General features: G+C 67.1%; 59 protein-coding genes and 4 tRNA genes (2 of these 63 cut by a window edge). 19 read left to right on the forward strand and 44 right to left on the reverse strand.

Features of this window, described 5'->3' with window-relative positions:
- Positions 1 to 65, reverse strand: the 5' end (the start) of a protein-coding gene (gene rplJ, locus LX13_RS18240) for a 50S ribosomal protein L10 (protein ID WP_253662671.1). Its footprint begins 508 nt before the window's first position; the window shows 65 of its 573 coding nt (coding positions 1-65); it begins with the start codon at positions 63 to 65; its stop codon lies off the left edge, out of view.
- 550 nt (positions 66 to 615) lie between these two features.
- On the opposite strand from rplJ, the gene LX13_RS18245 reads away from it, so the two are divergent.
- Entirely contained in the window at positions 616 to 2,649 is a 2,034-nt protein-coding gene (locus LX13_RS18245) for a CocE/NonD family hydrolase (RefSeq protein WP_253662672.1), read from the forward strand.
- Between the two features lie 69 nt (positions 2,650 to 2,718).
- Here LX13_RS18245 and LX13_RS18250 read toward each other — a convergent pair whose 3' ends face one another.
- From LX13_RS18250 to LX13_RS18260, 3 genes are all read right to left on the reverse strand, one after another.
- Positions 2,719 to 3,660, reverse strand: coding sequence for an alpha/beta fold hydrolase (locus tag LX13_RS18250; RefSeq protein ID WP_253662673.1), 942 nt, complete (start codon positions 3,658 to 3,660; stop codon positions 2,719 to 2,721).
- Positions 3,661 to 3,726: 66 nt separating this feature from the next.
- Positions 3,727 to 4,239 (reverse strand): TIGR04338 family metallohydrolase, encoded by a 513-nt coding sequence (locus LX13_RS18255; RefSeq protein WP_253662674.1) that lies wholly within the window; start codon positions 4,237 to 4,239, stop codon positions 3,727 to 3,729.
- Complete coding sequence (locus LX13_RS18260; protein ID WP_253662675.1) at positions 4,236 to 5,060, reverse strand: DUF2786 domain-containing protein; 825 nt, start codon at positions 5,058 to 5,060, stop codon at positions 4,236 to 4,238. Before LX13_RS18260 ends, LX13_RS18255 begins: the two co-directional genes overlap by 4 nt.
- Before the next feature lie 100 nt (positions 5,061 to 5,160).
- Here LX13_RS18260 and LX13_RS18265 point away from each other — a divergent pair, with 100 nt between their 5' ends.
- Positions 5,161 to 5,838: an alpha/beta hydrolase gene (locus LX13_RS18265; RefSeq protein ID WP_253662676.1), complete on the forward strand. Its 678-nt coding sequence runs from the start codon at positions 5,161 to 5,163 to the stop codon at positions 5,836 to 5,838.
- A gap of 65 nt (positions 5,839 to 5,903) precedes the next feature.
- Here LX13_RS18265 and rplA read toward each other — a convergent pair whose 3' ends face one another.
- From rplA to LX13_RS18325, 12 genes are all read right to left on the reverse strand, one after another.
- Complete coding sequence (rplA, locus tag LX13_RS18270; protein ID WP_253662677.1) at positions 5,904 to 6,617, reverse strand: 50S ribosomal protein L1; 714 nt, start codon at positions 6,615 to 6,617, stop codon at positions 5,904 to 5,906.
- 112 nt (positions 6,618 to 6,729) lie between these two features.
- Entirely contained in the window at positions 6,730 to 7,161 is a 432-nt protein-coding gene (gene rplK / locus LX13_RS18275) for a 50S ribosomal protein L11 (protein ID WP_188489041.1), read from the reverse strand.
- Positions 7,162 to 7,268: 107 nt separating this feature from the next.
- A complete protein-coding gene (gene nusG / locus LX13_RS18280; protein ID WP_253662678.1) occupies positions 7,269 to 8,096 on the reverse strand; it encodes a transcription termination/antitermination protein NusG in 828 nt (275 codons plus the stop codon).
- Between the two features lie 76 nt (positions 8,097 to 8,172).
- Entirely contained in the window at positions 8,173 to 8,601 is a 429-nt protein-coding gene (gene secE, locus LX13_RS18285; RefSeq protein WP_253662679.1) for a preprotein translocase subunit SecE, read from the reverse strand.
- Between the two features lie 30 nt (positions 8,602 to 8,631).
- Positions 8,632 to 8,704: transfer RNA gene (locus LX13_RS18290), tRNA-Trp, on the reverse strand.
- 265 nt (positions 8,705 to 8,969) lie between these two features.
- Entirely contained in the window at positions 8,970 to 10,010 is a 1,041-nt protein-coding gene (locus tag LX13_RS18295; protein WP_301301503.1) for a fused (3R)-hydroxyacyl-ACP dehydratase subunits HadA/HadB, read from the reverse strand.
- A 288-nt stretch (positions 10,011 to 10,298) separates the two neighbouring features.
- Positions 10,299 to 10,466, reverse strand: a complete 168-nt coding sequence (gene rpmG, locus LX13_RS18300) for a 50S ribosomal protein L33 (RefSeq protein ID WP_253662681.1) — start codon at positions 10,464 to 10,466, stop codon at positions 10,299 to 10,301.
- A 96-nt stretch (positions 10,467 to 10,562) separates the two neighbouring features.
- Positions 10,563 to 10,636: transfer RNA gene (locus LX13_RS18305), tRNA-Met, on the reverse strand.
- Positions 10,637 to 10,674: 38 nt separating this feature from the next.
- Positions 10,675 to 10,747 (reverse strand) — tRNA-Thr (locus LX13_RS18310).
- Positions 10,748 to 10,912: 165 nt separating this feature from the next.
- Positions 10,913 to 10,996: transfer RNA gene (locus tag LX13_RS18315), tRNA-Tyr, on the reverse strand.
- Between the two features lie 177 nt (positions 10,997 to 11,173).
- Entirely contained in the window at positions 11,174 to 11,464 is a 291-nt protein-coding gene (locus tag LX13_RS18320) for a DUF559 domain-containing protein (RefSeq protein WP_253662682.1), read from the reverse strand.
- 122 nt (positions 11,465 to 11,586) lie between these two features.
- The gene (locus LX13_RS18325) at positions 11,587 to 12,090 is read right to left on the reverse strand and encodes a type IV toxin-antitoxin system AbiEi family antitoxin domain-containing protein (RefSeq protein ID WP_253662683.1); all 504 of its coding nucleotides are present in this window, start codon (positions 12,088 to 12,090) and stop codon (positions 11,587 to 11,589) included.
- A gap of 196 nt (positions 12,091 to 12,286) precedes the next feature.
- On the opposite strand from LX13_RS18325, the gene LX13_RS18330 reads away from it, so the two are divergent.
- A complete protein-coding gene (locus tag LX13_RS18330) occupies positions 12,287 to 12,778 on the forward strand; it encodes a YajQ family cyclic di-GMP-binding protein (RefSeq protein ID WP_253662684.1) in 492 nt (163 codons plus the stop codon).
- 4 nt (positions 12,779 to 12,782) lie between these two features.
- Here the strand turns inward: LX13_RS18330 and htpX are convergent, their stop codons facing one another.
- Positions 12,783 to 13,649, reverse strand: coding sequence for a zinc metalloprotease HtpX (gene htpX, locus LX13_RS18335; protein WP_253662685.1), 867 nt, complete (start codon positions 13,647 to 13,649; stop codon positions 12,783 to 12,785).
- A 104-nt stretch (positions 13,650 to 13,753) separates the two neighbouring features.
- Positions 13,754 to 14,770 (reverse strand): polyprenyl synthetase family protein, encoded by a 1,017-nt coding sequence (locus LX13_RS18340; protein ID WP_308214763.1) that lies wholly within the window; start codon positions 14,768 to 14,770, stop codon positions 13,754 to 13,756.
- Positions 14,771 to 14,906: 136 nt separating this feature from the next.
- On the opposite strand from LX13_RS18340, the gene LX13_RS18345 reads away from it, so the two are divergent.
- Complete coding sequence (locus tag LX13_RS18345; RefSeq protein WP_253662686.1) at positions 14,907 to 16,157, forward strand: geranylgeranyl reductase family protein; 1,251 nt, start codon at positions 14,907 to 14,909, stop codon at positions 16,155 to 16,157.
- A 146-nt stretch (positions 16,158 to 16,303) separates the two neighbouring features.
- Here the strand turns inward: LX13_RS18345 and LX13_RS18350 are convergent, their stop codons facing one another.
- The 5 genes from LX13_RS18350 to LX13_RS18370 form a co-directional block, all read right to left on the reverse strand.
- The gene (locus LX13_RS18350) at positions 16,304 to 17,002 is read right to left on the reverse strand and encodes a demethylmenaquinone methyltransferase (protein WP_253662687.1); all 699 of its coding nucleotides are present in this window, start codon (positions 17,000 to 17,002) and stop codon (positions 16,304 to 16,306) included.
- Positions 17,003 to 17,068: 66 nt separating this feature from the next.
- On the reverse strand, positions 17,069 to 18,217 hold the full coding sequence (locus LX13_RS18355) for a glycosyltransferase family 4 protein (protein WP_253662688.1): 1,149 nt from the start codon (positions 18,215 to 18,217) through the stop codon (positions 17,069 to 17,071).
- 91 nt (positions 18,218 to 18,308) lie between these two features.
- Positions 18,309 to 18,779 carry a DUF3592 domain-containing protein gene (locus LX13_RS18360; protein WP_253662689.1) on the reverse strand — a complete coding sequence of 157 codons (471 nt, stop codon included), beginning with the start codon at positions 18,777 to 18,779 and terminating at the stop codon, positions 18,309 to 18,311.
- A gap of 112 nt (positions 18,780 to 18,891) precedes the next feature.
- Positions 18,892 to 20,538: a 2-succinyl-5-enolpyruvyl-6-hydroxy-3-cyclohexene-1-carboxylic-acid synthase gene (menD, locus tag LX13_RS18365; protein ID WP_253662690.1), complete on the reverse strand. Its 1,647-nt coding sequence runs from the start codon at positions 20,536 to 20,538 to the stop codon at positions 18,892 to 18,894.
- A gap of 54 nt (positions 20,539 to 20,592) precedes the next feature.
- Complete coding sequence (locus LX13_RS18370; RefSeq protein ID WP_253662691.1) at positions 20,593 to 21,375, reverse strand: SDR family NAD(P)-dependent oxidoreductase; 783 nt, start codon at positions 21,373 to 21,375, stop codon at positions 20,593 to 20,595.
- Positions 21,376 to 21,460: 85 nt separating this feature from the next.
- Between LX13_RS18370 and LX13_RS18375 the strand changes: the two genes are divergently transcribed.
- Positions 21,461 to 22,309 (forward strand): helix-turn-helix transcriptional regulator, encoded by an 849-nt coding sequence (locus tag LX13_RS18375; protein ID WP_253662692.1) that lies wholly within the window; start codon positions 21,461 to 21,463, stop codon positions 22,307 to 22,309.
- 152 nt (positions 22,310 to 22,461) lie between these two features.
- Here the strand turns inward: LX13_RS18375 and LX13_RS18380 are convergent, their stop codons facing one another.
- Genes LX13_RS18380 through LX13_RS18395 form a run of 4 tightly spaced genes read right to left on the reverse strand, consistent with a single transcriptional unit; the run spans position 22,462 to position 24,493 of the window.
- Positions 22,462 to 23,115 (reverse strand): cytochrome b/b6 domain-containing protein, encoded by a 654-nt coding sequence (locus tag LX13_RS18380; protein ID WP_253662693.1) that lies wholly within the window; start codon positions 23,113 to 23,115, stop codon positions 22,462 to 22,464.
- Complete coding sequence (locus LX13_RS18385) at positions 23,087 to 23,797, reverse strand: molybdopterin-dependent oxidoreductase (RefSeq protein WP_253662694.1); 711 nt, start codon at positions 23,795 to 23,797, stop codon at positions 23,087 to 23,089. The genes LX13_RS18380 and LX13_RS18385 overlap by 29 nt, the downstream gene beginning before the upstream one ends.
- 4 nt (positions 23,798 to 23,801) lie before the next feature.
- Positions 23,802 to 23,993, reverse strand: coding sequence for a hypothetical protein (locus tag LX13_RS18390; RefSeq protein WP_253662695.1), 192 nt, complete (start codon positions 23,991 to 23,993; stop codon positions 23,802 to 23,804).
- A gap of 38 nt (positions 23,994 to 24,031) precedes the next feature.
- Positions 24,032 to 24,493, reverse strand: a complete 462-nt coding sequence (locus LX13_RS18395) for a MarR family winged helix-turn-helix transcriptional regulator (RefSeq protein WP_253662696.1) — start codon at positions 24,491 to 24,493, stop codon at positions 24,032 to 24,034.
- Between the two features lie 85 nt (positions 24,494 to 24,578).
- Between LX13_RS18395 and LX13_RS18400 the strand changes: the two genes are divergently transcribed.
- Together LX13_RS18400 and LX13_RS18405 are read left to right on the forward strand one after the other, a co-directional pair.
- Complete coding sequence (locus LX13_RS18400; RefSeq protein ID WP_372499940.1) at positions 24,579 to 25,700, forward strand: AbrB family transcriptional regulator; 1,122 nt, start codon at positions 24,579 to 24,581, stop codon at positions 25,698 to 25,700.
- Positions 25,701 to 25,733: 33 nt separating this feature from the next.
- Positions 25,734 to 26,987, forward strand: a complete 1,254-nt coding sequence (locus LX13_RS18405) for a saccharopine dehydrogenase family protein (protein ID WP_253662697.1) — start codon at positions 25,734 to 25,736, stop codon at positions 26,985 to 26,987.
- Between the two features lie 150 nt (positions 26,988 to 27,137).
- Here LX13_RS18405 and LX13_RS18410 read toward each other — a convergent pair whose 3' ends face one another.
- Both LX13_RS18410 and LX13_RS18415 read right to left on the reverse strand, forming a co-directional pair.
- A complete protein-coding gene (locus LX13_RS18410; RefSeq protein WP_253662698.1) occupies positions 27,138 to 27,650 on the reverse strand; it encodes an arsenate reductase/protein-tyrosine-phosphatase family protein in 513 nt (170 codons plus the stop codon).
- Between the two features lie 22 nt (positions 27,651 to 27,672).
- Positions 27,673 to 29,187 (reverse strand): sugar transferase, encoded by a 1,515-nt coding sequence (locus LX13_RS18415; RefSeq protein ID WP_301301300.1) that lies wholly within the window; start codon positions 29,185 to 29,187, stop codon positions 27,673 to 27,675.
- 205 nt (positions 29,188 to 29,392) lie between these two features.
- On the opposite strand from LX13_RS18415, the gene LX13_RS18420 reads away from it, so the two are divergent.
- Positions 29,393 to 29,935, forward strand: a complete 543-nt coding sequence (locus tag LX13_RS18420; protein WP_253662699.1) for a YdcF family protein — start codon at positions 29,393 to 29,395, stop codon at positions 29,933 to 29,935.
- Between the two features lie 27 nt (positions 29,936 to 29,962).
- Here LX13_RS18420 and LX13_RS18425 read toward each other — a convergent pair whose 3' ends face one another.
- Both LX13_RS18425 and LX13_RS18430 read right to left on the reverse strand, forming a co-directional pair.
- On the reverse strand, positions 29,963 to 31,414 hold the full coding sequence (locus LX13_RS18425) for a tyrosine-protein kinase domain-containing protein (protein ID WP_253662700.1): 1,452 nt from the start codon (positions 31,412 to 31,414) through the stop codon (positions 29,963 to 29,965).
- Positions 31,415 to 31,611: 197 nt separating this feature from the next.
- Positions 31,612 to 32,274, reverse strand: a complete 663-nt coding sequence (locus LX13_RS18430) for a PaaI family thioesterase (protein WP_253662701.1) — start codon at positions 32,272 to 32,274, stop codon at positions 31,612 to 31,614.
- Positions 32,275 to 32,335: 61 nt separating this feature from the next.
- On the opposite strand from LX13_RS18430, the gene LX13_RS18435 reads away from it, so the two are divergent.
- Entirely contained in the window at positions 32,336 to 33,271 is a 936-nt protein-coding gene (locus LX13_RS18435) for a 1,4-dihydroxy-2-naphthoyl-CoA synthase (protein ID WP_253662702.1), read from the forward strand.
- Here the strand turns inward: LX13_RS18435 and LX13_RS18440 are convergent.
- Positions 33,265 to 33,570: a hypothetical protein gene (locus LX13_RS18440; RefSeq protein ID WP_253662703.1), complete on the reverse strand. Its 306-nt coding sequence runs from the start codon at positions 33,568 to 33,570 to the stop codon at positions 33,265 to 33,267. The two genes, LX13_RS18435 and LX13_RS18440, sit on opposite strands and share 7 nt — an antisense overlap.
- Before the next feature lie 3 nt (positions 33,571 to 33,573).
- Between LX13_RS18440 and LX13_RS18445 the strand changes: the two genes are divergently transcribed.
- The 4 genes from LX13_RS18445 (at position 33,574) to LX13_RS18460 (ending at position 36,797) form a co-directional block, all read left to right on the forward strand.
- Positions 33,574 to 33,831, forward strand: coding sequence for a hypothetical protein (locus LX13_RS18445; protein ID WP_253662704.1), 258 nt, complete (start codon positions 33,574 to 33,576; stop codon positions 33,829 to 33,831).
- A gap of 472 nt (positions 33,832 to 34,303) precedes the next feature.
- Positions 34,304 to 35,023 carry a class I SAM-dependent methyltransferase gene (locus LX13_RS18450; protein ID WP_253662705.1) on the forward strand — a complete coding sequence of 240 codons (720 nt, stop codon included), beginning with the start codon at positions 34,304 to 34,306 and terminating at the stop codon, positions 35,021 to 35,023.
- Complete coding sequence (locus LX13_RS18455) at positions 35,020 to 35,733, forward strand: class I SAM-dependent methyltransferase (protein ID WP_253662706.1); 714 nt, start codon at positions 35,020 to 35,022, stop codon at positions 35,731 to 35,733. The genes LX13_RS18450 and LX13_RS18455 overlap by 4 nt, the downstream gene beginning before the upstream one ends.
- Positions 35,730 to 36,797: a cellulase family glycosylhydrolase gene (locus LX13_RS18460; protein ID WP_253662707.1), complete on the forward strand. Its 1,068-nt coding sequence runs from the start codon at positions 35,730 to 35,732 to the stop codon at positions 36,795 to 36,797. The genes LX13_RS18455 and LX13_RS18460 overlap by 4 nt, the downstream gene beginning before the upstream one ends.
- On the opposite strand, the gene LX13_RS18465 is transcribed toward LX13_RS18460, so the two are convergent.
- The 6 genes from LX13_RS18465 to LX13_RS18490 all read right to left on the reverse strand — a co-directional run bounded on the left by LX13_RS18465 (position 36,788) and on the right by LX13_RS18490 (position 43,535).
- Entirely contained in the window at positions 36,788 to 38,029 is a 1,242-nt protein-coding gene (locus tag LX13_RS18465) for a glycosyltransferase (protein WP_253662708.1), read from the reverse strand. The two genes, LX13_RS18460 and LX13_RS18465, sit on opposite strands and share 10 nt — an antisense overlap.
- 105 nt (positions 38,030 to 38,134) lie before the next feature.
- On the reverse strand, positions 38,135 to 39,520 hold the full coding sequence (locus LX13_RS18470; protein WP_253662709.1) for a lipopolysaccharide biosynthesis protein: 1,386 nt from the start codon (positions 39,518 to 39,520) through the stop codon (positions 38,135 to 38,137).
- Positions 39,521 to 39,696: 176 nt separating this feature from the next.
- Positions 39,697 to 40,500: a glycosyltransferase gene (locus LX13_RS18475; RefSeq protein ID WP_253662710.1), complete on the reverse strand. Its 804-nt coding sequence runs from the start codon at positions 40,498 to 40,500 to the stop codon at positions 39,697 to 39,699.
- Complete coding sequence (locus tag LX13_RS18480; RefSeq protein ID WP_253662711.1) at positions 40,497 to 41,420, reverse strand: glycosyltransferase family 2 protein; 924 nt, start codon at positions 41,418 to 41,420, stop codon at positions 40,497 to 40,499. Before LX13_RS18480 ends, LX13_RS18475 begins: the two co-directional genes overlap by 4 nt.
- Positions 41,417 to 42,973: an O-antigen ligase family protein gene (locus tag LX13_RS18485; RefSeq protein ID WP_253662712.1), complete on the reverse strand. Its 1,557-nt coding sequence runs from the start codon at positions 42,971 to 42,973 to the stop codon at positions 41,417 to 41,419. The genes LX13_RS18480 and LX13_RS18485 overlap by 4 nt, the downstream gene beginning before the upstream one ends.
- Positions 42,966 to 43,535, reverse strand: a complete 570-nt coding sequence (locus LX13_RS18490) for an acyltransferase (protein WP_253662713.1) — start codon at positions 43,533 to 43,535, stop codon at positions 42,966 to 42,968. The genes LX13_RS18485 and LX13_RS18490 overlap by 8 nt, the downstream gene beginning before the upstream one ends.
- A 257-nt stretch (positions 43,536 to 43,792) precedes the next feature.
- Here LX13_RS18490 and LX13_RS18495 point away from each other — a divergent pair, with 257 nt between their 5' ends.
- Together LX13_RS18495 and LX13_RS18500 are read left to right on the forward strand one after the other, a co-directional pair.
- Positions 43,793 to 44,239 carry an LbetaH domain-containing protein gene (locus LX13_RS18495; RefSeq protein ID WP_372499941.1) on the forward strand — a complete coding sequence of 149 codons (447 nt, stop codon included), beginning with the start codon at positions 43,793 to 43,795 and terminating at the stop codon, positions 44,237 to 44,239.
- Positions 44,236 to 45,384, forward strand: coding sequence for a glycosyltransferase (locus tag LX13_RS18500; protein WP_253662715.1), 1,149 nt, complete (start codon positions 44,236 to 44,238; stop codon positions 45,382 to 45,384). The genes LX13_RS18495 and LX13_RS18500 overlap by 4 nt, the downstream gene beginning before the upstream one ends.
- 13 nt (positions 45,385 to 45,397) lie before the next feature.
- Here the strand turns inward: LX13_RS18500 and LX13_RS18505 are convergent, their stop codons facing one another.
- The 3 genes from LX13_RS18505 to LX13_RS18515 form a co-directional block, all read right to left on the reverse strand.
- On the reverse strand, positions 45,398 to 46,351 hold the full coding sequence (locus tag LX13_RS18505; protein WP_253662716.1) for a GDP-L-fucose synthase family protein: 954 nt from the start codon (positions 46,349 to 46,351) through the stop codon (positions 45,398 to 45,400).
- 181 nt (positions 46,352 to 46,532) lie between these two features.
- On the reverse strand, positions 46,533 to 47,177 hold the full coding sequence (locus LX13_RS18510) for a class F sortase (RefSeq protein ID WP_253662717.1): 645 nt from the start codon (positions 47,175 to 47,177) through the stop codon (positions 46,533 to 46,535).
- A 5-nt stretch (positions 47,178 to 47,182) separates the two neighbouring features.
- Positions 47,183 to 47,527 (reverse strand): hypothetical protein, encoded by a 345-nt coding sequence (locus tag LX13_RS18515; protein WP_253662718.1) that lies wholly within the window; start codon positions 47,525 to 47,527, stop codon positions 47,183 to 47,185.
- A gap of 384 nt (positions 47,528 to 47,911) precedes the next feature.
- Between LX13_RS18515 and LX13_RS18520 the strand changes: the two genes are divergently transcribed.
- Together LX13_RS18520 and LX13_RS18525 are read left to right on the forward strand one after the other, a co-directional pair.
- A complete protein-coding gene (locus tag LX13_RS18520) occupies positions 47,912 to 49,627 on the forward strand; it encodes a DUF4012 domain-containing protein (RefSeq protein ID WP_253662719.1) in 1,716 nt (571 codons plus the stop codon).
- A gap of 174 nt (positions 49,628 to 49,801) precedes the next feature.
- A complete protein-coding gene (locus LX13_RS18525) occupies positions 49,802 to 50,980 on the forward strand; it encodes an NADH:flavin oxidoreductase/NADH oxidase (protein ID WP_253662720.1) in 1,179 nt (392 codons plus the stop codon).
- Here LX13_RS18525 and gmd read toward each other — a convergent pair whose 3' ends face one another.
- From gmd to LX13_RS18540, 3 genes are all read right to left on the reverse strand, one after another.
- Entirely contained in the window at positions 50,981 to 52,036 is a 1,056-nt protein-coding gene (gmd, locus tag LX13_RS18530; RefSeq protein WP_253662721.1) for a GDP-mannose 4,6-dehydratase, read from the reverse strand.
- Between the two features lie 73 nt (positions 52,037 to 52,109).
- Positions 52,110 to 53,003 (reverse strand): sialate O-acetylesterase, encoded by an 894-nt coding sequence (locus tag LX13_RS18535; RefSeq protein WP_253662722.1) that lies wholly within the window; start codon positions 53,001 to 53,003, stop codon positions 52,110 to 52,112.
- A gap of 42 nt (positions 53,004 to 53,045) precedes the next feature.
- Positions 53,046 to 54,098 (reverse strand): LLM class F420-dependent oxidoreductase, encoded by a 1,053-nt coding sequence (locus LX13_RS18540; protein ID WP_253662723.1) that lies wholly within the window; start codon positions 54,096 to 54,098, stop codon positions 53,046 to 53,048.
- A gap of 127 nt (positions 54,099 to 54,225) precedes the next feature.
- Here LX13_RS18540 and LX13_RS18545 point away from each other — a divergent pair, with 127 nt between their 5' ends.
- Positions 54,226 to 54,684: a VOC family protein gene (locus tag LX13_RS18545; RefSeq protein WP_253662724.1), complete on the forward strand. Its 459-nt coding sequence runs from the start codon at positions 54,226 to 54,228 to the stop codon at positions 54,682 to 54,684.
- Positions 54,685 to 54,764: 80 nt separating this feature from the next.
- Positions 54,765 to 55,953 carry the 5' portion of an inorganic phosphate transporter gene (locus tag LX13_RS18550; protein ID WP_253662725.1) on the forward strand. Its footprint extends 47 nt past the window's final position, so 1,189 of the gene's 1,236 nt are visible here — the first part of the coding sequence; its start codon is at positions 54,765 to 54,767; its stop codon lies beyond the right edge, outside the window.

Here is a 55,953-nt window from a genome sequence, read left to right on the forward strand (position 1 = left end):
GCCGTGGAGCCCTTGAACTGCTCGGAGATCTCCGCGACTGCGGCGACCTTGTCGGACTTGGCCATACTTCGCCTCCTCTCATGTCGATTCGGGTTGGTCGAGACGACCCCACCGACGACGAACGCCCCGGGCACAGGGCCACGGGGCGCAGAGGGCGAACGCTCGCATCGCGAGCAGTGCCGGACTTTCACCACGTTCACCCTGCGTGGGTCGCCGGCATCGGCCGGACCTTCGAACATCCGCCTGGGGCGGACGTCGACCAACGGTCTGTGGTTGAACTGAGGAACCCGACCGACTCACGCCGACGCGGGTACCGAGGGTTAAGAGTAGCCGCAGCGTCGTGTCCTGGACAAATCCGTGCTGCGCAGCCGACAGAAAGCCGTACAAACGTACCTTTTGTGTAGATTTGATAACGACAATCGATGGTCGGATCGCGCTCTGGTCACAAAGTCCACAGCCCCCGTGTCGGCACTCAATAGGCTGGGTTACATTCGCTGGAGAACATCGGTCGTGATGTGCACCACACATTCGTCCGGTCCACGATGACGTGGTCACAGGGTTGATGTGCACGAACACGCCCTCTGCACTCGTCACGCAACAGCGAGGCAGACGGCGATGACGGTTCCAGCTGATCCTGACGAGTCCGTGCAGCGGGGTGTCGCCCCCGACGCGTTCGGCGAGCGACGCCCACGACCCACTCCCCTCCCGACCCTGCCCCTCGGCGACCCCACCGGCGGCGCGGATGCGATCCGCTGGCGTCGGCTCGTCGACGGCCCGCTGCAGTACCCGCACGTGTCGATCGACCGTGACGTCGAGATCACCATGTCCGACGGAGTCCGCCTGCGCGCGACCGTCATCCGGCCGGCCGATGCGACCCGGCGCGCGGTGTCCACGCGCTACCCCACGATCGTCAACATCAACCCCTACAACCGGGCGCTGCTCGACCTGCTGGACCAGTCCGTCCACGCCCCGCTGATCGGGCGCGCGGTCGCGGGGCTCGCGGGCAAGGTCGATCTGAGCGGGACGGCCCTGAGCGGCGTCACCGATCTGACCCGGACGCTGTCCGGCGGCGTGTTCGACGTGTTCGGGATCAACCGCAACCTCGTCCGCAGCGGATACACCCAGGTCATCGTCGATGTCCGCGGCACCGGGGCATCGCACGGCAAGTGGCAGATCCTGGGCGCGCGGGAACAGAGGGACTCCGTCGAGATCCTCGCCTGGGTCGCGCGTCAGGCGTGGTCGGACGGCCAGCTCGGCCTGGCCGGTTGGTCGTACTCGGCCATCAACTCCCTGCAGACCGCCGACAAGCGTCCGCCCGGGCTCAAGGCCGTGTTCGCCGTGGAGGGGTGCGAGGACATCGTCCGCGACATCTACATCACCGGCGGCCTGCCGTCGGCTTTCATCCCGCTGTGGCTGTCGATCGTCAACGTGCTCAAGTGGATCCCGAACCCCGCCACCGCCGCCCGCGACCTGCGCCGAGGAACCAGCCTGCGCTGGCTGGCCAACCGCGTCGCGTCGCCGGCCACCGAGGTCGGCTCGCTGGCGTGGGGGTTCCTCACCGGTCGCGACGACCGCGTGTACGACGACCCCTACTTCGACGAGCGCGACCCGGACGTCTCGAAGATCGACGTCCCCACCTTCCTGTTCGGCGGATGGCACGACCTGTTCGGGCGCAGCGCGACGTCGATCTACTCCCATCTGCAGATGGAGCCGGGACGCAAGCAGCTGGTGGTCTCCGACGGCTACCACCTCGACGCCGGGTCCGGCTTCGGCAGCGCGGCGCACCCGCCGCGGGTCGATGTCCTCGAGCGCGCATGGTTCGACAAGTGGCTCAAGGGAATCGACAACGGCGTCGACAACTACGGGCCGGTGACCCTCGAACAGCAGGGCGGATCGTGGACCGCGGGCGACAGCTTTCCCCGCTCCGGGGCGTCGGTACGCAGGCTCTTCCTGTCCGACTCCCCCTCGGGTACCGCGTCGCACTCGGCCTACGACGGCTCGCTGCGGTCCGACCGCTCGCACACCAGGGCCTCGCTCGGCGTCCGCCCGGACATGCGCGGGTTGCGGTCACGGGACATGACGCAGGTGACCGCAGGCATCACGATGGTCCTGGGCAAGGACTTCGGCCGCGACGCCCGCTATCAGGAGGCCGGCGGACTGACCTTCTCCTCCGCACCCGTCACCGAACGGACCCAGATCAGCGGCGCGCTGAACATGCGGTTGTTCGTCTCGACCTCCGGCCAGGAGGGGATCTGGGCGGTGACGGTCAACGACGTCGCCCCGGACGGCACGTCGACGGTGCTCACCAACGGCGCCCTGACCGTGTCGAACCGGGCGATCGACCCGTCGCTGTCGGAGTACGCCGAGGACGGCAGTCTGCTGGTCGCGCACCACTACCTCAGCCGCAAGCGCAAGCTCCCGGTTCCTGCGAACACCCCGTTGCCGATCGACGTGGACCTCGTGCCCACCGACGCGGTGCTCGACATCGGTCATCGGCTGCGGGTCGACATCTACGCGGGCAGTGTGCCGCGGTACCTGACGGTCGTACCCGACCTGATCCGCGCACACGGGCGTCGCCAGGATCTCGTCCTCGACCCGCATCACCCGAGCTACCTGTCGTTCCGCGCCATCGGCGATCCCGACTGGTGACCGTCCCGTCCACCGGGCGGATGCGGACGTCGACTGGGCGGATGCGGACGCCGAGTGGGCGGGCCCGGACTAGGTCGGGCGCGCGACGCAGCGGCTCGCGAAGTCGATGATCTCGCGCGCCACGTCGCCCGAGATCTCCGGTTCGTTGTGGACCTCGTGTCGGAACCCGGTGTAGACGCGGGTCCGGACATCGCCGTGACCGGTGCGGACGAGCTGATTGGCCACGCGGTAGGCACCCTCACCGAAACCCGTGACCGGGTCGGCGTCGCCGGCCAGGATCAACACCGGTAGGTCACCGCGGACCGACGGGTACCACTCGTCGGCGTTGGCCGCGTCGTACAGATCGACGAAGCCGGCGAGGAACCGCACCGACATCGGCGCACCGAAGTTGTTCAGCGGATCGACGGCGTGGTCGCGGACCACGTCGGGGTCACGGGCCACCCAGGCCGTCGGACCGGAGCCGGGTTCGTAGCGTGCGATGAACCCGTCGAACATCGACGCCACGTAGGCCTCCGGCGCCGGCGCCTCGGTGTCGGCCTCGGCCGACAGGGCCTGCCGGTCCAGCAGGTTCTCGATGCCGTGGATGCCGGCCGCGATGCCGCACAGGATCAGCCCGTCGACCTGTTCGCTGTCGCCGCTGACGAGGCCGCGCGCGATCATCGACCCCCAGGAGTGACCGAAGATCACGTACGGCAGGTCCGGGTGCAGTTCGCGCGTGATCGACCGCAGGGTGCGTTCGTCGACGACGACGACCCGGTCGGCGTGATCTCCCGCGTCGGCCCAGATCCCGGAGGTCATCGCGGTCTTGCCGTGACCGGCGTGGTCGTCCGCCGCGACGACGAAACCTGCGTCCAGCAACGCGGTGATCAGCGGGAGATAACGTCGCGAGTGCTCGCCGAGCCCGTGGATCAGCTGCACGATCCCCCGCGCCGGTCGGACCGGCTCGTAGATCCAGCCGTAGACGGTGTCGCGCTGATTGCTCGACGTGAACTCGACCTCGCGAAGTGACATCTTCGGCTCCTAGCGCATCCATCCGGTGACGTCGTCACGCTAACAGCGCGGGCGGGCCGAATCCGTTCAGCGCACCGCGATCCCGCTGTCGGTGAGGATCACGCGGTAGACGAATCCGGCTTCCGGGCCGAGTACGTCGGTGACCAGCTCGATCAGGGTCGTCGCGAACCGGGGACCGTGCGCGGCATGGCCGGGTTCGATCAGATGGTGCGCCAGCTCGTGCAGCACCACGAGCTCGCGCAGCGCCCACCGTCCGTCGGCCATCTCCGGCAGGGCGATGGTCGGCGGGAGCGAGGGATCAGCGGGCGATTCGTAGTGCGCGCTGCGATGACCACGACGCGAGCGCACCTCGACATCGATCGTCGCGCGCGGGAAGAGGCGACGGACCGAGTCCCGGGCGAGCACCTGCACGATGTAGCGCCGCGCCGACTCCACCGAGCCGAATCGCGCCTCGGGCGGCAGGGTCAGATGTGCCCCGGCGATCTCGACGCTGGGTCCCGGCGCCGCGAACAGGTTGTGTACGGCCGACTCCGCCTCGTAGAACAGCGCGCGCTGGGTGTCGCGCGGAGGACCGGTCATCGGTGGTCCAGCGCCCCCCGGGTGCCGTCGAGTTCCTCCGGAGCCCCGATCCGTGCCCGACGGCCGGCGCGGTCCCCGGCACGTCGAGCCGCCTCGGAGTACCCGGCCGACGCACTCGAGCCACGCCAGGTCCCCCGGGCGGTCGACTCCTCGCGATGGAAGTCGACGACGGCGATCTCCTTGTCGCGCAACGCCACCTGCGTCGATGCACCCGGGCGGTCGACGGATTCGCGTACCGCGTCGGCCCGCGCCTCGTCCCTCGCCTCGGTCAGTCGCAGCCCGATCCGCTCGGCGAACGCCGACTGGAAGTTGAGCCGCGCGGTGATCGGCGACAACGGGGTGTGCTCGACGATGCGGCGCGTCCGCCACCGCGATCGGTCGGTGACGACCTTGGCCGCGGTCTCGGACCGGTAGTCCCCCGACTTCAGGTAGGCGTCGCTCGCCGCGACCATCTGCACGACCAGCGAGCTGTAGAGCGCCTCGGTGCTGTCGATGTCGCCCGAGAAGCCATACGCGAGAACGAATGTGGAGTTGCTCGCCACGTCGACCTTGATGTCGTTGGCGTGGGCGATGGCCACGAACAGCGCCACATAGGTGCGTAGACCCCGCTTGCCCGCGGTGCCGATCGCGATCTGCCGGGCCACCGGCGCCGTGTGCGCCGCGGCCGGGTCGTGCGCACGTGCGACGGCGAGATCTATCGAGGCCGACGTCGCCAACCGCTGTGCCGCCTGCATGAAGGTCTGCGCCTCGTGCTCGTTGTCGGTGCCCTCGGCCTGGCGCAGGAGACCGGCGATACGGGTCAGGAGTTTGTCGTCGCGCATGGGGATAAGACTACTGAGAGCGCCGGACGGTTCCATGGTTCACCTGTCAGGATGAAACGGACATCCCGCCGTCCTCACCGACCGATCGGAGCGTGATCCGATGGCGACCTTCCTGCTCATCCCCGGCGGCGGCTCCGACCCGTCCTACTGGCGAATCCTGGTGTCGGAGTTGGCCGATCGCTCCCATCGGGTGGTCCCCATCGACCTCCCCTGCGAGGACGACGACGCCGATCTCACCGACTACGCCGCCGCCGTCGCCGCCCAGACACCCGCCGACACCGACCGGCCGATCGTCGTCGCCCACTCGTTCGGCGGCTTCACCGCGCCGCTCGCCTGTCCCCTGGTCGACGCGTCGATGCTGGTCTTCGCCTCGGCGATGATCCCGCGACCCGGTGAGCGACCCGAACAATGGTGGGCCGCCACCGGTACGGCGCAGGCCCAGCGCGACGCCGCGGCGACGCAGACCTACGACCCCGACGACATGGATGCGTTGTTCTACAACGGGGTGGCGCCGGAGATCGTCGCCGAGCAGATCGAACGCACTCAGTCCGACACCCCCGCGACGCAGATCTGGCCCGCGTCGGCCCTGCCGGACGTCGAGACCCGGTTCCTGCTCTTCCGCGACGACCGGTTGTTCCCCGAGCCGTTCATGCGACGTGTCGTCGCCGACCGCCTCGGCGTCGAACCCGACGTCATCGGCGGTGGCCACATGGCGATGTTGTCGCACGCGGGTGAGTTCGCCGACCACCTCGACGGGTTGGTCCGGCGGCCGGGTTGACCCGGAGACGGCAACAGCCGCGACGCTCGAGGCGTCGCGGCTGTTGCGCTGTACAGATCAGACGATCAGACGTCGTCTTCGGTGTAGTTCCGGTTACGCGCCGGGTCGACCGGGATACCCGGGCCAGACGTGGTCGACACGGTCACCTTGCGCAGGTAGCGACCCTTCGAGGCCGACGGCTTCGCACGGAGGACCTCGTCGAGGGCCGCGCCGTAGTTCTCGGCGAGCTGGCGCTGGTCGAACGACGCCTTGCCGATCACCAGGTGCAGGTTCGAGGCCTTGTCGACACGGAAGTTGATCTTTCCGCCCTTGATCTCGTTGACGGCCTTGGTGACGTCGGGCGTCACGGTGCCGGTCTTCGGGTTGGGCATCAGACCGCGCGGGCCGAGGACGCGTGCGATGCGTCCGACCTTGGCCATCTGATCCGGGGTCGCGATGGCGGCGTCGAAATCGAGCCACCCGCCCTGGATCTTCTCGATCAGGTCCTCGGCGCCGACCTCGTCGGCACCGGCGGCGGTGGCCTCGGCGGCCTTGTCACCGACGGCGAACACGATGACGCGGGCGGTCTTACCGGTGCCGTGCGGCAGGTTCACGGTGCCGCGGACCATCTGGTCAGCCTTGCGGGGGTCGACACCGAGACGGATCGCGACCTCGACGGTCGGGTCGTACTTGGTCGACGCCGTCTCCTTGGCCAGCCCTGCAGCCTCCAGCGGGCTGTACAGGTTGTCCTTGTCGATCTTCTCGACGGCGGCCTGGTAGGCCTTGCTCTTCTTGCTCATACGGTGCTTCTTTCCTTCTCCGCAGCGGTTGCGGATTGGTGGTGTGCGGACCGAAGCCGGTCCTCCCACGCTCTCGAGTTCGTCGCCGGCGGACACCGGCGGCGAGGGGTTCCTAGGTGACCGTGATGCCCATCGACCGAGCGGTGCCTGCGATGATCTTCGCGGCCTGCTCGACGTCGTTGGCGTTGAGGTCTTCCTGCTTGGTCTTGGCGATCTCACGGACCTGGTCCATGGTGACCTTGCCGACCTTCTTGACGTGCGGCTCTCCCGAGCCCTTCTGCAGTCCGGCCGCCTTGAGCAGCAGCTTGGCCGCCGGAGGGGTCTTCAGCTTGAAGTCGAACGAGCGGTCTTCGTAGACCGAGATCTCGACGGGGATGACCGTGCCACGCTGCGACTCGGTCGCGGCGTTGTACGCCTTGCAGAACTCCATGATGTTCACGCCGTGCTGACCGAGCGCCGGACCCACGGGCGGGGCGGGGTTGGCCGCACCGGCCTGGATCTGGAGCTTGATGATCCCGGCGAGCTTCTTCTTCTTGGGGGGCATCTCTCTTTAACCTTTGTGTTGTCTCTGTGTGTGCCGGGTTCGAGAACCGATCGCACCGGTCCATCTCGCCTGGCGTATCGCGCCCGCTGGAGACGCGAAGTCTGTTGTTAGATCTTTTCCACCTGGGCGAAGCCGAGCTCGACCGGGGTCTCGCGACCGAAGATCGAGACGAGCACCTTCACCTTGCGCTGCTCGGCGTTGACCTCGGAGATCGACGCGGGCAACGTGGCGAACGGGCCGTCCATGACGGTGACCGACTCGCCGACCTGGAAGTCGACCTCGATGGTCGGCGACGCCGACGCACCGATGCCGCCCTCGGAACCACCCGAGGACTTGCCCGCGGCCGGCTTCTTCGCCTCGACGCGGGGCAGCAGGAACTGCAGGACTTCCTTCATCGACAACGGCGACGGCTTCGAGGTCATTCCGACGAAGCCGGTGACACCCGGGGTGTTGCGCACGGCGCCCCACGAGTCGTCGTTCAGCTCCATGCGCACCAGGATGTAGCCCGGCAGCACCTTGCGCTGGACCTTCTTCGGCTGGCCGTTCTTGATCTCGGTGACCTCTTCGGTCGGCACTTCGACCTGGAAGATGAAGTCGCCGACGTCGAGGTTCTGCACGCGGGTCTCGAGGTTGGCCTTCACCTTGTTCTCGTACCCGGCGTAGGAGTGGATGACGTACCAGTCGCCGGGGGCGCGACGGAGCTCCTTCTTGAGCTCCTCGACCGGGTCGACCTCTTCTTCCTCGGCGACGGGCGCTTCCGCGTCCTGCGCCGGGGCTACGACATCGTCGGAAGCGTCGATGGAACCCGCGACCGCCTCGGTCAGTTCCTCGGTGGCGGCCACGTCGACCGGTGCGTCCAGTACGTCGGTGCCGTTCTCGATGGCGTCGATGTCGGCTTCCTGGATGCTCTCGGTGTCATGCTCGGGGGTGCTCACTGCAGCCCACGCTCCCTTTCAATACGGTCGTGCTCGCACCCGGCGCGGTGCGCGGATGAGTGTGTGGTCGGTCGGCTCAGCCGAACAACCAGAGGACAGCTTTCGCGAAGCCCAGGTCGATGCCGGAGATGAACGCCGTCATGACGATCACGAAGATCAGCACGATGATCGTGTAGCGGACCATCTCCGACCGGCTCGGCCAGATGACCTTCTTGAGCTCGCCGACGACCTGCTTCAGGAAGATCCACAACCGGATGAACGGGTTGCGGCTCTGGTCCGTCGCGGTCGACGAGCGCGACGAACGCTCCTTGAGTGCGACGCTCGACGCGGTGTCCGCCTCGCTGTCCGGCGCGGTGTTCCGCTTGCCGCGCGGAGTGGACGACCGCTTGCCCGTCGGCCGGGCCGCGGTCTCGTCGGTGAGAACGTCGGCGGCGTCGGTGACGCCGTCGGTGGCTTCGGCCTCGGGGGTTCCCTTGGCGCGTGCAGCTCTGTCGCGCTTGCTCACCACATCATCCTCTCGTCGCACATCTTTGGGCAGGGGCGACAGGACTTGAACCTGCAACCTGCGGTTTTGGAGACCGCTGCTCTGCCAGTTGAGCTACGCCCCTTTGGATCGGCTCACACCGATCCGTCTGGACGCGACCTCGCCATGGAACCATCGTCCCACGCCTGCAAGCCGGTCCATCTGCTGTTCCTCACACTCGCAGTACCGGAACACTCGCACTGCACAAAACCAACGCGCCGCCCTGAAGGGCAGCGCGTAGCGTGAGTAACCTCAGACGATTCAGTGTACGACACGCGCCTGTGCGAACCAATTTGCCCACGTCGAGCGCTCGCAACGGGTCATTCCGGCCCGTCGCCAGGAGGGTCGTCTCAGTTGAACTGGACGCTCGCGACGGCGCGGCCGAAGATCTTCTTGCCGTTGGACTTGGCGGTCAGCGCGATCTGCCCGCGGCGGGTCTCGGGATCGAGCGACTTGATCTTGGCGGTGAGATCCATCTGGCCGTAGCCGTCCCGCGGGACGTAGACCGGCGCGGTGAAACGGACGTTGTACTCGTAGACCGCACCGGGATCGCCGACGAAGTCGGTGATGTATCCCGCGCTGATGCCCATGGTCTGCATCCCGTGGGCGACGACGGTGTCGAGGCCCACGATGTCGGCGATCTCGTCGCTGAAGTGGATCGGGTTGGGATCGCCGGCGACACCGGCGTAGTTGATCAGGTTGCCGCGGGTCAGCTTGACCGTGCGGGGCTCGAGCTCCTGGCCGACGGTGAGGCTGTCGAAGTCGATGGCGCCATACGGCTTGGGATCGGCGGCCGGATCGGGCTCGGTGAAGAAGCCGCTGTGGTCGGGGATCGTCTGACCGTGGTCGTACGTCGCCCCTTCGACCAGCATGGTGTGCGCCACCGTCGTCATGAACGACGGAGCCGGGGACTCACCCGCGCGGGCCACCAGCGTGGTCCAGGTCGTCATCACCGGGACGTCGTCCTGGTTGTGGATCTGGTTCTTGGTCACGAGCACGTCCGCGCCACCCATCTGGCGGTACGAGTCGAGCGACACCACGCAGATGAGCCGGTCACCGACCTCGACGGGCTTGTGGAACACCAGGCGCTGGTCGGTCTGCAGCATCTTCCACAGATCCCACCCCTCCACCATCTCCTCGAAGAGACGGCGCTGGGCGATCATGCCGGGGATGGCGACGAACGACAGCGGCGCGATCAGGGTCGGGTGTCCGTTCGCGGTCGCCGCGGCCTCGTTCCAGTGGACGGGGTTGCCGTCCTGGACGGCGCGGGCGTACTCGCGGACCTTCTCGCGACCGACCTCGTAGTAGTCCTCGACCGTGTAGTGGAAGCCGACCTGCTGAAGGGTCCGCTCGGCGATCTCCTCCGGCGAGAGGCTGGTCTGGTTCGCCATGATCGCCAGGCGCTCTTCGACGGAGGGGATCGAGGATTCACTCACGTTGGTCACAGAACCTGACCCTTCACTGGTCGTCGGTGGGCGGCCGGGTCATCACGGGCGACACCCGCGAACGGGCTGTCGGACCGGAGCACTCGACCGTCTTGACCAGCCTCGACGCGATCGACTGTGGACCGTCGGAAGACTGGGAGATCGTTGTGTTGCTCGCGAAACGCTACCAGTCGTGGCGTGGTCCCCCCAGACGCCACGACGCCCCGGCGATGTCTCATCGTCGGGGCGAGATGGTCAGCGCGACTCTTTGTGGCTCTGGTGCTTGCCGCAGTTCGGGCAGAACTTCTTGATCTCGAGGCGATCGGGATCGTTACGGCGGTTCTTCTTGGTGATGTAGTTGCGGTGTTTGCAAACCTCGCAGGCCAAGGTGATCTTGGGCCGCACGTCTGTTGAGGAGGCCACGGGGCTGCCTTTCGGTGGATCGATCTCGGGTACTGCACACGCGCCGGTGCGCGGAGGTCACCGCGCGTCGTCGCCGTGTGCAGCGTTGTCTCGCTGTAGCGATGGCCGGACTCGAACCGGCGACCTAACGATTATGAGTCGTTCGCTCTAACCAACTGAGCTACACCGCCATGGCCGCCCAGGCCGGCGACGGTCTGGGAGTCCAGCGAGCCCCCTAACGGAATCGAACCGTTGACCTTTTCCTTACCATGGAAACGCTCTACCGACTGAGCTAAGGGGGCGGGACCCGGAGCATCTTGCGACGCCCCGAGAGCCTTAACGAGATTACACAGCCGCCTGCGCAGTCGCCAAATCGCTGGGATCCGACGCCGTCGAGACGGTGCCTCTCTCTGTATTCAGGCAGCTCACAAGGGATTCGAAGGTGAATTCGAGGATCCCAGGTGAGGTGGTGGCACGTGTAGGATTCGAACCTACGTAGCTTGCGCGACGGATTTACAGTCCGCTCCCATTGGCCGCTCGGGCAACGTGCCGCGCTGTGTCCCCCGGTAGTGAAACACCGCGGAGGCAACGCCGAGAAGACTACAACGCAGTGGCCCCAGTTGCGAAAACCGCATGTCGTGACGCGTGCTCCGACGAGCGTTCGCATCGTTCGTGGCCGTTCGCATCGCCGACGCACGGTGCGAACGGCGCTCGCTGTTGCGAACCGATCAACTCCGCGCCCGCTCGACCGCTCGGCGTATCCGTTCGATGACCACGTCCGGCCGGTGGAGCAGTTCGTGCCAGGTCCATCGGACGACGACGTAGCCGAGGTCCTGCAACTCCTGCGCGCGGAACTTCTCCTCGTCGAGGATCTCGCGCAACGACTTCTCCGAGTACTGACCGAAGTACTTGCCCATGCCGTCGCACTCCCCCACGACGCCGAACTCCTCCCACAAGAAGTCGACCCGACCGACCAGGCGCGCGTGCTCGTCGAAGATCTCGCGTTGTAGGTCCGGCATCGGAAGGCGAGATTTTGCGATGACCAGTCGGCTCCACGACTCCAGGGGACTCTCTGAGCGACCGTCGAGACGCGCTACGGCCGAGCGAGCTCGACCACACCCGTGCACGGGCCCCATGCGCTCTAGCTGTGCGTCAGATCACTCTCGTCGCAGAGTTTCCGACGAAGAGCTGCGTCTCCTGCGCTGGTGGCCGCGCGCACCGATTGGGTGCGTGCGACATCGATGATCGTTCGCGCCACCGATGTCGACAGGACCCCTCCGATCTGGACCAGTTCCCGAGAAGCGATGTTGCGATGCAACACACTGATCGCCGTCACCTGTGTGCCAGAAGCGCGCATCCCGGGACGCGCGACGTGGACATGCGACAGGTCCGCTCCGAGCACGGGTAGGCCGAGATTCACCGCTGCACTCACTCCGGCCAGCGCGGTCCCGTCCGCCATGTTCGCCACCACTCCGAGCGCAAGCGAGAGGTGACGGTGCTCGTCGAAGCGGCCCAACTCCGCAGGAATGACGTAGTAGCCGGGCGCGAGAACGGTCAGCGCCCCGTGTGCCACGGCGTCCGAGATGTCCTTGCGCGTCATGCCACCCGCGATCAGATCTCGACGGGTCTTCGCTACTGGTGTCATGCATCGAGCGTCGGCGATCACGGCGACCGTCGCGTCGTCATCGGAGCCGTCCCGGCCGGGTTGTCCCCGTTTCGCCGCGGCTCCCCAGGAACGGGGTTTGCAGGGTCAAGTGCGGTTTGCATGGTTCCGGTAGCGCGCAAACGACACGAGACCGTGCGAAGAGCGGACCCGAGGCACACGTCGCTACCCTGAGCGCATGGCAGATTCATCATTCGACGTGGTCAGCAAGATCGATCGACAAGAGGTCGACAACGCTCTGAACCAGGCCGCGAAGGAACTCTCGCAGCGCTACGACTTCCGGGGCACCAACACGAAGATCGACTGGTCGGGCGACGAGACCATCGTGATCACCTCCGACACCGAGGAACGCACCGAGGCGGCTCTCGAGGTGTTCAAGGAGAAGCTCATCCGCCGCGACATCTCGCTCAAGGCGTTCGACGCAGGCGAGCCGGCGTCGTCGGGCAAGGGCTACCGCCTGTCCGGGAACCTGGTGCAGGGCATCGACTCGGAGAAGGCCAAGAAGATCACCAAGGCCATCCGCGACGAGGGCCCCAAGGGCGTCAAGGCGCTCATCCAGGGCGACGAGCTGCGGGTGTCGAGCAAGAAGCGCGACGACCTCCAGGAGATCATCGCGCTTCTCAAGGGCAAGGACTTCGAGATCGCCCTGCAGTTCGTGAACTACCGGTAGGGACTCAGCGGGGCCCGCGGGCCATCGCCTCGAGACGGGCGATGCGGTCCTCCATCGGCGGATGCGTGGCGAACATCCGACCGATGCGCTCGCCGCCGCGGAACGGGTTGGCGATCATCAGGTGCGACTGCGCGGCCAGGTCGGTCTGCGGGGGCAGCGGCTTGGCCTCGACCCCGCCGGAGATCTTGCGCAGCGCGGACGCCAGCGCCAGCGGGTCACCGGTCAGCTCGGCCCCCGATGCGTCGGCCTGGTACTCCCGCGAGCGCGACACCGCGAGCTTGACGACGGTCGCCGCGATCGGTCCGAGCAGCGAGATCAGGATCAGCGCAAAGGGATTGGCGCCGCCCTCGCGGTTGCCGCCGAACATCCCGGCGAACATCGCGAAGTTGGCCAGACCCGTGACGACCGCCGCCATCGCGCCCGCGATCGACGAGATCAGGATGTCGCGGTTGTAGACGTGGCTCAGCTCGTGGCCGAGCACGGCCCGCAGCTCACGCTCGTCGAGGATCTGCAGGATGCCCTGCGTGCAGCAGACCGCCGCGTTCTTCGGGTTGCGGCCGGTGGCAAAGGCATTGGGCGCCTCGGTGGGGCTGATGTACAGCGCGGGCATGGGCTGGCGGGCGTTGGTCGCGAGCTCGCGGACGATGCGGTAGATCATCGGCGCCTGCACCTCGGTGACCGGCTGCGCGTGCATCGCCTTGAGCGCCATCTTCGCGCTGTTGAAGTAGACGTAGGCGTTCATGCCGACCGCGAAGACCACCGCCACGAGGAGGATCGCAGGGCTGCGGAAGGCCGCGCCGATGCCGACGATGATCGCCGACATGAAGCCGAGCAGCAGTACGGTCTTCAGTCCATTCGCGTGGCCGTGCATCGCGGTCGCTCCTCCGTGCCGGGTGGTCAACGCCGGGTGGGCGTTGTCGTCCCCTCAACGAGCGACCGGGCGGCAAAGTTTCCGTCGCCGGCAACGGGGTGCGGTCAGCCGATCCGCTCGACGGTGTAACTCACCAGCGAGGTCAACGCCCTCTTGGCCTCGTTGTCGGGCAGCTGTGCGAGCTCGGAGTAGGCCCGATCGGCGTACCCGGCCAGCGTCTCGCGGGCGCGGACCATCCCAACCGACGCGTTGAGCAGGCCGAGTGCCTCGGTGACCTCGGCGTCGTCGGTCAGCGGCAGACGCTCGCCGGAGGCCGAGAGCAACAGCTCGCGCAGGCGATCGGCGTCGGGGCCCTGCTCGGTGAGCGCGTAGAGGACCGGCAACGTGTGCACGCCCTCGCGGAGGTCGGTGCCGGGGTTCTTGCCCGAGTCGCCGGGCTGGGAACTGATGTCGATGATGTCGTCGGACACCTGGAATGCGGTGCCGATGGCGTCGCCGAGGCGCGAGAGCCGCTCGATGTCGTCGTCGGTCGCGCCCGAGGTCATGCCACCGAAACGGCCGGCCGCGGCGATCAACGACGCCGTCTTCTCCCAGACGACGCGCAGGTAGTGGTCCACCGGGTCGGTGCCCGACGGATTGCCGATGGTCTCGCGCATCTGGCCGGTGACCAGCTCGGCGAAGGTGTCGGCGATGATCAGCACCGATTCCGGGCCCAGGGTCGAGACCAGCCGTGAAGCGCGGGCGAAGAGGAAGTCGCCCGCCAGGATGGCGACGCTGTTGCTCCACCGGGCGTTGGCGCTGACCGCGCCGCGTCGCAGCTCGGCCTCGTCCATGACGTCGTCGTGATAGAGCGTGGCGAGATGGATCAGCTCGACGACGGTCGACGCGGTGATGACCTCGGAGGCGTGTGGGTTCGGGCCGAACTGCGACGAGAGCAGGGCGAACACGGGGCGGAAGCGCTTGCCGCCCGCCTTGGCGAGATGGGTGGCCGCCTCGGTGAGGAAGTCCTCGCCCGACGACAGCTCGGCGAGCAACAGCTCCTCGACCTTGGCCAGTGAGTCACCGATCCCGGACGAGAACTCGTCCGAGCCCATGTCGATGCCCATGAACGTGGTCTTCACGGTTCCCAACCACTCCATCTACTCGCTGCCGTCGCGTCCGCGCCGGCAACTCTCATTCGGATCACGCGTCGGGACCGGAGGCCCCACCTACGACCGAGCGTAATCGTTGCCATCGGTGTTCGGCGATAATGGTCGTGTGACCTCCGACCGTTCTGTCCCCACCCACGCCGATGTGCTCGTCGTCGGCGCGGGTCCGGGCGGTTCGGCGGCCGCCGCGCATGCAGCGTCGGCGGGCCGCGAGGTGGTCCTGCTCGACGACGCGGTGTTCCCCCGCGACAAGACCTGCGGTGACGGGCTGACCCCGCGCGCGGTGGCCGAGATGGATCGGCTCGGACTGGGCGAGTTCCTCTCGACGCGGCCCCGGATCGTCGGGTTGTCGATGCGCGGCTGGGGCGCCAGCCAGCAGATCCGTTGGCCCTCAGGCAGATTCCCGGAACACGGCAGCGCGGTGGCACGCACCGAACTCGACGACCGCATCCGACACGTGGCACTCGATCGCGGCGCGCGAATGGTGCAGGGCACCAAGGCGGTCGGAGTCGAGATGCGTGATGGCGCTGTACATTCCGTCGTCGTCGAGGGTGACCAGGGCCGCTCGGAGATCCGTGTTCGCCAGCTGATCATCGCCGACGGGGTGCGCTCGACGCTGGGGCGCGAACTCGGTCGCGAGTGGCACCGCGACACCGCCTACGGCGTGGCCGCGCGCGCATACGCGACATCGGGTCGGGCCGACGACACCTGGATGGGCTCGGACCTCGAACTCCGCGACGGCGCAGGCGAATTGCTCCCCGGGTACGGCTGGGTGTTCCCGCTCGGCGCGGAGAGCGGATTGGTCAACATCGGCGTGGGCGCGCTGGCCACCGGCAAGCGGCCCGCACACATGGCGTTGCGTCCGATCGTCGATCACTACAACAACTCGCAACGCGAGCGGTGGCAGATCACCGGCGATCCGATGCGGGTCACCTCGGCACTGCTGCCCATGGGAGGTGCGGTCTCCGGGGTCGCGGGGCGCAACTGGATGCTCATCGGCGACGCCGCGGCGTGTGTGAACCCGCTCAACGGTGAGGGCATCGACTACGCACTGGAGACCGGACGGATGGCCGTCGAACGGCTCGATGAGACCGATCACACGTCTGCGTGGCCTGCCGTTCTCACCGAGCACTACGGGACGGCGTTCTCCGCCGCCCGCCGCCTCGCCGGTGTGCTGACGTTCCCGCAGGCGGTTCCGGTGCTCGGCCGACCGGGCATCCGCTCGGCGGCGTTGATGTCGATGGTCGTGCGGGTGATGGGCAACTTGATCACCCCGGAGGACGGCGATCTGCTCGCGCGCGCGTGGCGGGTGGCCGGCTCGGCGTCGGTCCGCCTGGACCACCGCCCGCCCTTCGTCTGACCGCGTGCGTCAGTTGGGCACGTAAACCCGTCAGTTGGGCACATAGACCCACCGATTGGGCACCTGCTCGACAGGTGAGAGCCCCGATGCCCACTCAGTGGGCTTATCTGCCCAACTGGCGGACTTTGTTGCCCAACTGGCGGGGGCTACTTCGTGGCGTAGTGCAGCGCGGCGATGCCGCCGGTGAGGTTGCGCCAGCGGACGTTGCCGAAACCGGCGGCGGTGATGCGCTCGGCGAGACCGGCCTGATCAGGCCACGCCCGGATCGACTCGGCGAGATAGACATACGCCTCGGGGTTGCTGGCGACGCGCGTGGCCACCGGCGGCAGCGCCTTCATCAGGTACTCCATGTACAGCGTCCGGAACGGTCCGAACACCGGCGTCGAGAACTCGCAGATGACCAGTCGCCCATTCGGTTTGAGCACCCGCTGCAGCTCGGCGAGTGCGGTGTCGACGTTCGCGACGTTGCGCAGGCCGAAGGAGATGGTCGCGGCATCGAAGCTCTCGTCGGCGAAGGGCAGCGTGAGCGCGTCGGCGGCGACCTTGGGCACCGGCCGACGGTGGCCGGCCTTGAGCATGCCGAGGGAGAAGTCGGCCGCGATGCAGTGCGCACCCGACTGCGCGAGTTCCTCGGTCGAGACCGCGGTCCCGGCGGCCAGGTCGAGCACCACGTCGTCGGGTCCGAGTGCCAGCGCGCGGCGAGTCGCCTTCCGCCAGCCGCGATCCTGACCGAACGAGAGCACCGTGTTGGTGATGTCGTAGCGGCGGGCGACACCGTCGAACATGGCGGCGACGTCGGCCGGCTTCTTGTCCAGTCCGGCGCGGCCCACTGAGGTCGAGGTCATGGGCTCAACCGTACGTGCCCGCGCGCCCGTCGAGTACGAGAGTCCCGACACACGCGGGCCGTGGGATCAGGCCGTGCGGCGGTGGACCGCGAGGCTGCCCGCGCGTCCGAGGACCGCGTCGTAGTGGCCGAGCAACTGGTCGCAGACGACCGGCCAGGTGCGTCCCTGCACCCCGCGCCAGCCCGCCGTGCCGAACTCGGTGCCGACGTTAGAGTCGAGCAGGGTGTCGACCGCGCCGGGCAGTCGGCGGGAGAAGGTCGGGACGTCGAGCAGGTACCCGGTCCGCAGGTTCGCGATCAGATCCTTCGGGCCGCCGGCGTCGGGGCCGATCACCGGGACGCCGCTGGCCTGCGCCTCCTGGACGGCCTGACAGAAGGTCTCGTGCTCGCCGGGGTGCACGAAGACGTCCATGCTCGCGTAGGCGCGGGCGAGTTCGACACCGCCGAGTTCGCCGGTGAACACCGCGTCGGGCATCAACTTCTCGAGGCGCGCGCGTTCGGGGCCGCCTCCGACGATCACGAGCTGACGATCACTGCGTCCCGACAACACCGCGAGGCGCTCGACGTGCTTCTCCGGCGCCAACCGTCCGACGAAACCGACGATCGGCGCGCCGGAGGGACTCCACTGCGCGCGCAACGCGTCGTCGCGGCGCTGCGGGTTGAACCGTTCGATGTCGACGCCTCGGCCCCATCGGAAGACCCGCGGGATCCCGTGGTCCTGCAGCGCTTTCACCGACACCGACGACGGCGCCAGGGTGCGGTCGCAGGCCGTGTGCAGTCGACGCGTCCACGTCCACGCGGCCCGCGCACCCATGCCGATGCCGTAGCTCTCGGCGAATCCGGCCACGTCGGTCTGGAAGACCGCGACCGTCGGGAGGTCGAGGCGCCGGGCGGCGTGCGCACCCGCGGCACCCATCACGAACGGTGACGCGAGATGCACGACGTCGGGCGCGAACTCGGCCATCGCGCGGTACAGGGACGGGTTCGGCACCCCCACCGGGAGAGACGAGATCTTGGGCACCATCATCGACGGCACCAGATGCACCGGCACGCCGTTGACCTCGCGCGGGGCGGGTTGCGCGCCACGCGGGGTGTCGGGGGCGAACACCATCGCGTCGTGACCGCGGCGCTCGAGGTGATCGAGCACGCGCAGCACCGAGTTCACGACGCCGTTCATGTTCGGCAGGAAACTCTCCGCAACTATTGCCACTCGCACGAACGTCAGTGTGGCCAGCTCATCTGTCCCACAACGTTCGTCGACGTGACGTCGGCCGAAATGGGAGGTGAACTCCTCCGGCGCGGGCTCCTCAGGCCGGTGTGGCGACGTCCGGGGTCGACGAGGCGGTGTCGGTCGTGTCGGTTCGACGGCGGCGTGAGATCTCCGCGAGCAGGACCATCACCGCGACCACGAACAGCCACGTGTAGCCCGCTATGGACACGGCCGGGATGATCGACAGGCCCGCATCCCGACCCGCGACGCGCACGAGATCGGGGTTCGCGCTGTCATATTCGACGCTGATGCGTTGTCCGACAGCGAGTTCGGTGGGATAGAAGATGCCGAGGCGCGGGCTGCGGACCTGGCCGTCAGGGGTGTAGAAGCGCACCGTCGACTTGGTCGAGCCCGCCGTCACGACGTCCGCGGTGGCCGTCGCGAGGTTGTCGTCGATGGACGCGTCGTCGCGGTAACACCCGGCCACCATCACGGCCATCATGATCGTCACGATCCCGGCGACGATCAGCAGACCGATCTGCGTGCGTCGGAGGTGGGTCGGGGACATGCGTCAGAGACTACTTAGCCAACGGAGCGAGAGCGGGCCCTCCGTCATGAAACGGAGGGTCGCCGAGTGAGGATCGAGCGCAGCGAGGCCCGGAGCGAGAGCGGGCCCTCCGTCATGAGCTCAGCCCGCGTGCGATGGCGGCGTGCAGGTCGCGGAGGCGGTCGCGGTCGGTGGGGACCTCGATGACCTGCAGACCGCTCGATTCCTCGGCGAGCGCGGCGGGCAGCCCGGCGAGGTCGACGCGACGGTGGGTGACGCCGAATCCGGCGCAGAGTGCGGCGAGATCGGTGCGATGCGGGGTGCCGAAGACGCGCTCGAAGGCGTCGTCGTACTCGACGCCGGAGAACCGTCGTTGCCCCTGCTCGAGCAGACCGAAGATGCCGCCGCCGTCGTCGTTGGCCACGACGATCGTCAGGTTGCGCGGACGCGGTTCGGCGGGCCCGATGAGCAGTCCGGACGCATCGTGGACGAAGGTCAGGTCGCCCATGAAAGCGACCGTGCGCACGTCGTCGGCGGTCAGCGCGGCACCGATGGCGGTGGACACCGTCCCGTCGATGCCGGCCACGCCGCGGTTGGACAGGACGCGCACCTCCGGCGACACCCGCCCGGCCAGCGCGACGTCACGGATGGGGTTGGACGCCCCGACCACCAGTTGCTCGCCGGGGCGCAGGGCCGCGCTGACGACCCGGGCGACGTGCAGACCGGTCACCGTCCCGGGCCGGTCCAGCTCGGCGTCGACGGATCCGACGGCACGCTGCTGCACGTCGGAGCAGGCCTTGAGCCACTCCTCCGAGCAATGGCCGCTGACCTCGGCGCGGGTGCCGGTGGCCAGGACGTTGCCCGACACATCGGGCCAGCGCGGGCCGGTGGTCAGGGCGTAGACGCGGACGTCTCGGTCGGCGAGCAGGTTCGCGACCTGTCGGTGCAGCGTCGGCCGACCGCAGATGATGGCCTGCTTGGGCTTCAGCAACCCGAGTGCCAGCGGATGGAGCGGGTTCGCCGGCGCGGGCGCGGTGGGTTCGGCGACCGTCGGTATCCGGGCCAGCTCCTCCCGCACGCCGGCACCGTGCCCGGAGACGACCACGGTGTCCTCGGTGAGGTCGATCTCGATGGGCACGTCGAGGCGTCCGACCTCGGCTGTGGTCCACGGTCGTCCGCCGTCGCGTCCGACGAACTCGCCGAGGCCGTCGTGCGGACCGACCCCCTCCTCGGGCACGAGGGGTTCGCGCAGCGGGATGTCGAACTGGACCGGACCCGCGTTGCCCGTTCGCGCGCCGCGGGCGGCGGCGAGGACGCGACCGACGCCGGAACGCCACTGACTGTTGGTGTCGAGGTCCTGCTCGGCGAGGCCGAGGCTGATGGCCGCGCGGACCTGGGTGCCGAAGATGCCGAACTGTTCGATGGTCTGGTTCGCGCCGGAGCCGAGGAGCTCGTAGGGCCGGTTGGCGCTGACGACCACCAGCGGGACGCGGGCGTAGTTGGCCTCGTAGACCGCCGGGCTCATGTTGGCCACCGCGGTGCCGCTGGTCATGACGATCGGGACCGGCTGGCGTGAGGCCATGGCCAGGCCGAGGGCGAGGTATCCGGCGGTCCGCTCGTCGATGCGCACGTGCAGTCGCAGCAGGCCGGCGGTGTCGGCGGCGTGCAGGGCGAACGCGAGCGGCGCGTTGCGGGACCCGGGACACAACACGGCCTCACGCACCCCACCGCGGATCATCTCGTCGACGATGACGCGGGCCTGGACGGTGGACGGGTTCATCAGACCAGGTTAATCCCGAATACAGATGGTCAACCGCGACGTCCGCCACACCGCTCAGGCGCCCGCGCCGCCGTCGACAGGAAGGATCGCACCGGTGACCATCGAGGCACGGTCGCTGAGCAACCACGCGGCAGCCTCGGCGACCTCGCGGGGTGAGGCCATCCGGCCCATCGGGGACGCCGCGATCGTCGCGTCGATCACGCCCGGTGACCGCGCGTCCCAGTCGAGCATCATCTCGGTGGTGGTGCCGCCGGGGGTGATCGCGTTGACACGGATGCCTTCGGGAGCCCAACTGACCGCCGCCGATTCGGTGATGCTGTTCAGCGCACGCTTCATGGCGCCGTAGGCAGGGAGCATGGGGTTGGCGCGGCGGCTGCCGACACTCGACGTGTTCACGATCGCCCCACCGCCGCTGGTGCGCATCACGGCGACCTCGGCGGTCATCGCGACCCAGTGCGCCCGGAAGTTCACGGCGAACTGGTCGTCGATGTCGACGTCGGTGGTTGTGTCGAGCGGACCGGGTTGCTGCACGATGCCGCCGTTGTTGAACGCACCGTCGAGCCGGCCGTGCAGGTCGGCGACACGTCCGACGGCGCCGCGAATGCTCGCGGCATCGGCCAGATCGACGGTGACGGCGTCGGCGACACCACCGGCGGCCCTGATCTCGGTGACGATGCGATCGAGTGCGTCGGTGCTGCGGGCGGCGAGGACGACCGACGCCCCTTCCGCCGAGAATAGGTGGGCCGCGGCGGCACCGATGCCGCGGCTCGCGCCGGTGATGAAGATGACCTTGCCTGCCAGCAGTCCGATGGGTGCGCTGTCGTGTGAGTTCGTCATGACGCCAGCCTGCGACGACGACCCGACCCTATTCAGGCACAGTCGGTACTACCCTGCGCCGTCGCGTAGCGCGCACACTCGGGACATGGACAAGCAGGAGTTGGGCGCCTTCCTCCGCAGCCGACGCGAGCGCCTCCGACCTGAGGACGTGGGGCTGCCTGCGGGACCTCGCCGACGCACGCCGGGTCTACGACGCGAGGAGGTCGCCGTTCTCGCGCACATCTCCACCGAGTACTACGTACGGCTCGAACAGGGCCGAGCCCCACGCCCGTCGGCAGATGTGCTCGCCGGGATCGCCGGAGCGCTCCGGCTCACCGGTCCCGAGTCCACGCATCTCCATCTTCTCGCCGGCACCGCCCCGAACCGATCGGGGCTGCACTCTCGGCAGGTCCGACCGAGCATCGCCGAACTGCTGCACCGCATTCCGGCGACCGCCGGGTTCGTGATCTCCGCCGCGTTCGACGTACTCGCCTGGAACGATCTCGCCGCGGCGCTGATGGAGGACTTCGGCGCCCGCACCCCGGACGACCGGAATCTGGCCCGGAACGCCTTTCTGTCGGGAGTGCCCGACGGCGAGGCGCTGTACGGCATCTCCGACGCCGCCGAATTCCGACAGAGCGTGGTGATGGAACTACGAACTGCATCGGCTCGCTATCCCGATGACCCCTCGATCCGGACGCTCGTCGACGAACTCCGCAGCGGCAATGACGAATTCGCACGTCTCTGGGAGCGCAATGACGTGCAACCGCCATCGATGCTGACCAAGACCTTCACTCACCCCATCGTCGGCCGGCTCACCCTTGACTGCGATGTCCTACATCTCGCCGACCGTGACCAGCATCTGGTGCTGTACACCGCGCCGGTCGGATCCTCCGCTGCCGAGAGCCTGGCTTTCCTGGGAGCGCTCGGCGCCGACGGCATCGCGGCCCGCTGAGCACTGCACATGGCCACGACGCCTGCGAGCAGGTCAGGAGTTGGGGTCGACGTGCCCAACTGACGGCGTTACGTGCCCAACTGGCGGGGCTACGTGCCCAACTGGCGGGGTTACGTGCCCAACTGGCGGGGTTGCGTGCCCAACTGGCGGGGTCACCCCCGCGATGCGTCGGAGTCGGGCGTGCTGTCACCGGCGGCCACCTCGTCGGCCCAGGCGCCGTGCTCGGTCTGGGCCCACCACTCCGACACCGACCCGGTGCGCATCCCGCGTCGCGCCTCGGCGTCACCGAGCGCCATCGCGATGTGCCCGAGCACCAGGATCCCGACACCGAGCGCGAACCAGTCGTGGGCGAACGTCGCGCCCGACCGGTACGACAGGCCCACGAGGCTGGGGAAGTACATCAGCACCCCGGTCCCGAAGAGCACGACAATCGACCCGGCCTGGAGTGCACCGTTGAGTTTCTGGCCGGCGTTGAACTTGCCGACCTGGATGGTGCCGTCGCGACGAGTCCTGCTGCGCAACCACTTCCAGTCGGTCGGCAGGAAACGGTTGAGCCGACGCAGGTCGTCACGGTAGCCCGGCGACGCCAATCCGAGGATCAGCGGGACCGGCAGCGCGAAGCCGGCGTAGACGTGCACGATCTCGATGAGGTGGCGGTTGCCGACGAGAATGGCCAGCGACGAGACGTAGAGGAACGCGGCGGTGACGATGCAGATGATCATCAGGACCGTGACCGACCAGTGCACCGCGCGGGCCGTCCGGCCGAAGCGCGGGAGGTCACTCGTCGATGGTGCCGTCGAGCTCATATCCGCGCCTCTCCCAGTAGCCGGGGATCTCCTCGGTCGTCAGCTCGATCCCCGACAGCCACTTCGTGCTCTTGTATCCGTACTGCCCACCGACATACATCCGCACCGGCCCACCGTGGTCGTGGGTGACCGGGGCGTCGAGCATGCGCAGCGCGACCAGGCAGTCGGCGCGGCGCGCCTTGTCCAGCGGGAGGCTCTCGGTGTACGTGCCGTCGAACGATCGGAACCGCACCGCGGTCGCGCCGGGGCGCGGGGCGGCGCGGTCGATCAGCGTCGACAGCGTGACACCGGTCCACGCGACGTCGGGGACCCGCCAGCCGGTGACGCAGTGGAACGTCTCGGTCAGGTCGGTCTGCGGCATCCGCTGCAGATCGGTCAGCGAGTACGTCCCGGGGGTGGCGACCTCGCCGCCGACGGTCAGGCTGTAGTCGCCCGCGTCGCGCTCGGGCACCGACCCGACCACCGAGTAGAACCGGAAGGTGTCGCCGAGCGGGAGGAGCGCGACCAGTCCGGTCGGGTCGTTGGCCATCACCGGGGCGAGCCAGCGCGACAACGCGTTCTGCGCCTCGGATCCCGCCACGACACCGACGGCACCGAGCCCGACGAGACCGAGAAAGATGCGGCGTCCCACCGGTTTTCCGTGCGACGGGCCCACGCTCGGGTTCTCGGATGAGCCGGGCATGGGGCTAGCGGAGACGCCCGCGTGCGCCGAAGACGATCATCACGACACCGACGATCACCACGATCGGGCCCGCGATGGACCAGAAGACGGTGTTGCTCATCGCACTGCCTTCCAGGACACCGATTCCTTGGAGGAAAAAGACAAATCCGAACAGGGTGATGATGACCCCCGCGACCAGGTAGACCGGCTTGCGCATGGATACTCCTCGCGAGGTGGGCGACGCGACTGCGTCGTTCACGATCCTACGCGCGGCATCAGATGTCCTACGCGGTCCGCGGCGAGCCGCTCGAGCAGCGGCACACACAGCATGATCAGTCCGCGCTCGGTCTCGTCAAGGTTGTGCGCGACGGCCTCCGCGAGCCACTCGTCGCGTTTGGCCCGGTCGTCGAGGAGTAGTTCCCGACCCGCGTCGGTGAGTTCGACGAGCTGGCGCCGACGGTCGTCCGGATCGGTGCGCCGGACGATCAACTCCGCGTCGTCGAGCTTGTTCATGCTCACCGTCAGCGACTGCACGCGGACGTGCATGCGGGCGGCGAGGTCGGCGACGGTGGTGGTCCCGGACCGGTCGAGGTAGCCCAGCACCGTGACCTGCGTGAGCGTCAGGCCGTGGTCGCCGCGATGCAGGCGGGCGGCCCGCGCCACCGACATGATCGCCTCACGCAGCCGGGTCGCCTCGTCCGTGTCGATCGCCGTCATACCAAGAAGATAACGCAGACAACGTCACCGACGGACCGAAAGGTCCGGTTCGCGTCCGTGGAATACCAAGAGTAAGCTTGGTAAAATGCTGCTGCGCTGGTCGGGACTGATCCTTCTCACCGCTGTCGCATCGGTCGGCCTGGAGTTGTTGTCGGTGCCGTCGGCGGCCCTGTTCGCGGGACTCGTGATCGCGGCCGCGCTCGCTCTGGCCGGTCTGGCGCCGCGGGCCCATGGCGACCGACCCCCGATGCCCCGACCATTCGGCCTCGCGGCGCAGGGCGTCCTCGGCGTCTACATCGGCACGATGGTCTCCCCCGACGTCCTCACCGGACTCGGCTCCGCGTGGGTACCGGTGGTCGTGGTCGCGGTGGGGACCCTGGCGCTGTCGGTGGGCGGCGGCGCGCTGCTCGGACTGCACCGCAAGGTCGACCCGCTGACCGGGTCGCTGGCCCTCGTCGCCGGCGGCGCCTCCGGACTGGTCGCCCTCACCCGCGAACTGGGCGGCGACGAACGCATGGTCGCGGTGATCCAGTACGTCCGGGTCGGGCTCGTGACGGTGACCATGCCGATCGTGGCGACGGTCGTGTTCAACGCCCACACCGGATCCGGCTCCGGAGGCGGCATCTCCGCATCCGTCCTCGGCACCGACGGTATCGGTCCGCAACTCTGGGGACTGTTGCTGACCGCTGTGTGTATGGGCGTCGGCATCACCCTCGGTCGCGTCGTCCGACTCCCCGCCGCGGGCCTGCTGGGCCCGTTGGTGCTGACGGTGATCGCCGAGCTGACCGGCATCGCCGGATCGGCAGCGGTCCCGTTGGTCCTGGTGACGCTCGGTTACGCGATCATCGGCTGGCAGGCCGGACTCGGGTTCACCATGGACAGCCTGCGCGCGATCGGCCGCGTCCTGCCGTACGCCGTGGGCCTGATCATCGCGATCGGCGTCGGCAGCGCCGGCCTCGGCGTACTGCTCAGCCTGTGGACCGGCGAATCCATGTTCGACTCCTACCTGGCGACCACCCCGGGAGGTATCTACGCCGTGTTGGCGGCCGCGGCGGCCGCCGGGTCGAACATCACCTTCGTCGTCGCCGCGCAGATCGTCCGTGTCCTGCTGATGCTGTTCATCGCGCCCGCCGCGGCGCGGCTCTACCAGCGCTTCCGCAACCGGAACGTCGTCGCCGAACCCGAGATGGCCGACTCGACGACGTGACCGACCCTCGGGGTGCCCGACTAGGGTCAGGGCATGACTGATTCCAGCCGCGAATTCGACGTCGTCGTCTTCGGAGCCACGGGCTTCGTGGGCATCCTGACCGCCAAGTACCTGGCCGAACACGCTCCCGCCGGGACGCGCGTCGCACTCGCCGGGCGCACCCAGGCCAAGCTCGAGAAGACCCGCGCCTCGTTGCCCGTCGCCGCGAAGGACTGGCCGCTGATCGTCGCCGACGCCGACTCCCCCGCATCTCTCGACGCGATGGCCGCGCGAACCCGCGTCGTCTGCACCACGGTCGGCCCCTACCTCAAGTACGGCGAGTCCGTGCTCGCCGCGACCGTCAACGCCGGCTCCGACTACGTCGACCTGACCGGCGAGGTCCCGTTCGTCCGACTGTCCATCGACAAGTTCGGCGAGCAGGCCGCGTCCAACGGCGCCCGCATCGTCCACTCCTGCGGTTTCGACTCCGTGCCGTCCGACATCGGCGTCTACCTGCTCTACCGGGCGGTCACCGAGGCCGACGCCGGCGAACTCACCGACACCACGCTCGTGGTCTCGTCGTTCAAGGGTGGCTTCTCCGGCGGCACGATCGACTCCATGCGCGTCATCGCGCACGAGGCGAAGGACCCCGCCACCCGGCGCACCCTGCTCGACAAGCACGCGCTGTCGACCGGCCCCGGCGAGCACCGAACGAAGCGGCCCTCGGAGCCCAGCGACACCCTGATCGTCAACGCCAAGACCGTCGACCCGTCGCTGTCGGGAACGCTGGCGCCGTTCGTGATGGCCTCGCACAACACCCGCATCGTCCGCCGCACCAACGCGCTTCTCGACAACGCCTACGGCGATCGGTTCCGCTACGGCGAGGCGATGTCGGTGGGCAGCATCCCCGGTGTGTCGACGGCCGTGGCCGGCCTCGTCGCCGGTGGGATGGGCGCGTTCCTCGGCGCGATGGCGTTCACCCCCACCCGCAAGCTGCTCGACCGCATCCTGCCGAAGGCGGGCGACGGTCCTAGCGAGAAGGCCCGTGACGCAGGGCATTTCACCTGCGATGTGTACACCACCACCACGACCGGCAAGCGTTTCCGTTCCCGGGTGCGCGCGAGCGGCGACCCCGGTTACAAGGCCACCGCGGTGATGCTCGGCGAGAGCGCTCTCGCGTTGGCCCTCGATCGTGACCGACTGCCCGACCGCTCAGGTGTGCTCACCCCGGCGGCCGCGATGGGCGATGTCCTCGTCGACCGTCTGCGTGATGCGGGCATGACGCTCACCGCCGAGCAGACCAGCTGACCCCACCGGTTGGGCCGTCCTTCCCGCGCGTTGGGCCGTTGTTCCCGCGCGTTGGGCCGTTGTTCCCGCGCGTTGGGCCGACGATGGGTCGCCACCAGGAGAAGAGCCCAACGCGACGCGAATGAGGGCCCAGCCCGGCGCCGGACGGGATCAGTGGGCGCGCAACCACCCGGCGAGTCGGTCGATGATCGGCTCGATCTCGTCGGCGAGACGGTCGAAGTCGGCCGCGGGTCTGCCCATCGGGTCGTCGATGTCGAGCTCGGGCCGATTGCGGTCGTCGACGATCTGCATCGATGCGACGCCGTCTCCGCCGGCGCGGATGAAGTGGTCCAGTTCGCGAAGGGTGACGGCCCGTCGCCACGCCATCGGCACCTTCGAGGTCGCGTCATCACGATGGGCGCGAGAAAGACCCACGATCAGGTCGTGTTCGCCGATCATGTCGGCGACGAGGTAGCGGGCCGAGAAGTCCTCGCCGTCGATGCCGCGTTCGCGCAACACCCGCAGACTCTGGGGGTGCATCGGATCGCCGTTGAGCGCACCAACGCCGGCGCTGTGAACGACGACCGGGTCCGGCAGATCGGTCAGACGCGATCGGAGCAGGTACTCCGCCATCGGGGACCTACAGATGTTCCCCGTGCAGACGAAGAGGATCCGTGGCGTCATTCCCGCCTCCTGACGGACATGTTCAGTAGGCGCCCGATCGTCCGACCACCGCGCGGAACGTACGCCACAGGATCATCGCATCGGACATGATCGACCAGTTCTCGACGTAGGTGAGGTCGAGTCGTACGGACTCGTCCCACGACAGGTCCGAGCGTCCGGAGATCTGCCACAGTCCGGTCATGCCCGGACGGACCAGCATCCGTCGCACGACGGGACCGTCGTAGCGCTCGACCTCGCTCGCCAACGGTGGGCGCGGTCCCACCATGCTCATCGCCCCGGACAAGACGTTGAAAAGCTGCGGCAGCTCGTCGAGGCTGTAGCGCCGGATGAATCTTCCCACCCGGGTGACCCGCGGGTCATCGCGGATCTTGAACAGTGCGCCCGCGCCCTCGTCGAGCGCGATGAGCGACGTCTTCATGTTCTCCGCGTCGACGACCATCGACCGAAACTTCCACATCTGAAAGGGAGAGTTGTTGATGCCGATACGTTCGGCGCGGTAGAACACCGGCCCTCGGGTGTCGAGCTTGATGGCCACCGCGCACGCGACCAAGACTGGGAGCCCGATGAGCAGCAGCAGCGTCGCACCGACGCGGTCGAGGGTGGCCTTGAAGATGCGGTTGGCTCCGTCGTAGCTCGGCTTGTCGACGTGCAGCAGCGGCAGCCCCGCCACCGGTCGCACGCGCATCCGTGGGCCGGCCACGTCGACGACACCGGGTGCGACCACCATGTCGACGTCCATCCCCTCCATGTCCCAGGACAGTTCGCGCATCGCGGAGTGTCCGAGGGCTTCGGCCGAGGTCACCGCCACGGTCGTGGCGCCCGAGATCGACACCGCCTCACGGGCGTCGGCGAACTCCCCGACGATCGGGACCGCGCGTCCGTTCACGGCCACCGGACCGACGATGCCCGCCTGCTCCGGGGGTACACACAGGCCGATGACGTCGTAGCCGAGTCCGGGGTTCCGGTCGAGGTGTTCGATGAGCGGTTGGGCCGAGGAGAGTCCACCGATGACGATCACCCGGTGGAGGTCGAGACGCCGGCGACGACGGCGGGTGAGTCGCGCCCGCCACAGCCAGTGCGATGCGAGCAGACCGATGGTCCCCGCGGGCAGGGCGATGGCCAGGAACGACCGCGCCATGTCGAGGTGGAACAGCAGGTCGATGATGGCCAACGTGCCGAACATCCCGAAGCTGGCGCTCACGATCCGGCTGTACTCGGCGGGGCCGGCGGCGACGATCCGACGATCCACGCACTGACGGATGCGCAACGCGGACAGCCAGGCGACCGCGACGACGAAAGAGACCAGACCGGCCGGCGCGTGGTCGCGACCGACGGGGTCGTCGAACGACTGTGGGCCGAAGCGCAGCATCTGCGCGGCGAGGACGACGACGATCACCACGGCGGTGTCGGTCCAGAGCACCGCCCGGACGTAGGTGTCGAGCCACGATTCCGCCCGGTCGTGGGCAGCGATCCGCGATGCGACTCGCGTCCTCGGACGGACCGGGGAGCGGACAGTGGCAACTCGGGTGCGCGTCAACTCACTTCCTCCGTCGTGCCCCCCGTCGAGCACGAGGATATTCCGAGTAGCGGACCGAATATCACGCAAAGCATATATTTCGTGACCACCGTCGTCTTCGTGGTGGTACTTCTGTGGCATGCCCCAACGGGAGTGAACGCAGACGCACATGTGATGCACGACATGCGTCAGGTCCCGGACGGCGTTCGCTGGCTATTCTCGGGCCATGGTCCGAGCCCTCCGGAGAGTTGCCCTCTCCGTGATCGCGCTCGTCGTGCTCGTCACCCTCATCGGTCTCCCGGTCTATGTCTTCCCGGTGGTCGCCGACTCGCCGCGCAAGGTCGACGTGATCATGGTCCTCGGAGGTCGGCAGGACGGACGCGAGAACTACGCGATATCGCTGGCCGAGAAGGGACTGGCGCCGGTGGTGCTCGTGTCCGACCCGTATCTCCGCCCGGATCCGTACATGGAGGCGATCTGCGACGTCCCGCATCAGGTGAAGGTGGTCTGTTTCAACCCCGATCCGCGCACGACGCGCGGCGAGGCCCGCTTCCTGCGCGACCAGGCCGCGCAGAATCATTGGACGTCGGCGATGGTCGTCACCTTCACACCGCATCTGACGCGCGCCGACTACATCGTGAGTCGTTGTTTTACAGGCGATCTCGTGATGGCGGAATACAAGACCGACCTGACCCTGCCGTACTGGGCGTACATGTACGCCTATCAGACGGTCGGATTCGTGCGAGCGGTCGCGCAGAGCGGGTGTTGACGCGGTCGGCGCCGACCCATCCGGGTCTCAGCGTTCGTCAGATCGTGGTTCGAGCACTTCCTCCAGAACCTTCGGCGCGCGCTTTCGGCGGAAGCGGCGCTTGGGACCCTGCGTGATCGCGTAGTAGCCGTATCCCTTCACCGCAGGCGTGTGTGTCAGCACAAAACCGATGACCGGGGTCTGACTGCCTGCCAGCTGGTCGAATGAATTCGAGAGATCTGCCTGCCTCGTGCTCCCCGAGCGGGCCACCAACAGCACACCATCCACCCATTGCGACAGCACGACCGCGTCGGTCACCGGGAGCACCGGCGGCGAATCGAGGAGCACATAGTCGAACGACGCCGCGAGTTCGGTCAGGGCCTGCGCAGTCCGCTTCGACCCCAACAACTCAGCGGGATTCGGCGGTTGCGGACCTGACGCGAGTATCCACAGGCCTGCGATCTTGCTCGGTTGCACGAGGTCGCGGAGTTCACCGTCTCCGCGAAGCCAGTTGGTGAGCCCGACGTCGCCGATGAGGCCGGTCCGCTGATTGACCTGCGGGCGGCGCAGGTCGGCGTCGATGAGCACCACTCGCTTTCCCGATTCGACAAGGGAGGCCGCCAGGTTCATCGCGGTGGTCGTTTTTCCCTCCACCGCGGAAGGGCTGGTGATGACGATCACTCGTGGCGGACTGTCGACGCTGGCGAACGTCAGATTGGTGCGCAGTTTGCGAAACGACTCCGCCGCCGCCGTCGCACCGTCACGGAAGTCGATCAGACCCCGGCGCCTGAGTAGATCGTCGTTGGGGATGGTCCCGAGCACCGGGGTGTCACTGATCCTGGCAATGTCGCTCTCTTCACGAATCGGGTCGTGGAAGCGGGCGCGCACCAGAACCCCGAACACCCCGAACACCAATCCCACCACCACACCGAGACCCACATTCCGGGTCGTCTTCGGCGAGACAGGGGAATCACCCGCCGCCGCCGGTGTCACCAGCGTCAGCTTCGCGAGCGGCTGCCCTCCACCGCTCGGGGTCTCGAGCCGCGAGACGTAGGACGTCATCGCCGTGGCGGCCGCATTCGCCAATTTCTCCGCAACCGACTTCGAATTGTTCGTGGCCGTGATCGTCAGCAACACGGTGTCCGTGGTCGATGTGGCCAGCAGGTCCCGCTTTGCGTCGGCGACGGACAGATCCAGGCCGACAGATGCGACCGCCTGACGGACGACGGCATCCGAGGTGACGAGTTTGGTGTACGACGTCACGCGCTGCTGTGAGGCAAGCGAGCCCTGGTAAGCCGTCTGGGAATTGTCATCGGTTCCCGACGTAACGTAAAGCGTTGCCGTCGCGGCATATTGCGGCTTCTGCAACAGGCAATAGCCCAATACGAGGACGCCTACCAGAATTGCCACCGCGACGATGGCGAGCCAACCGCGTCTCAGGCTCCCGAATACATCGCGTATCGACGCGCCATCCACGCCGCGTGTCTCGATGACCGTCATGTGCCTTCCGATCGCCGAAGCCTCCCGCGAAATGGTTGATCACTCGAATAGTAGGCACATTCTTTCTCGCCGAAGGCACCGAATAGCGCGGATCGTCATTCCCGGTACGAAATACTTATTTCATATCTCGACGTCGTGGGGCCGTTCCACCCCGGACGCAACCGCCACAACCACCACGACCTGCGCGCCGGGGTCGGTCAGGGTTGACCGGGGTTGAGCGCGATGAACAGGCCGTCGGCCTCGGCGCACAGACGCTCGCCGTCCTTCATCGTCGCGGCGACGAAGATCTTGCGACCCTCCAGACGCACGATCGACGTCGACACCGTCAGCTCGGTGTTCAACGGGGTTATCGAGCGGTAGTTGACGGTCAGGTACGCGGTGCGGGTGACCTTGCCGGTCGCGAGCGCCGACGTCATGCCGAGCAGGTCGTCGAAGGCGGTGCAGATGAACCCGCCGTGCGCAGCGTTGTTGCCACCCAGGTGGAACCGGGTGAAGGTGACGCGCGCCTGCACGCCGTCGTCGCCGGCCTTGTCGACGAGGTAGGGCGGAAGGGTGATGTTGCCGCGTGCGGGCAGGTCGATCCGTGTGCCCGAGGGCGATTCCCACTCGTTGATCTCGACCGCGGCGAGTTTGGCGTTGACCACGGTGAGTTCGTCGATCAACTCGTCGACGAGTTCCTCGGACGGGAAAGCCGCGCGGGCACGGTCCATGAACTCACGGACCTTCTCGATGAACTCGCCGTAGCGGGGGCCGCCGCGATCGACACTGATCATCATGTCGGTGCGGAAACCGCCCTCATGCGCGTCCTCGGTCCGCTCCCCGGTGACCGGGGCGGACTCGGACGTACCGTCGATACTCATCGCATCAGGTTATCGACCCAGGTGAGCGGGCTGCGAAGCGGTTGCCACTAGCCTGCTACTCATGAGTGACGACGCCGCGAATCCGTTCACCGCCGAGCACTGGACGGTGGTGGAGGGCTTCGAATCCCTCACCGACCTGACCTATCACCGCCACAGCGGGGCCGGACGTGAAAACGGGATCGTCCGAATCGCTTTCGACCGCCCCGAGGTCCGCAACGCCTTCCGCCCGCACACCGTCGACGAGCTGTACCGAGCTCTCGACCACGCCCGCCGTTCGCCCGACGTGGGCACGATCCTGCTCACGGGCAACGGACCCAGTGAGAAGGACGGCGGCTGGGCGTTCTGTAGCGGCGGCGATCAGCGGATCCGGGGACGGTCGGGCTACCAGTACGCGGGCGGCGACACCGCCGACACCGTCGATTCCGCGCGGGTGCGGGCCGAGGGTGGTCGGCTGCACATCCTCGAGGTGCAGCGGCTGATCCGGACCATGCCCAAGGTCGTCATCGCCGTGGTCAACGGATGGGCGGCCGGCGGCGGTCACTCACTGCACGTCGTCTGCGACCTCACCATCGCCTCACGCCAGCACGGGCGGTTCAAGCAGACCGACGCCGACGTGGGCTCCTTCGACGCCGGATACGGCAGCGCCTATCTGGCCAAGCAGGTCGGACAGAAGTTCGCCCGCGAGATCTTCTTCCTGGGCCGGGCCTACGACGCCGAGGCCATGCAGCGGATGGGCGCGGTCAACGAGGTCGTCGACCACGCCGACCTCGAGGACACCGCCATCGAGTGGGCGCGCGCGATCAACGGCAAGTCGCCGACGGCGCAGCGGATGCTGAAGTTCGCGTTCAACCTCACCGACGACGGCCTGATGGGCCAGCAGGTGTTCGCCGGGGAGGCGACCCGGCTCGCGTACATGACCGACGAGGCCGTCGAGGGACGGGACGCATTCCTCGAGAAGCGCGATCCCCGATGGGACGACTTCCCCTACTACTACTGACCGAGCAGCCCTGCGGGTCCCGGTGGCGTACGGGCCCTGTCCGATAAGGACTCACGTGTCAGCTCCACCGCGGGCGCCGCCACCATGGTGGTTCCTGCGGCGACATCTCTGGTGATCACGGCGTTGCCGCCGACCGTGCATCCGTCACCCAGGGAGATCGGCCCCACCACGATCGCACCCGCGGCGACCGTCACGTTGTCGCCGACCTCGGGCACTCCGCGGCGTGAGTAGCCCAGCGAGACGTGCTGGTTCACCCAGAAGTTCGCGCCTATGGATCGCGCGACGACAATGGTTCCCACGCCGTGATGAACGAAAAGTCCTGGACCTATGGTCTCCGCCTCGATGACCAGCCCTGGCAGACCCCTGTAGACGCGCCGCAGCGGCAGCCGGATCGCCGGCGACAGATCGGTCGTTCGAATGTGAACCACCGTCCGGAATTCGGGAAGCGCCCCGGCCAGATATGCGAAACGCTCTCGCTCCGACAGGGGGACGAGGTTCTCGTTTCCGATGCAGTCGACCCACCGGGCGATATCGGCGGCGATGTCGGCGCGATTGCCTGATCTCTGCACGGCCCACCAGAGCGGCGCCGACCACAACCGAGCGACGTTCAGCAAAGCCCGCGGGATCGGAGAGTGCGCCATCGCGCCGAGTTTAACCAGTTTCCACCGCTCCGACGGCGGATTGTGCGTTCGGTGATTCGACGCCCGGGGAACACGCAGATGAAAGACGTTCGACCATCGGTCTCGGTACGAGTCCGCCTCTGATCACGGCAGATTCGGGGCCGAACAGTGAGTACGAGGCATTTGTTCGTTCACGATGCGCGCGACACCGCCTGCGGTAGTCTAGGCCGACAAAAGGCGCACGAATACCGAAAAAGGTGCACGTCACATGCCACGTCCTCGCTCTCGAATTCGCGGAGACAAGTTCTCGGAGCGCGACATCAAACGGGCAGCTGATTCGGTTCGCCAGAATTTCCCGTTCTCGGATTATTTCGACCCCGTATTGAACGGTCACCTGTCGATCGCCAGGACGGTGGCCGGCCGGCTCGCACCGCCCGCACGCCTCCTCGATTTCGGAGCGGGCCCCGCCGACCGAACCGCGGTCCTCGCCGAGCTCGGCTACCGCTGTACCGCCATGGACGACCTGGGCGACGAGTGGCACTCCCGCGGCCGGGCCAGAGAGAAGATCCTCGCGTTCGCCGACGAGGTCGGGGTCGATTACGTGGTCCTCGATTCACACACGGTTCCCGCCACAGGTGAATTCGACATGGTCATGCTGCACGACGTCCTCGAGCATCTCCACGACAGCCCGCGAGATCTGCTCAGCGAGTTGGTGTCTCGACTCGCCCCCGACGGACTTCTGTACGTGACGGTTCCCAACCATGTGAATCTTCGCAAGCGATTGGCCGTGCTCCGAGGCAAGACGAGCCACCCCATGTTCGAGATGTATTACTGGTACCCCGGCTCGTGGAGGGGCCACGTCCGTGAATACACCCACGGCGATCTCGTGGCACTCGCCGGCGCGCTAGGGCTCGACGTGGTCGAGATCCGAGGCGTGCACCACATGCTGCAGAACGTCCCGCCACGGATGCGCCCCGCGTACCGGGCGATCAGCAGCCTGTTCCCAGGCGTCCGCGACTCGTGGTCCATGCTCGCTCGGAAGCCCCGGGGCTGGCAGGCTCGAACCGAACTCTCGGACGACGAATTGCGTTCGGTCACCGGACTGACCTCCTGGGGAGAGGTAGGGCATTGAGGATCACCGCGTCGTTCGATCGCTCCTACGAGGCGTTGGCCATCCGGATACCGCCCAAGGTGGCCGGCAGGCTGGACACACGACGTCCGCAGTACAGCCGTTCCTGGGGTGGCCCTCTCAACGGTCAGCACCACCGCCGCGAGATGGTTCGGGAGATCGCACGTGAGTTCCGCCCCGCGCACGTCGTCGAGACGGGAACGTACCGGGGCACGAGCACCGAGTTCTTCTCAGCCGTCTTCGGGGTTCCCATCGACACCGCCGAGGCGAGCGAGCGCTACTACGAGTACTCGGCCCGGCGGCTGGCCGGCGACAACGCGATAACGGTTCATCGGGGCGACTCACGCGGTTTCCTCAGCCGACTGGCCTCTCGGGCGGATAACGACCGCCCGACCTTCTTCTACCTCGACGCCCACTGGAACGATGACCTGCCGTTGGCCGAGGAACTACAGATCATCTCGTCGACATGGCGACGTTCCATCGTCATGATCGACGACTTCCAGGTTCCGGACGATCCGGGCTATGCATACGACGATTACGGCTCGGGTAAGGCTCTCGTACCCTCGTATCTGCCCGGGGCCGTCGACGCCTGGTCACGTCGATACCCTTCCGCACCGTCCGGCGAGGAAACCGGTGCGCGACGCGGGAGCTGCCTGCTCTTCACCCCAGATATCGATACGTCGGATTACACGACGGTGCGTTCGATCACGTGAGGCGTGCGCTGATCGTCATCGTCGTGATGGTGATAGGCGTGTGCGCCGGATGTGCCGGTGGTCCAGAAGGCCCCGCCGAGTCGACCACTCCGTCAGCCGCGCAGTTCGCGTGGAGTTCGGCGACTTTGTCGGTCAACACCATCGGACTCGACGACCCCAATGCCCGGCCCGATGCCGAGCTCGACTTCGCCGCAGCACAGGGTTTCTCAGCGGTTCGCATCCCCGTGCGATGGTCCTCGGTCGAGCCCGTCGAGGGAAAGCTGGACTTCAGCGCACTCGATCCGGTGATCCGTGGCGCCGCCGCCCGCGGCCTCGAGGTTCTCGGCGTGGTCACGTGGGCACCGGCGTGGGCGGTGGCACCGGAATATCGGACGGTGACGCACCCGGCACCCGAGTCGGCGGCGCGCTTCGCCGAGTTCGCACGCGTCGCCGCGTTCCGCTATCGCTCCCAGGTGTCGGCGTGGGAGGTGTGGAACGAACCGAACATCGCGGCGTCCTTCGGGCCGATTCCCGACGTCTCGAAATACTGCGCGATCCTGCGGCAGAGCTACACGGCCATCAAGGCGGCCAACCCGTCGGCCACCGTACTCACCGGCGGCACCTCGCCCACTCGGGATTCTCCCACCGGCGTGGCACCCGCGAACTACATCAACGCACTCTACAAATGTGCGCCCCGGTCGTTCGATGCCCTGGCGATGCACCCCTACAGCACTCCGAACCTGTTGAGCAGACCCAGTTCGACGAACCCGTCTTCCCGAGATGTCGCACTGGTCCGCGAGGTCATGAAACTCAATGGCGACACCCGACGCAAGGTCTGGTTCACCGAATTCGGGGCTCCGACCACACAGTTCAGTCCGACCGGCGTCTCCGAGGAGAAACAGAAGCAGATCCTCGTCGACGGCGTCAGCCTGCTGAAGCAACTCAGTTACGCCGGGCCGGTCTTCGTCTTCAACCTTCGCGACATCGAGACCGGCAGCCGGATACCCGATTACAACTATGGTCTCGCCCGCACCGACTTCACGCTCAAACCATCGTTGAAAGCAGTGATCGGGCTCTACAACTGACGGTCGCGGGCCAGCCGCTCGATCCATGCGTCGAATCGCTCGAGCGCCGTCGCACGGTCCATGTCCGTCCGCAGATGCGCTGCGCCCGCCGAGCCGAGGGTCGCCGAGCGATCGGCGTCGGCGGCCAGGTCGAGGACGGTACGTAACAGCTCATCCGGCTCACCCGGGTCGACGCGTACGCCCGCCCCGGAGCGGTCGACCTCGTGGGCGGTGACACTGCCCTCCCGCGTCGCCGCCACCACCGGACGACCGCTCCCGAAGTACGAGGTCAGCTTGCTCGGTACCGCCATCTCCGCGATGTCGGTCCCCTCGTTGACGATCAGCACGTCCGCCGCGGCGAGCGCCCGGACGAACGTCTCCTCCGGAAGCGGGCGGACGAACTCGAGCGTGTCGGTACCCGCGCCAAGTCGCTCCAATTTCTCGCGCTGATTCCCGTCGCCCAGCAGCACGAAAGTGACCCCGGCGGATATACGGTCCGAGAGTTGCGCCGCCTGCACCACGTTCTCCAGTCCCTGCTTCAGGCCCATGTTGCCTGCGTGCAGTGCGATCACCCGGTCCGCGGGCCAACCCAGCTGTCGCCTGGCCTCGGCGCGGTCGACCTGCCGTTGCGGGGGAAGGTGATTCCAGTTGGGGATCACCGCCACGGCAGACCGGTCGACCTCGAGGTTGTCGGCGACATGATCGGCGAAACGCGGGTGGAGGACGGCGAGACCGTCGGCCCGTCGGAGCACGGCCGACTCGACCCGGTCGACCAGCCCCACTCCACGTCCGTCCATCATCCCGGTCTCGGCAACTCCGCGGGAATAGAGGTCCTGCACCCAGATACCGATGGCGGGACGCCGTTTTCGAATTCTCAGTCGTGCCATCACCATGCCGGTGGAGATCAAGGCAGGCGAGACGCAGACCACCACGTCAGATCGCATCACATCGCGGAACCCTGCGGTGGTCACCGCGCGGGCGCCGAACGAGATCTCCAGTCTCGTGCGCTGTGCGACCGTCATGGAGTGCGGCACGAAATGGCGAACCCGGTCGACCGGTACGCCGTTCACGGTCTCCGACAGGGATCGACCGGCGTAGCGCGGGTCGATGTGCCAGCTCGGGTAGTGCGGGTACCCGGTCACGACGTGTACGTCATGCCCCTGCTGCACGAGATGTTCAGCCAGTCCGGCCGTGTACGGCGCGATGCCGGTCGGCTCGGGGCAATAGTTCAGTCCGACGATCGATACGCGCATCCAAGTCTCCGTGTAGTGACTTCGAAGTCGCCCCGACGCTACTTCCGGACTCTGCAGTGGTGCCCACCATTATCTCCCCTCGACCCGGTTCGACACCTGAGTTCGTCAAGACGTCTCCTCGGCCGTCCGGCGCCGAACCAGCCGCGGTACCGACACGAGGTCGGGAATCACCTGGCTCAGCACCACCGCTGCGGCCGTCACCGCGACGACCCCGGCCGCTCCGTGACGCGGTGCGACGTACACGCATCCCGCCAGTGTCAGCACCGCCATCGCCGCCAGGCAGAACGTCTGCCACCGTGCCCCGGACGGATTGGTGAGGAGCACACCAGACGGCAGATGTATCGACTGGGCGACGAGCAACAACGCGAACGCGCCGGCCAGTGTCGTACTGATGGTGATCGCACCACCGGAGATCAACTCGCCGATCCAGGGGCCGAGGAACACCATCGCAACCGCGCCCAGGATGGCGACCACGCCGAAGATCACGGTCGTGCGTACCCACAGCGAGATCGTGGCGGCGCTGTCCGCGCGGCGCTTGATGAAGATCGGCCAGAAGCTCAGCGACGCGGTGGACAGCACCGACCAGCCGATCCCGAAGATCTGCGCCATCAGCGCATACCTCGACAGCTGCGTCGGCGTCGACAGATGTGACAACACGATTCGTTGGACCTGGACACCGAACGGGATCCCGAGAGAGACGAAGAACAACCACATCGACCCCCGGAGCATGGTCCGAGGGGTGACGCCGGTGGTCACGTGTCCGAAGATCGAACGACCGATGCCGGTGATCTTCAGTCCGACCAGCATCGATCCGAGATTGCCGAGGAGCGCGCCGAGAAGCGCCGGGAGGACGAACCAGATACCACGGATCCCGAGTTGGTACATCACGACCGTGATACCGAGTCCGAGAATCGAATTGGCCATGAACGAGACGACGGCCAATTCGTTCTTGTCATGGCCGATCAGCAACCGGACCCCGATCCCGGCCGGGATCGTCCAGGCGAAGACCACGACGGCGACGGTGATCGCCCATCTGTCCTGCGAACCCGTACTCAGGCCGATGATGGTGTGCCACTGATCGAACGCCATCACGATCAGGGCCAACAGGGTGATGACCACTGCGACGACGGCCAATGACCGAAAAGCGGCACGCACGACGTCGAGCACATGGTCATCGGATGCCGGGGTCCGAGTCGTCGACACCGCGTTCATCGCGACCGCGCCGATACCCAAGTCGGCAAACGGGAGCAACAAGCCCACCGTGGAGACAAGGGTCACCAGACCGTAGGTCGTCTCCCCAGTGGCACGGATGACGATCCCCGCAGCGACGATGCCGGCGAGTGCGATGACCGGGGTGCCCAGGATTCGGAACAACGAACTCAGCACGAGGGAACGCTTCTCGACAGCGTTGAGATTCGACACATCGCTCTCGTCGGCATCCACTGGCGGGATCGGAGCGGTGATCGCGAGCGACGGGTCGACCGACACCACGTCCGGTACCTCGACCTCGCTTCGCCGCGGCCGGTGACGACCGACCCTGCGGTACCTGGACACAAGATCTCCGTGCCGTGGGGGGCGGGCCGCCGCACCGGGCCCCGGAACCGGGCCCGGCCGGGTGATGACGATGACGGGCGCGTCCCTGGGGATGCGATGACGCCCGGTGGTGGTCACCGCGAGAGACCGATGCCTCGTCGCACCAGCGACTTCGCCCAGGCCTCGCCCTGGACCGCCCTCGCGATCGCCGTCGATGCCACGCGCCCCGCACACGGGAACACCCCTGCGGCGGGCCATGCGTCGCGGACGTCTCGGAAGTGGTCGCGTTGCGGACGGACGCTGCCCGCACCCGTGGTGTCGAAATCACACAGCACCTCGGAAACGACCACCGGCTCGGCCAACCGGCTCGCGCACAACATGAAGAGGTGATCGGCGGCCAGCCCGAACGAGGTGGAGTAGCCACCGATCTCGTCGACGAGGTCGGCACCGAACACGGCGGCCTGATGCGGGATGGGAGCGATACCGAGCGCGAGACGGCGCTGCGAGAACCCCTCGTACGACCACACCGTCCCATCCCGGTCCCCTCCGATCAGACGTGCACCGCCGAATCCCCAGGCCCGCCGAGGATCCGGTCGACGGGACAGAGCGTCGACGGCAACCGTGATCGCACTGGGACCGGCGAACACGTCGGAGGAGTGCATGAACCACAGCAGATCTCCGGATGCGTGCTGAATCCCTTGGTTCATACCGTCGTACCGACCGCCGTCGGGCTGCGATTGCCAATAGGCGACCCCGGATTGCCCGAGGACCTGCTCGGTGTCCGCGCCTGACCCACCGTCTATGACGATGTGTTCGACGTACGGGTAGTCCTGATCGCGCGTGCTGGTGATCGTCTTCATCAGACCTGGTAGGTCACGAAACGAGATGGTGACGACCGAGACCCGCGGCCGGGCCGCATCGTGCGGTGTGCTCGTCACCGGCGCCCACGATCCGACGACGACGGGTCGCTGCCGGCGGGCAGCATCGCCTTCACCAACTTCGCTCCGGCATAGACGACGGCGCTCGGCCCCGGACGGCCGAATTCGAAGCCTGCACGGACCGCGTTGACCACCCCCCGCGGTGAATGTGCTTTCGCTGCAGCCGATGTCGCACTCGTGAGAAAATAGTCGCCTCGGGCGCGAGCGGTGGCGTCCCCGAGATAGGTCTGACCCCATCGGATGTAGCGCGCCGAGTCGTCGACCGTCGTGTTCGACACCGAACCGGCCGTCACGTTGTACACCGTGAGGCAATCGGGGACATGACAGAACAGGAGTCCCGGGAAGACATGCTGGACGTGGTGTAGCCAGGTCGGCTCGTCGTGCACCGCTTCTCGGTCCGCGTCGAGCGGCACCTGCACCGCGATCTCCCGCGGGAAGCACAGTGTCGAGGTCTGCAGCATCGCGTTTCCGGCACGGGGCACCGTGACCTCGAACAGATAGTCGAGCACCGGTTCACGGGGCTCGATGAGACGGCGTGGGATGACGCGGTCACGCCGCCCCGGCGCGCGCACCGCGGCACGACTGGACGCGATCCACGGGTGCCCCCGCGCGATCCGCCCGGCGAAACGGAGCTGGCGTTCGAGTTTGTACGGGTGCCACAGATCGTCGTCGTCGAGAAGCGCGATGACGTCACCGACCGCGGCGTCGACCCCGCGCTGACGCGCCGCCGCGCCGCCGATGTGGTCACCGACCTCGATGCAGCGCACACGGTGGTCCTGAACGCCGATCGAGATCGGTTCGGCCACATCGACCATCACGAGCACCTCGGTGACCGGGTGGGATTGGTCGAGAGCTGAGGCGATCGCGGCGTCGAGGCTCGTTCGTCCGACCGTCGGGATGATGACGCTGATGGTGGTCATCGCGCAGTGCGCTCCGGGGCAGCGTGTCTCGGGACGTGCTTCGTCGGAGGGCCCACGGAGTCTCGACGCCGGCGTCCGCCACCAGGGGCACGCGCGAGCGAGTCGGGCTCGCCCACGAGGGGGAAGGCGTCGCCGCGCCGACCGCCGCGGCGCCGACGTTCGCCAGGACCGGTTTCCGGGATGCGACCGCTCGGTGCACCACCCTGCGCGGGTGGTGACGGCGGCCGGGTGGGTCGCGATCGTCGACCACCCAGCGGCGGTGCCGACAAGGTCCGACGCACCGGACGGTCGAGATTCCCTGTGGTGATGAACAGTGCTGCAACCGATATGGCCGCGTACACCACCGGGAGGTTGTAACTCCACGGGGAGAAGACGAGGTCCCAGATCCCCTGTATACCGAGAAAGGTCAGCGCGGCGGTCCACGCGGGGTGCCGGTGGGCGAACCGGATGAGCGTCAGACACGCCCAGACGAGCCACAGCGGGAGCAGTACCGCGAACACACCGCCCTCGGCCCATGACCCCAGAAGGATCGAGTGCAGCGAGACCGAGCCGTCAGGCAGGAACCAGATGTACCTGAACGGGTAGGACGCATCGAACCCGATGGAGACCGCCAACTGGTACGCGTGGTCGATGACACCAGACGAGATGTTGTTCGCATATCCCCATCCGAGCAGGGGGTGGTCGATGATGGCACTGATCGACAGGGGCGGTTCGGTCCGCCCGACGAGAATCGAGGGCACGTGTTGGGTCGATTGCATCTCGACCTTGTCGGTCAACGCACTGCCGAGAAGTCCCTCTCGCGCTGCGTACTCCAACCCCTTGGCCACCGCTGCGCCGATCACCGCGACCGTCACCACCTTCACCGGTAACGATGTCGGGCGGCGACGTAGACGGTCGACGAACACGAGCAGCGCGGCGCAGAGACAGATGAGAGCGTGCGAGCGGAAGTTCAGCGCGACGCTCACCGCGGCCAGGATCACGAGGGCGGCGCACGCCGCCATCGGGCGATGGCGCGGCGATCGAGCGATCGCGTACAGGACGAGCAGGGTCACCGCGGGCGCAAAACCGTATTTCCACAATGCCGCGAGCACTCCATCGGCGGTCAGAGCGGTGCCGAGAACGGCATAGAAACCGATTGTTCCGACCGACACGCCTACCATGAGCGCAAACAATTCGTCGAGGTCGGAGACGAGAACGAGTAACCCGCAGAGGTACAGACCGTAGGCGGCGAATGCCGGGACATTCGGGGCGAGGAGCGGTGTTGCGTTGACGATCGAGGAAATGACGTAGGCAACAGATCCTGCAAACGCCAGGAGAAGGGGCGCACCCGCCCGACGATTGTCCAACCGCGCCGAGAAGAGGAGCACCAGAAGAAAGCAGAGCATCGAGAATCCGGTGACCGTGAACTTCATCAGGGGGACGACCGTGGTGAACCCGGCCGCCATCAACATCGCCTCGCGGACACGGCCCAGGCCCACCGTCGCCGGGGCCGGCACGCGCGAGCCGGTTCCGCCGACACCGGTCGACTCCGCGGCGCCCGCGTGGTCACGCATTCGCAGACAGCTCCGACCGTGGTTCGGCATCGTCGAGAATTCGGATCAGCCGCGCCGGCGTACCCATATAGACGCCGTTGTCCACGCAGTCGGCCGTCACGACGCTCCCGACGCCGATGACACAACCGGCACCGACGGTCACACCCGGAAGGATTGTTGCCCGCGATCCCACCCACGCACCTGCACCGATGACGATCGGCCGGTTGTCAGCAACGCCGTATCGACGGTGACTCGGACCCATCTCGTGACTACACGTGATCAGCATGACCTCGTACCCGACACCGGCGTTCTCCGCCATGGTCACCGGCGCTCCGAGGTCGAGGAAGCTGCCGTAGTTGATGATCGTCCCTGGTTCCATCGTCAGTCCGGTCCGCGCCCCCAGGAACACCCCGGGACTGATCAGTGCCCTCGAACTCACGCCGCGGTGACCCACCAGACGTACGAGCGTGGCACGGAGAGTACGCGGCACCAACGTGCTCGAGATGACCGTGTTGATGACGACGTCGCGAAACAGGAATCCCAATTCTTGACGGGCCAGATCGATGATTTTGCCGAAATTCAAGATCGACCCTCTCTGAACACGTGACGAGCACCGCGAGCCATGAGCAGACGGCGCCTCGTCGGTGCACGATGACAGCCCGTCAGAACTCATTATCAACGCCACGAAGTCACGTTGTCAGACGTTGCGACGCTATCCGATGATCTAAATTGAAAGTTGTGGACATTCCGGGAAGCGCGCAGGTGACACATCGGAATCTGGCGGAGTTCAGTGGCCGGGGATATGACAAAGGACGCGGAATTCTCACGCAGATTCTGTGGATGGCCGCCTCAGGTCCGATCAGCCGATGGTGGTGCCCCGTCGCCGTCCGCGTTCGGGTGCTACGACTGTTCGGAGCGAACATCGGTGAGGACGTGATCATCCGACACCGAGTCCGGATTCACTGGCCGTGGAAACTGCAGATCGGGGACCGCTCCTGGGTGGGTGAGGGCGCGTGGATACTCAACCTGGAGCCCGTGACCATGGGCGCTGATGTGTGTGTCTCCCAAGACGTACTGCTCTGCACAGGCAGTCACGACCGCCACTCCCCCACGTTCGAATTCGACAACGCCCCGATCACGGTGCGCGACGGGGCGTGGATCGCGGTCCGCGCAACCGTCCTACGTGGGGTGACCGTGGGTCGGAGTTCGGTGGTGGGCGCCACCGCGCTCGTGGTGTCCGATGTGGCTGACGGCCAGATCGTGCGCGCGCCTGTGGCGCACCCATGACCGACCGACCGCTGCGGATACTCGACGTGGCGACTCTCGTCTCACCCGACGGGGCCTACGGCGGACCGGTACGTGTGGCGGTCAATCAGTGCGCGGCGCTGCGAAAGGCCGGACACACCGCCGAGGTGACCGCCGGTGTACGTGGATTCCTCACCCCACCCTCGGCGGTGTCGGGCGTTCCCGCTCATCTGTTCGCGGCTCGAAATGTGTTGCCTGGAAAAGGCTTCGCCGGGATGACGGCACCCGGAATGCTGCGCTGGTTCGTCCGGCACCATCGCGACTACGACGTGGTCCACGTGCACCTCGCCCGCGACCTCGTGACATTGCCCATCGCCCGCCTGTCGATGGCTCTCGGGTCCCCGACGGTCGTCCAACCGCACGGCATGATCGACCCCAGCGCGAACACGCTGGCGCGATCCCTCGACGCCGCGTTGACCCGCCCGACGTTGCGCCGTGCCGCGCGCGTCTGGTTTCTCACCGCCCGCGAGCGAGATGACCTCAGAGTGGTCGGCGGACCCTCTGTCCGCCTCGAACACCTGCGCAACGGCACCCCGGTGGACAACGAACCGCCTGTGCGACAACGAACCGAGCAACCGGATGTCCTGTTCCTCGCCCGGTTGCATCCGCGAAAACACGCCGTCGCATTCGTCGAGTCCGCCATCGACCTGCTCCGCGAGGGAGCCCGTGCGACCTTCTCCCTGGTCGGCCCCGACGAAGGAGACGGGCGGCGTGTCCGGCAACTCATCACCTCGAGCGGCTTCGCAGAACGCCTCCGGTGGGAAGGCGCCCTGGATCCGGACAGGACTCGCGAACGGATGTCGCGATCGGCGATCTACGTACTGCCCTCGGTGGACGAGCCGTACCCGATGTCGGTTCTGGAGGCCATGTCGATGTCGATGCCCGTCGTCATCACCCACAGTTGCGGTCTGGCACCCATGGTCGCGAGGTCCGAGAGCGGGATCGTCACAGACCCCGGGACCGATGAGCTCACCGACGCAATCCGTCGACTGATCGACGATCAGTCATTGCGCGAGCAGTTGGGCGACAACGCATTTCGAACCGTCATCACCGAGTTGTCGATGGATGCCGTGGCCGACCAGCTCGAGAACGCCTACCGAGTGGCTATCGCCGCGGCGCGCACCTGACCGGCAGGATCGGTCAGGTTCGTACCGTTGACTGGCGTCGATACCAGTCGACCGTGGCGGCCAACCCCTCCGACAACGGGATCTGCGGCTTCCATCCACTGTCGGTCAGGGTCGACACATCGAGCAACTTCCGCGGGGTGCCGTCCGGTTTTGATGTGTCCCAGCGGGTTTCGCCAGCATAACCGACAGCGTCGGACACGAGTCCGGCGATCTCGGCGATGGACTGATCCTCGCCGGTACCGACGTTCACCTGTTGCGGACCGTCGAAGTTGCGCAGTAGGTGAAGGCATGCCGCTGCCATGTCGTCGACATGGAGGAACTCCCGCCGCGGCGTGCCGCTACCCCAGTTGACGACCGCGGGATCGCCGGCGGCGCGAGCAGCGTCGTACCGCCGGATCATCGCGGGGAGCACGTGAGATGTCGTGGGCGAGAAGTTGTCACCAGGACCATAGAGGTTCGTGGGCATGGCGGAGATCCACGGGAGTCCGTACTGACGTCGAACGGCCTGGACCTGAAGGATGCCGGCTATCTTCGCGATCGCATACGCATCGTTGGTGGGTTCGAGTTCGCCGGTGAGGAGGGCGTCCTCGCGGATGGGCTGTTCGGCGAACTTGGGGTAGATGCAGGACGACCCGAGGAAGAGCACTCTCGGCACCTCGACCTCGAGCGCGGCGTCGAGCACGTTCACCTGGACCTGCAGGTTCTGGGAGATGAAGTCGACGGGGTAGGTGCTGTTGGCCATGATCCCCCCGACCTTCGCAGCGGCGAGCACGACCACCGCCGGCGTGTGGGTGTGGAAGAAGTCGAACACCGCCGCCCGGTCGAGCAGATCCAACTCGGCGTGCGAACGACCGATCAGATTGCCGTAGCTGTGCTCGTGCAGATGCCGCCACACCGCCGACCCGACCAGGCCGCGGTGTCCCGCCACGTAGATGGGATCTGAACGGGAGATCTTGAAATCGTCCACACTGGTTCTCTTTCGCGAAACCCCGAACTCAATTCCGACCCTCAGTTTTTAGCATGTCCGGGCATTCCAGGCAGGCAATACGGAAATACTGTTCGGCCGGTGAGAAAATGAAACGCACGTGCAACTGTTTTCGAAATGCCAGGAACCTCAGCCTCTCCCGTCACTCCTGTTCCCTAGGACGTCACGCGCGACGGGCGAACACAACAGTGTTGTCGACGCTCTCCGAGGCCGAGGAATCGAAATCCCCGCTACAGGTGACCAGAGCGAGATTCGATGTCGGTGCGTTCGCGGCGAGCGTTTTCTGGAGCGCGGCTGAATCGTTCTTCGGGATGTTGCGGACCACACTCGTAACACGGAATCGCAGTCGGATTCGGCCCGATTCGTCGTCGACGACGAGCTCGGCACCCGGCGTGAGCTCTCCGATCCGGTTGAAGACCGCATACCCACCGCCCACCTGACTGTGGCCGAGCAGAACGGCCATTCCCGGCGCGCCGACCCGTGGGCCGTCCGACCACCAGCCTGCCCGGGCCAGATCCGGCGGCACCTCAAAGCTCGTCACCTGCCGGTTGTCGAGGAACGGATCGGGCTCGACAACGGTACCCAGCTGCAAGATCGTGCTGTTGACCGCTATCGCCGGGATGTACAGATGGGCGGGAACGACCGGCTGAACCCGGTTCGCCGGGACGGCTGACACGCCGGTGTCGAGGGGTTTCGACGCCGCGACGGTGTCGCCCGTCGGGAAAGGACGTTCCCGTATGGGAGAACTCGAACATCCGGCCAGCACGGTCGTCAACGCCACCAGACAGACGATCGCCCTCTGACGCATGGACGTCACCGCCGCAGGCGGATGCGCCTGACCGCGTAGAACGAGGACAACAGACTGATCAGCAGCAGGCCGACGACAACCGCGCGCGTAGCGGTCTCGGACGGAGGGGCGAGTACCGGACCCGCTCCGGTCCGCGCCTGCACCGGATAGGAGCCCGGAGCGATCACCGGCGCCTCGGCGCCGTAACGCACCGCCGGGGCGCCCGGTCCACCGAGCACCGGCGCCGGAACGGTCGCGACCGCGGGTACCTGTCCGGTGGGGAGCACCGGGGGGTAGGGCGCCCCAGAGGCCGTCGACCCCGTGGCGATGAACACCCCGATGCAGAGCGCGACCGTCACGACAATTCGCACGGTCTGCCGGCTCCCACCTCGATTTCCGCCCATGTACTCGGTCGCCTCTCGAAACTACACATCGCCGCGGATCACGGCCCATTCTCGACCGATTCCAATCTCCCCGGCGAAATGAAATCGACGAACCATGTGTGACAGCTCTATCGCCACAGTCCGAGCATCCGTTACCGGGTTTCCATGATCGTACGCCCACCATTTCGCCAGGCAGGCGTGAATTCTCGACCCAAGCCGATATGCGCACGATCATTCGACGCCATTTTCGTCAGACACCTGCGAGCGATGGTCCCGCGCGCATAATGAAAGGCATTCACCGGTGTCGGCGGAGGGAATGGGCGTGTGGCGCCTCACCGCAGACATCGTCGGCATCCACGCCGACGCTGGATCGTGCGGTGCGCAATCGCCGGCCTGCTGATCATGATCGGATTCGCCGCATGGTGCTCCGTCGACCTCATCACCGCGCGCGCCGATCTCACCGCCGCACGCGGGCACCTGGCCGCCGCCCAGGCCGCGATCGGGAACACCGCCGTGGTGCAACGAGAGGTCTCGGAAGCCGGGTCCGCATCCGCCTCTGCGCGGGCTGCTCTGGGTCGACGGCCGCTCAGTCTGGTCACGAACGTGCCGTGGATCGGCGCCCCCATCGATTCCGCGACTGCCATCGCCTCCGTGCTGGACGACGTGACGCACTCCGGGCTGCCACAGGCCGCAGCAGCCATGGAATCCCTCACCTCTCGACCCCTGCTCGACCGGGGGCGGGTCGACATCGACGCAATCCGGCGATCACAGGCCCCGCTCGCGGCCGCATCGGGCGCGACGTCGAGCGCACTGCGACGCGCGAAGCTGATCTCGGGTCGCACGTGGTTGCCGCCCGTCGACCGCGCACGCGACGAGTTCGTCGAACAGTTGTCCCGGCTCGACTCGACGCTCTCGGCGGCACGAACCGCAACGGACCTCGCACCGAGCTTGCTGGGCGCAGATCGTCGGCGGACGTTTCTCGTGGGGTTGCAGAACAACGCAGAAGCCCGCGGTACGGGCGGTCTCATCGGTGGCTTCATCCTGTTCTCCGCGGATCGCGGCAAGATCTCCCTGATCCGGGTGGTGAAGGACCTGGCGTTGCCGCCTCGCCGACCGATCGATCTCGGTGCCGACTACGAGAACCTGTACGGATCGACTGATCCGACTCGAATATGGCAGAACTCGAACCAGAGCCCGCACTTCCCGTACGCGGCGCGGATCTGGCGTAGCCTCGCCCGTCAACTCACCGGTGTCACCCCGGACGTCGTGATCGGCATCGACCCGCCGGGGCTGCGCAGCATTCTCGGCGCCACCGGTCCGGTCGCACTGCCAGACGGCCGGACGGCAGCCGCCGACACCATCGTGGCCACGACCGAATCCGAGGCGTACGCCCGCTTCGCCGACGATCGCGACGAACGCAAGACCTATCTGGCCGACATCGCAGAGGCGACCTTCGATCGGATCACGTCGGGCCGGTTCCAGGTGACCGCACTGGCGAGTGCACTCGGCGCAGCGACACGAGACGAGCGCATCGCAGTCTGGAGTCAGGCCCCCGCCGAGCAGGCCGAACTGGCCGGCACGGCCCTTGGTCACGAAGTCCCCTACTCCCCCGGGCCGTACGCCAACGTCGTCGTCAACAATGCGTACGCGAGCAAGCTCGACTACTACCTGGGCCTTACCGTCCGGTACCGATACGGCGCGTGTACCGATGAACGGCAACAGATCCTGATCGATGTCACCCTCACCAACAACGTCCCGGACGCCGTCCTGTCGCCCGAGGTGCTGGGAACCTACCTGCCCGGCGGTGGTTCGCTCCCCCCACGGACCAACCGCGTGACACTTGCGCTCTACTCGTCGTGGAGTTCACGGATCAAGGCGCTGACCGTCGACGGCAGTCCGGTCAGCTACGGCGAGGGCGTCGAGTTGGGACACCCCGTTCACTACGTGGTTCTCCCACTCGCGCCGCGTACGCCCACCACAGTGCGGTTCGAGGTCAGCGAACCGCAGTCGACGGTCGCGCCCGACATCCCGGTTCAGCCGCTGACGAACCCGGCCGATGTGCGGGTTCTCGGACAACCCTGCAGCTAGAGAACGGTTTCGACGCCTCACCGAGATGCTCGCATTGCGGTGAGCAGTTCTTTACGGGACGACAGGGCACCGTAACCCCGCTGATGCACCTCGCTGGTCAACTGGAACCCGAGCCGGTCCCCGACGACGCGAACCGCCGATCCCCACGTCCCGCCGAACCACTCGGAGACACCCATGCCCAACCTGTTCTCACCGTTCACGCTCAAAGGCGTCACGCTGCGCAATCGAATCGTCATGTCCCCCATGACGATGTATCAGTCCACCGACGGGAAGATGAACGACTTCCACGTCAGCTACCTCGGCGCTCGCGCCGCCGGCGGTTTCGGCCTCGTGTTCCCCGAGCAGGTCGCCATCACCCCGGACGGACGGACGTCGACCACCTGCTCCGGCATCTGGGACGACGACCAGATCGAGGGCCACAGGCGCGTCACCGACGCCATCAAGATGTTCGGCGGCGTCGCGGGTATCCAACTAGGACACACCGGCCGCAAGGGCAGCGAGGTACCGAAGTACAAGACCATCGACGGATACCCCGGCGGATCGCAGCTACCGCCGGATCATCCGCAGGGGTGGACCTGCCGCGCCCCGTCGGCCATCCCCTACGGCGGCGATCACTCCTTCCCCGTCCACGAGCTGACCCGCGACGAGATCAAGGACCTCTACAAGAGCTACGCGGATGCTGCACTCCGCGCGGTGGACGCCGGCTACGAATGGCTCGAGATGCACTACGCGCACGGCTATCTCGGCGCGAGCTTCTTCTCCCCGTTGGCGAACCAGCGGACCGACGAGTACGGCGGCAGCCTGGAGAACCGGACACGGTTCCACCTCGAGGCCCTCGACGCGGTCCGCGAGGTGTGGCCGTCCGAGTTCCCGCTCACGATGCGCCTGGGCTCCGACGACCTCAACCCCGACGGCACCCAGTTCGACGACGCGATCACCGCGATCGGATGGATGACCGAGCACGGTCTCGACCTCGCCGACATCTCGCTCGGGTTCAACACCGACGACATGCGCAACAACCCGATGGGAAACCAGGGCTTCATGCTCTCGCGGGCCGAGCGCCTGCGGAAAGCAGTCGACATCCCGATCGCCACGAGCTGGAACCTGGGCGTGCCGGAGAAGGCAGACGAGGTCATCAAGAACGGAACCATCGACCTCGCCTTCCTCGGGCGGCCCGCGCTGGCCAATCCGCACTGGCCGGTCTGGGCCGCACGAGAACTGGGTTACGACAACCCCTTCGAGCTCGTCCCCGACGACTGGCGGTGGTGGCTGGAGAACTTCCGCGGGCACGAGCCCAGCATCGGCCTGCCTCCGGCGGCCGAGATCCTGGCCGACGAGGAGTCCGCGGCCTGATCAGTGGGGGCCTCGACCACCGGTGACGTCGCCGCCCGACCAGGACGGCAACGTCACGGTGTCGATCCAGGGCGTCGAGTCGTGCGCGAGTGCGGCGATGTCCGCGTCGACCATGATCCGCGCGAGTTCACCGACACCCACGGATGGTTTCCATCCCAGGAGCCGTTCGGCCTCGGTCGCGTCGCCGATCAACGAGTCGACCTCGGTGGGGCGAAGATACCGCTCGTCGAAGCGGACATGTTCCTCCCAGTCCAGTCCCGCGTGTGCGAATGCGGCGATCACGAATTCCTTGACGGTGCAGGGGATCCCGGTTGCCAGCACATAGTCCGAGGGCTCGTCGGCCTGCAGCATCATCCAGGCGCCCTCGACGTACTCCGGCGCGTACCCCCAGTCGCGGACAGCATCGAGGTTTCCGAGGTACACGTGCTCCTGACGACCGGCCGTGATGTCGGCCACGGCGCGGGTGATCTTGCGCGTCACGAAAGTCTCCCCGCGGCGGGGTGATTCGTGGTTGAACAGGATCCCGTTGACTGCGTACATGCCGTACGCCTCGCGGTGATTCCGGGTCATCCAGTAGCCGTACAGTTTGGCGGCGCCGTACGGCGAGCGCGGATAGAACGACGTCTTCTCGTTCTGCGGCGGTGGTGTCGCACCGAACATCTCCGAACTCGACGCCTGATAGAACCGGCAGTCTGGTCGCGCGAGCCGGGTGGCCTCGAGCATGCGGGTGACGCCCATCCCGGTTGCGTCACCGGTGTGTTCGGGTTCGTCGAAGCTCACCCGCACATGGGACTGCGCGGCGAAGTTGTAGACCTCGTCGGGCGCGATGTCGGAGAGCAGGGTGATCAGTCGCGCGCTGTCGCCGAGATCGCCGTAGTGCAGATGCAGCCGGGTCCGGGTCTCGTGCGGGTCGACGTACAGGTGCTCGATGCGCGCCCGGTTGAACGACGAGGTCCGTCGGATCAGACCGTGTACCTCATACCCCTTGCCGAGGAGGAACTCGGCGAGATACGAACCGTCTTGTCCGGTGATACCGGTGATCAGAGCCGTTGGCATGACCCAGACTAGGCCGGACCGGTCTCCCCGGTCCCGAGAACCGACCACCGGCCCGTGTCGGACGCGGCGGGACTCACGACGCGGGCCTGCCCACCATCTCGGCGTAGGCCGCATACATGCGCCGACCGATCTCGCGGCCGGCCTCGGCGTTGAAGTGCGGATCCTCGCCACCGTTGAGCATGCCGTCGGGCGAGGGCACGAATCGCGTGTGCGGATGCCGATTCGGGGTGTCGCGGTGCACGGCGTCGATCCCGGCGAGCTTGGGCGGGCCGAGGCGCATGTACTCCGGACTGAGCTGACCGAGGATGAACGGCGCGGGGCCGTACCGGACCTTCAGCGAGGCGATCAGCAGATCGAACTGGGCCTGGTACTCGTCGGCGGGGGTCAACGGGCCGTCGGACTCACCTTGATGCCACAGGATCGCGGTGACCGGCTGCCCGGTGAACGCCAGCGCCGAGTCGATCTGTTTGCACGCGTACCGGAACAGGTTGACGCGGACCTGCGTGTTGCCGGGATCCCAGGAGTACCCGTTCTTGGGGTAGAACGACGTGTCGCCACGCGCGGTCGGGACCAGCAGCACGGGCTTGCCGGTCTCCTCGGCCAACTGCGCACCGAAGGTGGTCGCGAATCCGACGCCACCGCCCGGGACCTCGTGCAACAGAGGCTCTCTCGCCTCCAGGACGCGACCCTTCTGGCGCCCGCATCCCGGCCACTGGTGCACGCGGGGATGTGGAGCCGGGGCGGTGACGCCGGGCGCCTCGAGGCCGGCGCCGCTGGCGTTGGACTGCCCGAGGATCGGCACCACGAGATACGGCTCGTCGACCGGTTGCGCGGGCACACCGGTCGCGATGGCCTGCTTGACGATGGTCTTCGCCCGCATCAGCAGCTGGAGCTTCAGGGGGAAGCTGCCATGGATCGCGCGGTCTTCGTCGTAGGTACGCAGTACCGGGTCGAACGGTGACGGCATCAAGACTCCTCTACGGGCACCCGCGACGAGTTCTCGCCGCGATCAGGCAATCATCCCTTTGAGAAGGCGGATCTGCTCGACGTTCGCGGCGTGGTCGGCAGCCATCGGGGTCGCCAACGCCATCGTGACGCCGCCGGCCTCGAAGGCCTGCACCCGATCCCTGACCTCGTCGGCCGATCCGATCAGCGAGATCTGACGCACCAGATCGTCGGGAACCGCGTTGGCCGCCTCGTCCTTCTTGCCGTCGAGGTAGAGGTCCTGGATCTCCTTGGCCTCGTCGACGTAGCCGTAGCGCACGGCGAGGTCGTTGTAGAAGTTCTTGCCCCGCGCACCCATGCCGCCGACGTACAGCGCGACCTGATGCGCCACGAGCGCACGGGCGTTGTCCTTGGCGGTCTCGTCGTCGCTGATCAGCAACGCGGTGGTCACCGAGATCTGCAGTTCTCCCAGCTCGGCCTCACGCTTGGCCTTGCCGGCCTTGAGCGGTTCACCGAACGCGGCGTCGACGTGGTCGGGGTGGAAGAAGATCGGCTGCCACTCCTCGAACTTCTCCGCGGCCAGCGCCACGTTCTTCGGGCCGATCGCGGCCAGGGCCATCGGGATGCGCTCGCGCACGGGGTGGTTGATGAGCTTGAGCGGCTTGCCGAGTCCGGTGCCGCCGTCCTCCTTGGTCAACGGGAGCTTGTAGTACTTGCCGTCGTACTCCAGGCGCTCACGGCGCCACACCTTGCGACAGATGTCGGCGTACTCGCGGGCCCGGCCGAGCGGGGCGTCGTATTTCACTCCGTGGAACCCCTCGATGACCTGCGGCCCCGAGGCACCGATGCCGAGCACCGCGCGGCCACCGGAGATGTAGTCCAGGCCGGCGGCGGTCATCGCGATGTTGGTGGGCGTGCGGGTGAACAGCGGCAGGATGCCGGTGGCGAGCTCGAGGGTCGTCGACTTCGCGGCGATGTAACCGAGCTGACTCACCGCGTCGTAGCTGTACGCCTCGGGGACCGCGACCCGGTCGAGTCCCGCCTTCTCGAACTCCAGGAGATTGTTGATCGTCTCGCTGAAATCTCCGGCGTAGTTGATGCCCATACCGATCTTCATGCGCGAACCGCCCTTCCACGACGTCGTCGTCGATGATGCCCGATCAAGTGATCGGGTCCGTCGCCGCCTCGACAATAACTCGACTTATGGTTCCGCCCAAGAGCCGGGATGCGATAAAACAGTGACGGTGGAGATCTTGAGTGCCCGTGTACTGCTGCGGCCCGCCGACGCGGACGCCACCCTGCGCTTCTATCGCGATCAGCTGGGGCTGGCCATCGCTCGCGAGTACGGAGCCGGAGTCGTGTTCTTCGCCGGTTCGACTCTCATCGAGGTGGCCTCGCACCTGGAGTCCGATGTCACCGGACCCGGCACCGACGCGACGGGTCTGTGGCTTCAGGTCCGCGATCTCGATGCCACCGAGGCCTCCCTGCGCGACGCCGGCGTCGCCATCGCACGTGAGGCCCGGACCGAGCCGTGGGGACTGCGCGAGATGCACGTTCTCGACCCCGACGGACGAACGCTGATCTTTGTCGAGATCCCGGCCGGACACCCCCTTCGGACCGACGTCCGTAGCGCAACGGACCGGCGAGAATCGGACACCACGCCGATCCAAGATGAACAATCGGTAAACGGTGGCTGTAGTTAGTCCAAAGGGCCAGGTGGAGCCGTGAGGACAGGTCACGGACGCTTAGACATTTACGGCTTCGTGACATCACAATGAGCGCCATGAGCGCAGAAATGTTGATCCTGGTGTTGCTGGTGGTCACAGCACTCGGCTTCGACTTCACGAACGGCTTCCACGACACGGGCAACGCGATGGCCACGTCCATCGCGACCGGGGCCCTCAAGCCCAAGGTCGCGGTGACCATCGCCGCGATCCTCAACCTCGTCGGAGCGTTCCTCTCCGTCCAGGTCGCGGCGACCATCACCAAGGACGTCCTCAAGATCCAGCAGACCAAGGGCCCCGGCGCGGGCGACCTGGTCAGCGGACTCGACGGCCAGAAGGCCCTGGTGATCATCTTCGCCGGCCTGATCGGCGGCATCCTGTGGAACCTCTTCACCTGGCTGTTCGGTCTGCCCTCGAGCTCCTCGCACGCGCTGTTCGGTGGCCTCATCGGCTCCGGCCTCGCCGCCATCGGCACCTCCGGCGTCAACTGGGAGGGCATCACCCAGAAGATCATCATCCCGGCGCTGCTCGCCCCGGTGATCGCGCTGCTCGTCGCCGCGCTCGGCACCTGGCTGATCTACGCCATCACCTCCAAGATCGTCGACAGCAAGAAGGAGGGCGGGTTCCGCACAGGTCAGATCGCGACCGCCTCGCTCGTCTCGCTGGCCCACGGCACCGGCGACGCACAGAAGACGATGGGCGTCATCGCCCTCGCCCTCATCGCGACCGGCCACCTGTCCGCGGGCTCGGTCAGCGAAGGCCTGCCGATCTGGATCGTCTTCTCCTGCGCCATCGCCATCGCCGCGGGCACCTACCTCGGCGGCTGGCGCATCATCCGCACCCTGGGCAAGGGCCTGGTCGAGATCAAGGCCCCTCAGGGTCTGGCCGCGGAGGCCTCCTCGGCCGCGATCATCCTCACCTCGAGTGCCGCAGGCATGGCGCTGTCGACCACCCACGTCGCCACCGGCTCGATCCTCGGATCGGGTGTCGGCAAGCCCGGCGCATCGGTGCGCTGGGGTGTCGCCGGCCGCATGATCGTCGCCTGGGTCACCACGCTCCCCCTCGCCGGCCTGGTCGGTGCCGCCACCTTCTACATCGCCAACTCCATCGGTGGAGCCGCCGGGGCCATCGTCATCTTCGTGATCCTGGTGGCGCTGTCGGGCTACATGTACTGGCGCGCACAGCAGCAGAAGGTCGACCACAACAACGTCAACGCCGACTGGGACGAGAAGTCCAACACGGTCATCC

It is taken from the genome of Williamsia maris (assembly GCF_024171815.1).
GTDB lineage: Bacteria > Actinomycetota > Actinomycetes > Mycobacteriales > Mycobacteriaceae > Williamsia_A > Williamsia_A maris.

Bases quoted from the DNA above. Each gene is read 5' to 3' on its own strand.
- LX13_RS18320 (WP_253662682.1), bottom strand. From the start codon at position 11,464: ATGCCGGACCTACAACGCGAGATCTTCGACGAGCACGCGCGCCTGGTC.
- LX13_RS18260 (WP_253662675.1), bottom strand. From the start codon at position 5,060: ATGCGCGACGACAAACTCCTGACCCGTATCGCCGGTCTCCTGCGCCAG.
- LX13_RS18250 (WP_253662673.1), bottom strand. From the start codon at position 3,660: ATGTCACTTCGCGAGGTCGAGTTCACGTCGAGCAATCAGCGCGACACC.
- LX13_RS18400 (WP_372499940.1), top strand. From the start codon at position 24,579: ATGCTGCTGCGCTGGTCGGGACTGATCCTTCTCACCGCTGTCGCATCG.
- LX13_RS18495 (WP_372499941.1), top strand. From the start codon at position 43,793: ATGGCCGCCTCAGGTCCGATCAGCCGATGGTGGTGCCCCGTCGCCGTC.
- LX13_RS18385 (WP_253662694.1), bottom strand. From the start codon at position 23,797: ATGCCCGGCTCATCCGAGAACCCGAGCGTGGGCCCGTCGCACGGAAAA.
- LX13_RS18360 (WP_253662689.1), bottom strand. From the start codon at position 18,779: ATGTCCCCGACCCACCTCCGACGCACGCAGATCGGTCTGCTGATCGTC.
- LX13_RS18510 (WP_253662717.1), bottom strand. From the start codon at position 47,177: ATGCGTCAGAGGGCGATCGTCTGTCTGGTGGCGTTGACGACCGTGCTG.
- LX13_RS18390 (WP_253662695.1), bottom strand. From the start codon at position 23,993: ATGCGCAAGCCGGTCTACCTGGTCGCGGGGGTCATCATCACCCTGTTC.
- LX13_RS18265 (WP_253662676.1), top strand. From the start codon at position 5,161: ATGGCGACCTTCCTGCTCATCCCCGGCGGCGGCTCCGACCCGTCCTAC.
- LX13_RS18350 (WP_253662687.1), bottom strand. From the start codon at position 17,002: ATGACCTCGACCTCAGTGGGCCGCGCCGGACTGGACAAGAAGCCGGCC.
- LX13_RS18465 (WP_253662708.1), bottom strand. From the start codon at position 38,029: ATGCGCGTATCGATCGTCGGACTGAACTATTGCCCCGAGCCGACCGGC.
- LX13_RS18245 (WP_253662672.1), top strand. From the start codon at position 616: ATGACGGTTCCAGCTGATCCTGACGAGTCCGTGCAGCGGGGTGTCGCC.
- LX13_RS18330 (WP_253662684.1), top strand. From the start codon at position 12,287: ATGGCAGATTCATCATTCGACGTGGTCAGCAAGATCGATCGACAAGAG.
- LX13_RS18370 (WP_253662691.1), bottom strand. From the start codon at position 21,375: ATGACGAACTCACACGACAGCGCACCCATCGGACTGCTGGCAGGCAAG.
- gmd (WP_253662721.1), bottom strand. From the start codon at position 52,036: ATGCCAACGGCTCTGATCACCGGTATCACCGGACAAGACGGTTCGTAT.
- rplA (WP_253662677.1), bottom strand. From the start codon at position 6,617: ATGAGCAAGAAGAGCAAGGCCTACCAGGCCGCCGTCGAGAAGATCGAC.
- LX13_RS18405 (WP_253662697.1), top strand. From the start codon at position 25,734: ATGACTGATTCCAGCCGCGAATTCGACGTCGTCGTCTTCGGAGCCACG.
- LX13_RS18480 (WP_253662711.1), bottom strand. From the start codon at position 41,420: ATGACCACCATCAGCGTCATCATCCCGACGGTCGGACGAACGAGCCTC.
- LX13_RS18395 (WP_253662696.1), bottom strand. From the start codon at position 24,493: ATGACGGCGATCGACACGGACGAGGCGACCCGGCTGCGTGAGGCGATC.
- LX13_RS18485 (WP_253662712.1), bottom strand. From the start codon at position 42,973: ATGCGTGACCACGCGGGCGCCGCGGAGTCGACCGGTGTCGGCGGAACC.
- LX13_RS18430 (WP_253662701.1), bottom strand. From the start codon at position 32,274: ATGAGTATCGACGGTACGTCCGAGTCCGCCCCGGTCACCGGGGAGCGG.
- htpX (WP_253662685.1), bottom strand. From the start codon at position 13,649: ATGCACGGCCACGCGAATGGACTGAAGACCGTACTGCTGCTCGGCTTC.
- LX13_RS18255 (WP_253662674.1), bottom strand. From the start codon at position 4,239: ATGACCGGTCCTCCGCGCGACACCCAGCGCGCGCTGTTCTACGAGGCG.
- LX13_RS18375 (WP_253662692.1), top strand. From the start codon at position 21,461: ATGGACAAGCAGGAGTTGGGCGCCTTCCTCCGCAGCCGACGCGAGCGC.
- LX13_RS18325 (WP_253662683.1), bottom strand. From the start codon at position 12,090: ATGACACCAGTAGCGAAGACCCGTCGAGATCTGATCGCGGGTGGCATG.
- LX13_RS18435 (WP_253662702.1), top strand. From the start codon at position 32,336: ATGAGTGACGACGCCGCGAATCCGTTCACCGCCGAGCACTGGACGGTG.
- LX13_RS18425 (WP_253662700.1), bottom strand. From the start codon at position 31,414: ATGACGGTCATCGAGACACGCGGCGTGGATGGCGCGTCGATACGCGAT.
- LX13_RS18295 (WP_301301503.1), bottom strand. From the start codon at position 10,010: ATGGCGAACCAGACCAGCCTCTCGCCGGAGGAGATCGCCGAGCGGACC.
- LX13_RS18410 (WP_253662698.1), bottom strand. From the start codon at position 27,650: ATGACGCCACGGATCCTCTTCGTCTGCACGGGGAACATCTGTAGGTCC.
- rplK (WP_188489041.1), bottom strand. From the start codon at position 7,161: ATGCCCCCCAAGAAGAAGAAGCTCGCCGGGATCATCAAGCTCCAGATC.
- LX13_RS18500 (WP_253662715.1), top strand. From the start codon at position 44,236: ATGACCGACCGACCGCTGCGGATACTCGACGTGGCGACTCTCGTCTCA.
- LX13_RS18525 (WP_253662720.1), top strand. From the start codon at position 49,802: ATGCCCAACCTGTTCTCACCGTTCACGCTCAAAGGCGTCACGCTGCGC.
- LX13_RS18535 (WP_253662722.1), bottom strand. From the start codon at position 53,003: ATGCCGTCACCGTTCGACCCGGTACTGCGTACCTACGACGAAGACCGC.
- LX13_RS18380 (WP_253662693.1), bottom strand. From the start codon at position 23,115: ATGAGCTCGACGGCACCATCGACGAGTGACCTCCCGCGCTTCGGCCGG.
- menD (WP_253662690.1), bottom strand. From the start codon at position 20,538: ATGAACCCGTCCACCGTCCAGGCCCGCGTCATCGTCGACGAGATGATC.
- LX13_RS18420 (WP_253662699.1), top strand. From the start codon at position 29,393: ATGGTCCGAGCCCTCCGGAGAGTTGCCCTCTCCGTGATCGCGCTCGTC.
- LX13_RS18540 (WP_253662723.1), bottom strand. From the start codon at position 54,098: ATGAAGATCGGTATGGGCATCAACTACGCCGGAGATTTCAGCGAGACG.